We start from the raw sequence: 57,671 nt of genomic DNA, 5'->3' as shown, positions 1-57,671 counted from the left end.
GGCATCCATTCCTGGCCCTTCTCGATAGAGAGATTGAGCTAATTTAACGACACTATACCAAGTCATATTCAGTTCACGGGAACTGGGAAATAAATCCTGCACTTGTTTCAAAACGTGCTGGGCAATTTCTTCATTATTTTGTTTAATAAAGGGATCACCTGGAGTTAACACTAACTGCAATAAAGATCCTTGACCTTCTCGATAATAATCCGCCGGACTCGATAACGCTAAATCGGAAAAACAGGAGAAATCAGCATCGGCTGTATATAATAAATTATCGATCCCTGCGGCTGCTTTTAGTTGTTGACGTTTTTCAGGATCATTTAATTCCGTTACCCAACCATCAAACCGCAGTTGAACAGTGGCAACGGGAACCGCTTCTAATTTATAAATCTTGTCAAATTCTGACCATTTCCGCCAAGCAGCCGGAATCATTTTTTGTACACCGGGAACATCCCCAGCACAAACATAAGCATCTGCAACAATGGTTTCTTCCGTTTCTCCTTTGGCGACCACCATTCCAGTAACATAGGTTTTCCCGTCAATTTCCTCAAATTGGAGTTCTCGAACTCGACGGCGAGTATGAATTTTTCCCCCCCGTTGTTCTAAATAATTGACAATCGGTTTATGCAAATATTCTGCCGGAGATCCTTCCAACATTCGCAGCACAGATGCCTCTGTTTTGGCGGCAAAAAATTGAAAAATTGTTAACATACACCGAGCGGAAATATTCTCGGTATCGATAAATCCTAACGCATAAGCAATGGGGTTCCACATCCGTTTTAAACTACCTTCAGAACCCCCATGACTGCGAAACCAGTCGGCAAAACTCACCCGATCTAATTCGCGGATAATTTTCATCGCGCCTTCAAAGTCTACCAACCCGCGAACAATCGGGCTAGTTCCTAATGCAATAGCATTTTGCAGTTTATCAATTACGGAGAGTTGGGAGGTGGTAAAAAAGGCTTTTAACCCGTTAAAAGGTGCCCCGGTAATGAAGCGAAAGTCTAAACTTCCGGTCTGTCCCCCTCGGTTAATAAAAATGTGGGTATGGTCTTTTAACCGGAGGTTGTCAATAGCCCCCACCTTTCGCATCAGTTCAAATAAGTTATAGTAGCAGCCGAAAAAGACGTGCAACCCCATTTCAATATGGTTACCATCGGCATCTATCCAACTGCTTACTTTCCCCCCCACAAAGGGACGAGATTCAAAAATTTCAACGTCGTGTCCGGCATCTACGAGGTCTATTGCCGTAGCCATGCCTGCTAAACCTGCTCCTGCGATCGCAACCCGCATTTGTTAGACTGCCCTTTTCCTTAACCATTTGTTTACAGATTGTAACAAAAAGCGGGCACATTCAATCATGACTTAGGCTGGGGTGCTTTGGGTACCTTCAAATAATGCGATCGCACTGAAAACCAGAAATAGACAACCGCCAATGGCTGTAATGGTACGTTCTGATAATCTTCCGGCGATTAATTTCCCCCCTAATACCGCAATTGCCGCACAAATTGTATGTCCGACAATTCCTCCTAGGATAACTCCAACTGGATTATGAAAGGTGGCTAAGGCGATGGTGGCAATTTGAGTGCGATCGCCCCATTCGGCTGCAAAGGTTAATATAAAAGATTCTAATAAAGTTCCCCATTTAGTTTTTCCGATCACAAACTTCTGATCCGCTTTTTTGACAACTTCTAAGGCTTCTTCTTGTTCATCATGACTACCCGCTTCTGGAGCCATTTTACTAGCATCATATAAAAGTTTAAATCCAAACAAGGCAAACAAAACAATTTCGGCGTAGTGAATATAAATTGGCGGTAAGAATGAAAAGACCCGTCCCACAGCAACGGAAAGAACGGTCATGGTTGCCAAGGCTGCAACTACCCCAGCAAATACGATTTTTCTATCATATTTTGATGATAAAATAACCGCAATAAAAAATGTTTTATCGCCAAGTTCTGAAATAGTAATCAGTAAGAGTGCGGCTGTAAAAGCTGTCAGCATGATTTCAAGAAGATGAAACAGGATTGATGAAAGCGGATAATCAGACTTTCATTTTTTTATTTTACCATAAAACGGATTTATTTTTAAGTATTTCTATCGGTTTAATTTTGTCTTTTTCATAAATGAATCATTATAAATTCATAATGAATTCATTTTTATAAAATTACAAAAATAATATCAAATCCCATTATAGATGCTACAGATGATCCCCCCTGTAGAGACGTTCCATGGAACGTCTCTACAGGGGAGGGGGGATTTCTATCTAAAGTCAGAAAAAATCTCACCTTTCGTTAATTTTCCGTCCCCTTGATAAAATTTATGGAACAGGATCTTCCTCTTAGTCGTAAGATCAAAAGATGGATATCAGATGTTGATTTGCTTTCCATCTGCAACTTCACTTGATCCCTGACCCATTGCGATTACCTTTTATCCTTAATTCTTATGGCATTTCCCCGTTCTAGCGGTATCCTACTGCATCCCACGTCCTTACCGAGCCCTTTTGGCGTGGGAGACATTGGCCCCGTCGCCTATCAATTTATTGATTTTCTCAGAAATAGTGCTCAACAATTGTGGCAAGTGTTACCCCTTGGCCCCACTGGATTTGGCAATTCTCCTTATTTATCCTATTCGGCTTTTGCTGGAAATCCCTTATTAATTAGTTTAGAACTCTTAAAAGAGGATGAATTATTAACCGACGAAGATTTAGCAAATCCCCCTAAATTTCCTAGCCATATTGTTAATTTTGATGGGGTTAAATCCTTTAAAGATAAACTATTTAAAAAAGCCTGTAAAGCTTTTAAAGAAAATGCTACATCTGACCAAGAGAAAGAATTTAATCACTTTTGTTCTCGCAGCAACTATTGGTTAGATGATTATGCAATTTTCATGGCTCTCAAAGAAGCCTTGAATGGGGAAAGTTGGAATCAATGGGATGAAGATATTGCCCGACGAAAACAGGAAGCTTTACACAAATGGGGAGAAAAATTAGCTGAACCCATTTATTATCATAAATTCCTCCAGTTTCAATTCTTTAAACAATGGGGAAAACTTAAACAGTATGCAAACGAACAAGGCATACAAATATTTGGGGATTTAGCGATTTATGTCGCCCATGATAGTGCCGATGTTTGGTCACATCCTGAAATCTTTTCCTTAGATGGAGAAACCGGAGAAGCTGCATTAATGGCGGGTGTTCCCCCGGATTATTTTAGTGCAACGGGTCAATTGTGGGGAAATCCCGTTTATAATTGGGAACGTTTACAACAAGAAGGATTCCATTGGTGGATACAACGAGTTGAATCTTTATTAGGCTATTTAGATTTAATTCGGATTGATCATTTCCGAGGTTTAGAATCCTATTGGGGGGTCGCTCAAGGAGAAACAACTGCCATTAATGGTCGCTGGATAGATGCGCCTGGAGATGCCTTTTTTAGCTTATTAAATGAGAAATTAGGCACATTACCGATTATTGCTGAAGACTTGGGAATTATTACCCCAGAAGTTGAACAATTGCGCGATAAATATGGTTTCCCAGGAATGAAAATCCTACATTTTGCCTTTGATTCCGGGCCAGATAATCCCTATTTACCCTATAATTATAGTTCGGCGAATTGGGTCGTTTATACCGGAACCCATGATAACGATACAACCGTTGGTTGGTTTAACCGTCGTACCTTACAGGAACAAGCCAGAGTCACCCGCTATTTAGGTTGTACCTCCGACTATGGCATTCATTGGGATTTAATTCGGTTAGCTATGTCCTGTGTCGCGAATCAAGCCATTTTCCCCCTTCAGGATATTCTAGGATTAGGCACTGAAGCTAAAATGAATATGCCCGGAGAAGCTGAAGGTAACTGGGCGTGGCGTTTTCAACCGGGAATGTTAACTGAAGAAATCGCCGAACGCCTCAAATTTTTCACGGAAACCTACGGTCGTCAACCCCGGAATCAGTAATCAGCGTAGAGACGCGCCATGGCGCGTCTCTACTGATTTAAGATTTAGATAAATCTTCGACTTTGAAAACGGCTTCTTCTACGCGACCGGGTTCGCCGAGACGTTTGGCTTCTCCATTATTGACTGTCACTAAAACACCCCCGGCATTTCCAGCCACAACAACAACTTTATCTTTGGCTTTCCAACTGCGTTGAGTTCCGCCTTCTAACATCCCTTCAAATTCGGTTTTACCATCAACTTCAATTAAAACCCAAGATTGATCTTTAACAACAATTCCCACTTCTACAGCCTTTTCATCTGTCGCTGTAACAGAGGGTTTTGTTTCGGATACTTTCTCAACAGGTTTTACCGTCGAGGTTGTTGCAGAAGGAGAAGCAGACACTAAACGACTGGTGGGTTGAGTCGGAGTTTGAACTACCGCCTGACGGAGTTGAGGATTAGTTTCCGTTGGATTTGTAGCAGCCTGTTCACCCGATACACCTGCAAAATTAGCGGTTTTATTTAGATAGGAAACCCCATTAATGGCACAAATAATTAAGAGGATATAAGTTAGATAAAGATGGGTAGGTCTTAATTGAGGCAGACTTAAGAAACTAAGTTTAGATTTTACTCCCATTTGCGGAGGTTCAGGAAGAAAAAAGTTTGCGAGTTCTTCTCCATTCAAACCTAAAGCATCAGCATAGCGACGAATTAACCCTTGAGTATAAACCGGCTCGGGTAGCTGCTCCATCCTACCTTCTTCTAAAGATTGTAATAAATGAGAACGAATTCGGGTGTAAGCTGCCACCATATCTAAAGATAAAGAATGAGCCAAACGAGTGTCCCGTAGTTGTTCTCCGATTTCTAATAATCGTTGAACCAATTCCGAGTCAATTGAATTAAACGTTTGGCGAGGATTTTTAGGGACTTTAAACGGTAAGACAAATAAATCAGTTTTCATAATCATTTACTCCTTGTTTTCTACAGGGTGAATGGGCACACTAACCAAGGGTGAGGAAGTGGGATTTCGTAAAAACTCAATTTCAGATGCACTCAGAGCACGATACTGACCTTCTGGTAATGCAGGCTGTTCAGGGGGGTGGAGTTGAATTGAACCAATAGCAGTCCGGTGTAGTTTAACAACGGGATAGCCCAATTGCTCCGCCACTCGGCGAATTTGCCGATTTCTACCCTCGTATAAAATCACTTCTAATAATGCCTTATGGCCTGGAATTTGTTGGATACACCGGACTTGAGCAGGGAGGGTTTTTCTTCCTGCTAACATGACACCCTGACGCCAAGCCTGTAATGCTGAATCCGGTGGATTTCCAGCAACCCAGACTTGATAAGTTTTAGGAATAAAATGACGAGGATGAGTTAAACGAAATGTTAATTCTCCATCGTTGGTCAGCAATAATGCTCCTGTAGAATCTATATCCAACCGCCCAACCGGATGAATGCCTTCACCCACCCGCAGTTTACGGGGAAGTAGATCCAAAACGGAAGGTCGTCTGTTCGGGTCTAAACAAGTAGATACAACTCCTAAAGGTTTATTGAGCAGTAAATAGATGGGCACGGGTCGCCTTGACGGATGAATGGGTTTCCCATCTACCTCAATATCATCATGGTTTGGATCGGCTTTTTGTCCCAAATGAGCAATATTGCCATTGACTCGCACCCGTCCTGCTTGGATCATTTCTTCCGCATGACGCCGCGAGGCAATACCCCATTGAGCCATAATTTTTTGTAGCCTTTCATCCATGCTGATTTGTGAACGTCGTACAAGGCAATAAAGGTGATAAAACCACGCTCAATTGTGCCACAAGTCTAAAGACTATGTACAAATATTACAGTAATCCGCAATTAATCCTACTATTAATCTGAGTTCGCTGTGAAATAATGGGGATGCAAGAATGGGAATGGCTATGGGATTGATGCAAGTGTCGCGTAAACCGTTGATTGGATCTCTACTGTCAACGGCGGTTCGGCTTTGGTTGCGATCGCAAGTTGACAAAATTGATCGCTTAGAATTCAGTATCAAGGGGAGTAATCGTTCTTTACTATCAGGCTATATTCCTCAAGTCTCTGTCTCGGCTGAGAAGGCTATTTACCAAGGGTTACATCTAACTCAGGTACAGTTACAGGGTTCAGAAATTCGGTTTAACTTAGCTCAAGTGTTAAAAGGTCAATCTCTCCACCTCTTAGAGGCTTTTTTGGTGACTGGAAATCTTCAATTAAATAAACACGACATTAATGCTTCTCTAAAGTCTCCGATGCTGACAGAGGCGTTAAACGAGTTTGTTTTGTCTCTGTTAAGATCTATGACGGAAAACCGATTGATGTCTTTTTCTGATCTCCAGCCAGAACAGGCTCACTCTTGGGTTAATTCGGTTCTACGGGTTCAAGATCCCCAAATAGACCTAGAAACCGATCATTTAGTTTTAACCGCCAAGCTGCTTTTCGACCCCGGTGAGTTATTACCGTTTCAATTAAAAACGGGATTAGAACTTGCCAGTTCATATCAACTCAGGTTTGTCCAACCTCAAGTTAAAATTCACACCCTGAATACGGAGTTTCAATTTAGTGATTATATCATGGATTTGGGTTCGGATATCAACATTCAAGGATTAATTTTATCTCCTGAATGCCTTGAGATTAACGCGACCCTCAAGGTTAATCCTTAATCGGTGATTTTTCGGGACTTAGACTAAATTTGAGTTAAACACTGGATAATGGATTGGCAATATTTCAAAATTTGTGATTGTAATGTAAGAGAAGATATCCCATCCGTTATAGCATGATGTACTGTTGTCAATAAATAACTTGTATGACTTTCAATAGAATCGTGAATCAGAACACATCTTAACTGATAACTGATAACTGATAACTGATAACTGATAACTGATTCAAGGTTGCAACGTTGAAACTAACGGCCAAGTTGTCACTACAAAAATAATGACTGCAATAATGGATAACACCAGTTCAATCACGTTTCCTAAAATTGAACCAATGAAAACCCCAATACTGGCTTTGAAAGAGGGCTTAATTCGTTCACTGAATTTGAGATCCCGTTGATAGAGAAATTCCCCAATAAAAGCCCCCAAAATTGGCCCCAATAACAGCCCTAAAATTGGCCCTCCCAGAGGTAAAGCAGGTAATAGTCCGAATACCCCTAACACTAATCCAATAATCGCCCCAAACTGTGCCCATTTACTCGCCCCGGACTGTTGTACTCCCCAATAAGTAGCTAAATATTCAATAATTGTACTTAAAATTAAAATAACAAATATCGCTACCATCGGCCAAACAATGCCCGTGAATTGGGTCGCAATTCCCCACACTAAAATGGCTCCTAATATTAAACTGGTTCCGGGTAATAAAGGGACAACGGTTCCAATTACCCCAATTATCATGACTGCAATGACAACCCAGTAAAGAATCCAATAGTTCATATCTCTTCACCTGATCAATATTTAAAGGACATCAGCGAGAACCCACAATTTGAGTAAAGCGTTCTTGTCCTTCATCTAAATTAGCCGGAATTCCATTCGGATAAGTTTCAGTAATTATAGCCTGGAGCCGTTCGACCCGATTACCGGGGTTAGGATGGGTGCTGAGAAATTCTGGAGGGTTTCCCCCGGAACGAGCCGATGCTAAAATCTGCATTAATTCTACTAATCCCTTGGGATTGTAACCCGCTTGGGTCATGAATTCAAACCCTAAGCGATCGCTTTCTAATTCATCTTCTCGACCATAGCGCAGATTGACTAATTGATTCACCGCTTGCGCTAAAATCGCGGCTTGTTGAGCATCCTGGGGGTTATTACTGGCTGTAATTCCCACCGCATTGACTAACGCCACCCCTAACTGTTGTCGGGCCAGATGTTCAGAACCATGTCGGGCAATGACATGGCCCACTTCATGGCCAAAGATGCCTGCGAGTTGGGCTTCTGAGTTCAGACGATTAAACAAAGCCAGAGTTATAAAGATTTGTCCCCCTGGTAAGGCAAAGGCGTTAATGGTTTTGGGATCACGCAATAGATGAAAATCAAAGGGATAGGATGCTTGGGATGCGGCTGATTGTTTTACCACCCGTAATCCCACTTCATCGACATAATTTTGTAACCTGGGATCGGGATATAAACCCCCATATTGATCCGCCAGTTGTCCTCTGGATTTAAGTCCTAAAACAACTTCTTGTCGGGGAGAAAGACTAACTCGTTGAACTTCCCCGGTGATGGGATTTTTTTCAACATTGGTGCAATAACTAACTAGCCCAAATAGAGCAAATAAAATTCCGATAAACAGACGCAATAAAAGTCTTTGCACGGAAAATATCTCAACACTTATCTGGGATAATAGCACATTTTTAAGGAATTTGGCTGCATAATTATTATTTTGAATAATAGAGATAATTGGGATGATTTTTTATTAAAAATATATCAAAAGATAGATACATTTTTGAAAAAATTAGTTTAATAAAAATTTGATTTAAAAAATTGAAAGCCCGCAGGGTGCGGGCAATTTCTGGTTTTAAGGGTTAGGGAATTTTACAGGAATCCTAAAGGCAAAGATTCACTGACCGCCATCACCATATTTTGGGTCACGGGTAAACTATCAACCACCATTCCGGCACACAACAGCATTAAATAGAGAATGGAATATTTAAACAATGAACGAGCCGTATTTCGTTCCGAGGGAGATTGTAATAATTGCCATGCTTTTTGTAAGAAAATTCCCCCTAAAATTAAGGCGATCGCAGCATAAACAAAACCACTCGTATGCAAAGGATAAACCAACAATAAGGTAGAAGGAACCAAAATCAAGCTATAAATCCAGATTTGTTGAGCAGTAATTTCATCCCCTTCAATCACAGGTAACATCGGAACCCCGACTTCCTTATATTCATCTCGGATCATCATGGCTAACGCCCAAAAATGAGGCGGTGTCCACAGAAAAATAATGGCAAATAAAAGCCAAGCAGACCAACTTAAATCTCCCGTAACAGCCGCCCATCCTACTAGGGGAGGGATTGCTCCAGCCGCCCCTCCAATCACAATATTTTGAACGCTATGACGTTTTAACCAATGGGTGTAAATCAGGACATAAAAAACAATTCCTGATAATGCTAATAACGCCGTTAACAAATTTGCAAAAACCGTTAGTAACGTAAAGGAAGCAATAGCAAGAGCGATAGCAAAAATCAAAGCATCTACGGGTTTAACCCGACCAGAAGGTAGCGGACGCCAGCGAGTCCGTTCCATAATGTAATCAATATCTCGGTCATACAAACAGTTAATGGTATTGGCAGAACCCGACGCTAAAGCCCCTCCCGTTAATGTTACCAATAACAATAACGGATCAACCTCTCCTTTGGCGGCTAACCACATTCCAGCAGCCGTTGTAATTAACAACAATAGAATAATTCTAGGCTTCGTCAATTGATAATAACTTTGCACCACTTGTAAAACATTATCATGGTGTCGAGAGACGTTAGTTTGAATCACTTCCTGCATGAAAAAATTCCTCACTGACTACTGATTGCTGATTGCTGGTAGAGACGTGCCATGGCACGTCTCTACTCACGCCGTAGGGCTAGAGTGCTAAAACAGACTAGGGTTCCCAGGAGTGTAGCTCCCATTGCTTGATGGGCAACCGTGAGGGGTTCGACTTGTAAACGTAGATAAAACGTTGCCACCCCTAAGACAATTTGAGCCACTAAACAAGCTCCTGCCATATTGGCTAATTTTCTGAGTCGGGGATGCAAGGCAGAAGTCCGCCAAGCGAAAATAACTAAAGTTAATGTAGCTAGGGTAGGGGGAACAACCCCAATAATATGGCTATTCATCACAGTACAGAGTTGAGAAGACCCCAAACATTGATGTAAAGCCCATTGAGAACCGACCACTGCCCCTAAAATACTTTGGAAGTAAACTAAAATTGCTGCGGTTGTGCTGCACCCTGTTAGCTTTCCAACATGACCCGTACCTTGATAGGGTAAGAGAAGACAACCGATAACGAGCAAGGTTGAGAAAAATAATAAGGCGGTTCCTAAATGGGCGGTAACAATATCAAAACGTAACAATTCTGTCACCGTGAGTCCGCCTAAAACCCCTTGAAATACAATTAACGCTAAGGCAAACAGGGAAGCCCAAGGCAACCATTGGGGTAACTCCCGTCTGTACCACCCGGATAATCCCACAAGGGCAATTGTACCTAGTCCAATGCCAGCAGCATCGAGACGATGAAACCACTCCAAGAAGACTTGAAAATTCATCTGGGCTGCGGGGACAAGTTCTCCATAACATAACGGCCAGTCAGGACAAGCCAGCCCAGCATTCATGACTCGCGTGGCACTCCCAACGGCCATTAACAGTAACGTGGCAATACTTAGTTTCCAAACTAAACGCCGGATTCTATCTTGCGGCAGAGATCCGCTCTGTTGCGTCTGGTCAGTTGATAAACTGGCATTGTTAAGGACAGTATTGGCCATGAGTTCTACCCATTTAACTTGAGATTGCAATCATTAAAACATGATGGTTGATTCTACCTATCTAAGTTAACGATGCAATCCCTAGATGAACAGACTTTTAGAAAGTTTTCTGATTTAGCGGCATCGGTTAACCATTGACGGTTGGCTATTCACCAAATTCTTAAGAAAATCTGTGAATCTGACTTCCTATCCTCCTAGGGATTTGTGATTTGCTTTACCGTAGATGTAGGGTTTTAGACAGAAAATAAACCCTGGTGTTCAGGTTTCTCAACCACCTACTAAGATTAAACAAGCGTGTAAATGACAGCATCTTCCTATCCGATCTCTGTGTTGGAAATGCTCAATAAGGAGGACTAGGCGTGATCATTCCAAGTTCAATTTTGACTTTGCTGGTGGGGATCGGGATTACTCTCGTCAGTCTCTGGTATGGTCAAAACCATAATTTATTACCGGTTGCAGCCTCCGCAGAAGCGGCTGAAGTTGATGGATTATTTAACCTGATGATAACCATCAGCTTTGGGTTAGTGCTTCTAGTCGAAGGCGTGCTGCTGGTTTCTTTAATTAAATTTCGTCGCCAAAAAGATGACACCACCGATGCTGCACCCATTCACGGCAATATTCCCCTAGAAATTGTCTGGACAGCGATCCCGGCGGTTATCGTTTTGGGGATTGGTATTTATAGTTTTGAAATCTATAACAACATGGGGGGACTTGATCCGATGGCGGCGGGTCAACATTCCATGCACGCCCACGGCAAAATGAAGGGATCGGCGATGGCAGCCCCATTAATCGAGGGTCAGCAACCCCCAGAATTTACCCAAATCGCCTTGGGAATTGGGGCATCTCCCGATAAAGAAGGGAAGGTCGCTGCTGTGAATGTGGATGTTACCGGGTTACAGTTTGCCTGGATTTTTAACTACAAAGAGACGGGGATTACCTCTGGGGAACTTCATGTCCCTGTGGGTCAAGAAGTGCAGTTAAATATGACGGCCCAAGATGTGATCCATGCTTTTTGGATTCCGCAATTGCGCTTAAAGCAAGATACGATTCCCGGTCGGATCACAGAACTGCGCTTTACACCCAGTAAGGTTGGAACCTATCCCGTTGTCTGTGCTGAGTTGTGTGGGGGTTATCATGGGGCGATGCGATCGCAAATGATTGTCGATACCCCGGAAGATTATGCGGCTTGGGTGGCTGAAAATGCCGTTGCCAGTGCAACCAACCTGCAACAAGCCGTTGCTATCAATCCCGCAGAATTACCCGATGGTGAATTTCTAGCACCCTACGCCAACGAAATGGGCATCAAACCTGAAGTGATCGCCCAAATTCATGATCATCTGATGTGGAACGGGCATCTTGCCCGTAAATCAACTTAAAACCTAACAGGCAAGATGCCTGTTCCACATTCCACATTCCACATTTCACTTTTCCCAATTCAATCTTTTCTCAATTGTTATGGCACAAGCACAACTGGATCTCGCGGCTAATGTTCCTAAAGCTCATCATGAGCAGGAACGACGTTGGCAAGATTTTTTTGGTTTTAGTCACGATCACAAGGTCATCGGGATTCAATATCTCGTGACGGCATTTTTCTTTTATTTGGTTGGGGGTGCTTTAGCAACGGCGGTTCGCACGGAACTGGCAACTCCCGATCCTGATTTTGTCAGTCCTGAACTCTATAACAGCTTGTTTACGGTACACGGAACCGTGATGATCTTTTTGTGGATCGTTCCGGCGGGTGCGGGATTAGCTAACTATTTGATCCCCTTAATGATTGGGGCTAAAGACATGGCGTTTCCCCGGTTAAACGCTGTTGCCTTTTGGTTAATTCCTCCCGGTGGTACTTTATTGTTGGCGAGTTTCTTATTTGAAGCACCTAAAGCAGGTTGGACATCTTACCCGCCTCTGAGTTTATTGTCGGGCCAAGTTGGGGAAGAAATTTGGATTCTCAGCGTTTTATTGTTGGGAACTTCTTCAATTTTAGGGGGATTAAATTTCGCGGTGACGATTTTTAAAATGCGAATTCCCACAATGGGGCTCAACGATATGCCCCTATTGTGTTGGGCAATGATCGCTACCTCTGCCTTAATTCTTCTATCAACTCCGGTACTCGCTGCGGCGTTAATTCTGCTGTCTTTTGATTTACTCGCCGGAACCAGTTTCTTTAACCCCACAGGCGGCGGTGATCCGGTTGTTTATCAGCACTTATTTTGGTTTTATTCCCATCCGGCGGTGTACATCATGGTCTTGCCCTTTTTTGGGGTGATTTCTGATGTTCTGCCTGTTCATGCTCGTAAACCGATTTTTGGGTATCAAGCGATCGCCTATTCCAGTTTAGCCATTAGTTTTTTAGGCTTAATTGTTTGGGCGCACCATATGTTTACCAGTGGAACTCCGGGTTGGTTACGGATGTTTTTTATGATCACGACGATGATCATTGCTGTACCGACTGGGATTAAGGTGTTTGGATGGTTAGCAACGATTTGGGGCGGTAAACTCCGTCTGAATAGCGCCATGCTATTTGCGATGGGGTTTATTTCAACTTTTGTTATGGGCGGTGTCACCGGAATTATGGTGGCGTCGGTTCCCTTTGATATTCACGTTCACGATACCTATTTCATCGTGGCGCACTTCCACTATGTTCTGTTTGGGGGTGCGGTGTTTGGGGTGTTTGCCGCCATTTATCATTGGTTCCCGAAAATGACGGGACGGATGATGAATGAACCTTGGGGGATTGTTCACTTTGTTCTGACGTTCGTGGGTACGAATATGACCTTTATGCCCATGCACGCTTTAGGATTACAAGGAATGCCTCGTCGGGTGGCGATGTATGATCCCCAATTTACAACGTTGAACCAGGTTTGTACTTTGGGTAGTTATATTTTGGCGGTTTCGACTATTCCCTTCTTGATTAATGCGGCTTGGAGTTGGTTCAAAGGGCCTAAAGCTCCTGATAATCCTTGGGAAGCTTTAACCTTAGAATGGATGACCTCTTCGCCTCCCCCAATTGAAAACTTCCTCGTGACTCCGGTTCTCAAAACCGGGCCCTATGATTACGGAAGTCGTAAAACCCTAGCCATTCGTCAACGGTTAAAACAAATGACCGGAAGTCGCCCCAAAGAAGTCGGTGTTCCCCTGTCTGAAGCCAAATCTTCTACAGTATTTACAGACGACCGTTCCCAAAGGGCGGTCGAACCTGAAAAAGACATCAAATAAGAATTACGAATTAAGATGATCGTAATTCGTAATTGACAATTCGTAATTGATTAGATGTTCCCTGTTCCCTCTTATTAAATCAATTCATGCAAGGTTCAGCAATTAACGAGTCTCAAACCGTTCTTGGATACGAACAGGAGGCCACTGCCTCTGGACATGAACATGAAGAGCACCCTGATCTGCGAATGTTGGGTGTGGTTGTTTTCCTGATTGCAGAGAGTATGATCTTTTTAGGGTTATTCTCTGCGTATCTAATTTATCGAGCCATGTCTCCCGTTTGGCCCCCGGAAGGCACTGAACGAGAATTATTGCTTCCAGCGATTAACACGGTGGTTCTGATTTCGAGTAGTTTTGTCATGAACCAAGGAACTGCCGCTATTAAGAAAAATGACGCGGCGGGGTTGCGAAATTGGTTTATTGCTACGGCGATTATGGGGTTAACCTTCTTAGCAGGTCAAGCCTATGAATACAGTCAATTAGCTTTTGGATTAACGACTAATTTATACGCCAGTTCTTTCTATGTGTTAACGGGGTTTCACGGGTTGCACGTCACCTTTGGAGTCTTGTTAATTTTAGCCGTTCTTTGGCGGGGCCGCAAAGCCACTCATTACAGCAAACAATCCCATTTTGGCCCGGAAGCGGCGGAATTATATTGGCACTTTGTTGATGTGGTTTGGATTATTCTGTTTATTTTGTTGTATTTGTTGTAAATCTTCATCAAATCAACGTTATCCTCAAACCCCCTACGGGGTTTTTTTATTGGCAATTTGGGGTAAAGATGAATATGATCAAGGTTAATTCCCTGAAACCTTTGAAACAGAAAAGGATAATCTGGATATTGTGAAATCAGTGATCAGTTATCAGTGATCAGTTATCAGTTAAGAAAAAGGTGAACTTTGTGGATCATTGTTATATTCTCAGAGTTCTGACAACCACTATAAAACTAACTAAGGAGACATCATTGATGAATAACTATCATTTAGAAGAAGCTAAAAATAGAAAACAAGTGTTTGATAAGTTTCTTCAAATCGAAAAAAAAATTGGAGCTAATGCTGATAAACTGGCTTTTTTAGATCGGGGAATACAACAATCTAAGTATAAAAATAGTATTCCCAATTATCCTCAAACTTTAAAACGAAAACCTTTGCAATATACCTCCTATCCCGTTTTTGGTAAAATTCCTTATATTGATGAACAAGGTTTAGATTTTCTCCATCCTCAAATTGAAGAAGCTTGTATTAGTTTAGGAAAATTTGAAGCCGGAGAACTCAAGACAATTTGGTTGGGGAGAAATCCGCTCAAAACTGCCCAATTTTGGAGTTCTACTAAAATGATTCCGGTTGTGAATACTTTAAGTAAAATCGATCAACTATTTCCTCAAGGGGATATTAAAAACTTAGAGTTAAAAGATCCCAAAAATACAACCGTTAAATATCCCTTAGATTTAGCCATTCAAGATATTGTCAGCTATCAAGAAAAGATAGCAACTTCTAATTCTTTGGCAGCCCTCTTTAAACGGTTTGAAACCCGTTCTAATTTGGAGGCTTGGTTTCAAAAAGTTACGGGAAATTATACTTTAAAATTTCAAGGAGATTATGGAGAACTACCTGCAATTCAAAACCCTATCATTTTTGATCGAACTACTCAAAATACATTGATTAAAGCTGTTGCAGACACTCCTAAAGGTGACAATTTTGTTTCAGCTTATGATTTGACTCGTTTGATTTCTTTGATAGGTTGGCACGCTTATCTTCCTGGGGAATGTCAACTTCCAAACCTGCAACAACAAACATTAAATTATTTGATTTTAGCAATGGGTCAAGATCCGGCTCGTTATGTAGATGTTGCGTTAGAAACCTTGGGAATTGAAGAGGTGATTACGACTCCAGTTATTCTTTCTAAAATGGGTTATGGAAATAGTGAAACTCGGCAAACTGTAGAAGCTTGTTATATGGCATTTGTACAGTTTATTGACCCGTTACCCAAAGAAGGCGGAAAATCGGCTCAATTTCGGACTTTAGCACTCACCTTAAGAGGGGTAATTCCCGTAGCTAATTTTAATGATTGTACCCCAGAAGCGTTGCAGTTAGATGCTCGGATGGCGGCAGAAGTCACAGAAATTATGCGTCGTGTTATTACAGAAGAATTAGATGCACTCTAATCAAACCTATCGGGAGTTAAAGGAGATGTGATTATTTCCCCTCACCCGTTAGAATAGAATAAGCAAGACCACTGCATTCATGAACGGACTGAGATTGTAATTTTGGGTGCATTTCAGTTCCTGACTTGAAGAATCAATTGCTGTACTCAGTAAATAGGGATGTATAAACCTAAAAGAATCAATAATTTTAGGGTGTAAGGATCTACAAGAAAAGGGTTAGGTCATTTACAGAATTTAAACTTCCCTATTTAAAGACTGAGTATAGTCATGATCATGATGAGGAAGAAAGAACCCAAAATTTATGAAAGAAATACAACAAATAAATCAAGATTCTTTGAAAACTTTAAATCGTATTTTTGAAAGATTTAATGATGATTTTTCTTTGATTTTAGCTCACTGTAATCATGGTATTGTTAAAGAAATAATTATTAATAAATTGCAACATCAATATCCTAATTTAATTAAATTTGTGGTTTTAGATTCTGAGGTTATTAATGTTTATAACACTTTAGTACAAGTTATTGACGCAGAACCCATACCACCTCAAGGTTTAATTATATCCGGTTTAGAATCTAACGAACAATTGGATCTGCTGATTAAAATTATGAACCAAATGCGGGAGGAATTTCGGCGTCGATTTCGCTGTCCTTTGGTATTTTGGGTAACGGATTCTCTGTTACACGCTTTAATTCGGTTAGCTCCTGATTTTTATAGTTGGTCAACAGCACTTAAGTTTGAAATTAGTACAGAAGATCTATTAAATTTTATTCAAGAAACCGCAGATCAAGTTTCTGCTAAAGTCTTAGATAGTGGTGCGGGTATTTTTTTAAATAATTCTTATTTTAATTTAGAGTTGGGTTCTCCATTAAGATTGGAATTAGAAGCCGCTTATCAAGAATTACAGAAACGGGGAGAACTTTTAAATATTGAATTAGAAGCAAGTTTAGAATTTGTATTGGGTCGAGTTTCTGAGCATTCTGATCAAGCTGCCTTAAAACATTATGAACGAAGTTTAGAACTTTGGCAACAAACTAATAATTTAATTCGTTATGGTCAATTATTATTTTATATTGGCTTTTGGTGGCATAGCTATGGCATTTTACATCGAGCCGAAAAAGAATATGCTTATGATCAAGCTAATTCTTATTATACTCAATCTATTCAAACCTTTAAACGGGCAAATCGTTGGGATTTAGTGGCTAAATTTATTAATGCTTTAGCGGATGTATTATTTGGATTAAAAAAATGGCAGGAATTAGAAACCGTAGCCAAAGAATCTATTTATTATAATCGCATCTATACTTATCCTTTCCGAGAAGCACGAGGATATCATTTTTTAGCAGAAGTATCCCTCGCTAAAAACTGTTGGCAGGAAGCTAAAAATTTAGCGGAAAAAGCACAAAATTTATTAGTTCAAACCGCCTCTAATTATCATCCTAAAACCTCGGATGAACAGTTGATTTTAGATTGGGAAACCTGCTATCATCAGGGATGGTATTTGGTAGCTCTAGCGCAAGCCAATCAAAAATTAAAGCAATATCAAGATGCCATTAAAATCCTAGAAAAAGCTCAAGCTCGAACTAAACCCCAATATGACCCCGACCTTTATATTCAGATTTTACAACTATTACATGATTTGTATTTCCAAAAAGGCGAATATTTAAAAGCTTATGAAATTAAACAAAAACGTCGGGAAATTGAGCAACAATTTAGATTAAGAGCCTTTATCGGAGCCGGACGACTCGGACATATTCAAACCATTAGTAATCCTGGTTTACCTCCTATGAAAAACAAAAAAATTATTAATCCTGAAATTACTGCATCGGGTCGTTTATCAGTTGTGAATTGGTTATATGAACGCATTAGCCGAAATGATTGTAAACTAACGGTGATTTATGGACAGTCTGGAGTAGGTAAAAGTTCAATTTTACAAGCCGGTTTTATTCCAGAGTTGCGGAAAGCGTCTTTGGATACTCGTCGTTTTATTCCCGTTTTACTGCAAGTTTATACTAATTTGAATCAAGACTTTTCTCGTGCTTTCACCAAAGGCATTAGAGAGGTTAAAAATATTGACTTAGATTCCTCAGAACTGAATAGTCAAGCCGTAATATTGGAACAAATTAGAAGTTTAGTTAATCAAAACTTTTGGGTGGTGATTATTTTTGATCAGTTTGAGGAATTTTTCTTTGCTTGTAAAGATCAACAACAACGACAAAGCTGTTATCAATTTATTAAAGAGTGTTTAGATATTCCCTATGTTAAAGTTGTTTTATCTTTGCGAGAAGACTATATCCAATATTTATTAGAATGTACTCGTCAAGGGTATTTAGAAATAATTGGAAATAATATTTTAGATCGAAATATTCTGGCTTATATTGGTAATTTTACACGGGAAGAAGCTAAATCGGTGATTCAAAGTTTAACCGAAAGAACACAATTTGTCCTCGAACCTGCATTAATTGAGGAATTAGTAGAAGATTTAGCAGAAGACTCAGGAGATATTCGACCCATAGAATTACAAGTGGTGGGTTCTCAACTTCAAGCGCAAAGAATTACTACCTTAAAACAATATCAACAAGCGGGACGAAAACAAAAGTTAGTTGAAGATTATTTAGATGAGGTAATTCGAGATTGTGGTTCAACGAATAAAAGTTTAGCTGAGTTAGTGCTTTATTTATTAACCGATGAAAATAATACTCGTCCTTTAAAAACCCGTGCAGATTTAGTCAGAGAAATCAAAGAACTAGCAAACCATTTTGAAAATATTAATGAAAACTTAGATACGGTTCTCAAGATTTTTGTTTTGTCAGGTTTAGTCTTTATTTTACCAGAAATTCCCGCAGAACGATATCAACTGGTACATGATTATTTAGTTAGTTTAATTCGTCAAAATCGCAGTTTAGTTATTTTAGAAGAATTAGATATAGAGCGGAAAAAACGCCAACAAGCGGAAGCCAAAAATAAAGAACTTTGGCAATTGTTTATTCGTTCAATTATTATTGGCAGTGGGATGGCACTTTTATTCACTCTCGCATTAGGATTTTGGAGAATTTCCGAAGGCAAAAATAAACAAGTCAATTTAGCGTTAGAAAATACTAAATATACGGCTTTAACAACTGAAAATAACCAGCTTGAAGCCTTATTAACTTTAGTCACTGCCGGAAAGCTTTTATCCTCCCAAATGCCTAAATCTGCCATTGAACAAGAAACCCAGAGTAAATTAAGTCTTGCTGTTCAAGTCATTCAAGAGCAAAATATTTTAGATGGACACCAAAAAAATAGTGTTTTAAGTGTTAGTATTAGTCCTGATAATCAATTAATTGTTTCTGCAAGTGATGATCAAACTATTAAAATATGGACTCCTAAAGGTAAATTGATCAAAACTTTAGAAGGACATCAAAAATCTGTTTGGTTTGTTACCTTTAGTCCCAATAGCCAAATCATTGCCTCGGCGAGTAAAGATAATACCATAAAACTCTGGACAAAAAATGGAATTCTAATTACAACATTACAGGGACATACTGATGAAGTCAAATGGGTTAGTTTTAGTCCTGATGGTCAACAAATTGCTTCTGCTAGTAAAGATAAAACGGTTAAAATTTGGAGTTTAGAGGGTCGCCTCCTTCAAACGTTAAATGGACATCAAAAACCTGTTTTGAGTGTTGTTTTTAGTCCTGATGGTCAACAAATTGCTTCATCGAGTGAAGATGGTATCATTAATCTCTGGACTCGTCAGGGAAAACTGATTCAAACAATTAAGGCTCATTCTAAACCGATTTGGAGTATTAGTTTTAGTCCTGATAGTCAAATCATGGCATCTGCTAGTGATGATAAAACTGTGAAATTATGGAGTTTTGACGGTCAATTAATTAGAACTTTAGAAGGACATCAACAGGCTGTTAATACTGTGGCTTTTAGTCAAGATAGTCGTTTAATTGCAACGGGAAGTACCGATGAAATGATTAAAATTTGGACACAAGAAGGCTCATTAATTTCTACTCTTCAAGGACACAAAGACAGTATTAATCAAGTCAGTTTTTCTAAGCAGGAAGAAAGGTTATTTTCTGCGAGTAAAGATGGTACTGTCAGAATCTGGAATTTAAAAGCATTACCTAAAATTATCCAATTGAAGGATTATAAAATTTATAGCAGTAGTTTTTCTCATCAAAATAGTAACGTAGTGTTAGTGGCTTCTCCTGGTCGGGATTTACGCATAAAAGACGATACCAAAGATGATGTTGTTGTCTTATGGACTTTAAATGGAGAGGTAAAAAAAACATTCAGGGGTCATCAAAATACTGTTAATAATGTTAGTTTTAGTCCTGATGGTAAAAGCATTGCATCCGCTAGTCAGGATAAAACAGTTAGAATTTGGAACATAGATAGTAAAAAATTTATAACTCTCCCTCATCAGTCACCGGTTTGGAGTGTGGTTTTTAGTCCTGATAGTCAGTTAATTGCAACGGCTAGTGATGACAAAAGTATTAAAATTTGGGATATTCAGGGAACTTTAAAACAAACGTTTAAAGGTCATCAAGGCGCAATTAATGACTTAAGTTTTAGTCCCGATAGTCAAATTTTGGCTTCAGCCAGTGAAGATAAAACCGTGAAATTATGGGATGTTAATCAGAAAAATTTGATTCCGCCGTTAACAGGGGCACAAATTCGATTTAATTCTGTGAGTTTTAGTCCCGATGGTCAATGGATTACAGCCTCCAAAGATGGAGAATCTATTTCTATTTGGAAAAAGCAAAATTTAACCTGGAAACCTTTACAAACTTCTGTTGTTTTAGGAAAACATTGGAAAGCAATTTATGAAGTTAATTTTAGTCCTAATAGTAAAATTTTGGCTTCTGCTAGTGCAGATGGTACAATTAAGCTTTGGGATGTTAATGGAAGTTTAATTACGACTTTAAAGCCAAGTTTAGAACCTATTTTATCCGTTAATTTTAGCCCGGATGGTCAAACATTAGTAGGAATTCAGAAATCTGAACCTAGTCGAAAATCCGAACCTAGCCGAATTAGTATTTGGAAAATTGATACTAATCAAATCAATCAAGATACTGATAGCTTGCTAACTCAGGCTTGTATTCAGCTTAAAGATTATTTAGAAACTAACCCTAATATTAGTGGTATAAATAAAAAGATTTGTGATGAGTTTAAGAGTTCTCCTTGAAAAAATGGATATTATCGGCTATTTTTGAGTAAACTCTTTCTGACCCTATGTCTAAATCAAGTAAAATTCGAGTTTTAGCACTAGGATTGATTCAAAATGGCGATCGCATTTTTGTTTCCCAAGGCTATGATCCCATTAAAAAACAAACCTTCTATCGAGCATTAGGAGGAGGGCTTGATTTTGGAGAATTGAGCCTTGATGCCTTAAAACGAGAATTTCAAGAAGAAATTAAAGCGGAATTAACGAATATTCACTATTTAGGATGTTTAGAAAATATTTTTGTTTATGATAAAAAAAGTCAACATGAATTAATTCAACTGTATCGATGTGATTTTGTTGATATCAAATTTTATCAATTGGAAGAACTAGAATTTGTCGAAAAGAAACGTAATAAAAAAGCGTTATGGGTTTCAATACAACGGTTTATATCAGGAGAGTTGATTCTATTTCCTGAAGGTTTTTTAGACTATTGTATTTAATTCTCTATTATCAATCTTACGCTTAGGAAATAGGGGGAACCCTCTATTTTTATTCAGGTAAAATTCCCAGCTTTAAATTCACGCCGATTTGGTAAATGTAAGCATCTTCAATCAGCATTCGATTAACTATATTATTGGTCATGCGTCTTCCTGATAAGTCGATATTCCAATGTTGTTGCTCTTGACTTAAGCCTAGAATTAATTCATCATTAGGACTAACAGCTACAATTGCTGTCCAATCAATTTTTAAATCCGGTTTGACTTCGCGAAAAACGGATAGGATCTTCTCATAAGTTTTAAGTGACCCTACATCATCATACATAGGTAAAGCAATCATCAGATGCCATGTTTCCGATTCTGACGAATACAGCCACAAAGCTGAATGAACTGATACATTTGCATCATTGAGAGCATCTATTAATCTTTGACCTTCTTCTATCTCTTGATTTACCAATGTTGCTGTAGCCATTGTAAAACTCCGTGACTAGGATCGGTAATTGCTAAGTAAATATCCTCAGCTTTTTGTTGGTTATGTTTTTTATAACGGCTTTCTTCTGACCAATCTCTAACTTCTGACCATCGAGATAAAAATACTTGATCGTTTAGTAGAGACTTTAATTGTCTATCAAGCCCAGCAACTTTCACAAGCTTTTCTAAATTATGGGTGTAACTGTCCATAACAGTGTTCTTGTCAGGAAAATCATATTGCTGAGTGTTCTTAGCAATACAAGCCTTTAAAGCACATTCAATCACATAACCGCTTAGATAGTAAGCGCCGGAATATTGATGATTGTCCAATAGCACTTTTGCTTCTTTACGTCGAGTCTCTGCTAAGTCCTGGAAATCCTGCCTATTCAAAAAATTAGCCTTCCTCCAAAGAACGCATCCTGTTAATTATACTCCTCAATTGAGAAACCCGGTTTTCTATATTAATCAACGACTCTTAACCATCCCCGATGTAACCGAGTAATAATTTCACTAATTTGTTGACATTCTTTTAAGCCTAAAATTTGGTCAGAGAAAATTAAAGCCATTAAGCCTTGTTGGTCAGCGCGAGTAATTTGACCTGTGGCGTAAATTTTGTTAACAATACGCTGAATATCAGTAGATGTACCTAATGATACTTTGTTCATCCTTCCCTCTTTAAGCAAATGCTTATTAATACACCCCTCTAATTCCCCATCAGGACAATTTTGATGTAGGTTTACCTTTCCGGGGTAAAATTAGAGGGGTGCAGAGTCCAAGGATGAAAATTTTTGTTAGGATTGCTCCGCCGAAACGTAAGTTGCTAATCCTCTAAATTTGAGTCCCAGGATAATATCATTTAGCTCAGAACCCAAATAGTTTCCTGTTTGAGTAATAGCATTAATGAAGTAGAATCCATCTAAATCCGTTGCTGTCTCTGCCCAATTGTTAATATCAAAAGAGCTAATTTTATTAAATTCTGATACAGGTTTAGCGTTATGTTCATCGGGTAATACATACAAATGATCACCTGATTTTTCAACAATAGTTACGCCCCTGACTTTACGGATTTTTGTCAGTGAAACAGGTTGTAATGGGTTGTATCCTTGAATGATTTTCATGTCAACCTCTCCTCTGGGTTGATGATTTAGATGGAAGGTTTGGGTGCGAGCAGGATGAGAATGATCTTGATATCATTACTATCTCTATTAAAGTCGGTTCTCACCGGGGAGATTGTTCCAGTTATTTTCGCGTCCCCAAAGTCTGTCCTCGGTTAAGGGGAAAGACGGATTCTATTATGTAACGGATGTGACAATTCAACAAGTGGTTTTACGGTCAGCGTTATTTTTCGTAAAATTTCTGGGTTTAAATTTTATTTCTTCAAATAAAAAAACCTTCTCTGGAACAGGGAAGGGAGAGGGGAATTTTGAAGCCAGAAAGGAGTTTAACGGAATTTAGAAAGAGAAATAGGGAATAGTCTTTCAATCCCATCAACGCTTTAATGATTCTTGTTTAACCCTAATACTTTTCGTAAGAGGGTTTGATCTGAAAATTTTGCTGATAAACGACCTTTCTCTAAATCTCGAATCCAACTTTGGCTCTTACCTGTGATTCTCGCCAACTCCCTCTGACTCATCCCTTGTTTTTTACGAGCCGTAACAATTTGTTCAGGTAAAAGATTCAACTCCGGCTTTAACTTAATTTTTCGCGTCTGAGTCCCTCGTTGTTGCTGTTTGGGGGCTTTCATTCGTTGTTCCCAATCTACAGGAATTTCAAACCATAAAATTCGGGCATTCATCAATAAATTCCATTTACCGCGAGGACTAGCATCAGTAATTCGAGTTTCATTACTTCCATCCTGAATCCAAAAATCTAGGGCGGCATCAGCATCATCGGGAAGTTCGGCTAACTTTGCCCATAACGGTTGAATTTCTGGGGGATAAGTTACTGAATCAAAAACCGGTTTTAATCCATAATGATTTAAACATTCTAAATCTTTTTCAAAGGTTCGTAAAAGTCGCTTGCGCTCTTCTCGTCTTTGGGAAGCAAAGGTTAATTTCTCTTCTCCGTAAGCAACTCGCATTAATTTGGGGACAGTAATTCGTTGTTCTTTGCCCATTTTGGTTTTAAACAACAGCCACAGCATCATCCGAACGGCCCCTTCATGTTGTTGCCAAATACTCATGACAATACTTAAAAGGGATTGGGGTAGAATGCCATATTGATAAAAGGCAGTTTGTTCTTTACAACCTTGTTGGTTTAAAAAATATTTTGCCCAAATTCCAGCTTTAATTTTGAAGGTTAAACCGACTAAATATTTACATCCCATCTCATCTTCTTGAAAATGATGTTGAACTTCAGTGAGATGCCATAAAGGACTATTGACAATTAAAAATTTATTCACTTTTCCTTGCTTTGGCCAGTTAATAGACCCGGTAATAAAACAAGGTTGTTCCGCAATTTTACGAATTAAGGAAAGTTTAGTGGCTTTACTCAGATCTTTGCGTTTATCTAACTCTAAATATTCTTCTATTTGGCGATCGCTAATGATAAACTCTTCTTCCCAAGGCTTTTCTAACGCGGTTGCATGAGCCGCATAAATTAAGTGCATACAAGCGGCTCGAATATCGAAAGATTGAATCCCAGTCAGTGCGAGTTCTCCGATAGAATGATCACTCATCCGTAACGTAATCATTCCCCGTCCGCCATTGACTCGTCGTTCATAATAAGGCTCCCCAACCTCATCAAATTTCCAATCCAAGGATTGTCGCTGGGTTAATAAGTTACACAATTCCCACATCACCATGGAAGAGGCAAACGGATGATTTTTCCCATTCGCAAATAAAGATGGGCTAGTTACTGGTCTGAGTTCTGCTTTATATCTCCCTTTTTTCGATTCAGAGGGTAGAGGACAAGAAATTGGACACAACATTAAACATTGAGGTTCAGAATAATAGCCTTCGCAATTATTACAAAGGTCGGGATCGATCCAATAATGATTATCCTCGATTTTAACTGCACCGGTTGGGCAAACAGGGCGACAGGTATCACAAGCCAGACAATGACCAGGGATTTTATAAGCCATAAACCAATCTGAAATATTTGGGTTTTGGGATATGAGATCAAACTCGGAATTTTTTTTCTTGCTGGAACAGTTAAGCAAAAAAAACGCTATTTATGATTTTTAGTAAAGTAACAATATTATTTGATAATTTGTGTTCATGGTAAGCATTTTTACGCTTTTCTATAGGCGGCTGCTGACGAAGATTTAAACAACAGCCTCCAGTGCGATGTTCAGATTGATTGCAAGAACGTTGATAATACTGTTTTTGGAGAAAATTCAGCCTATTTTCAGTTAATTATTTATTCTTTGTATATAGAAAAAGTCAAGCTCAAATTCTCTTGATCAAGGTCGATATAAAAAAGTGCGTTGTTGGGAATTCAGCACCTATTTTTAGGGCTAAAGTGCAACAACAAGTCGTTATCACAATTATAGTGTTGAACTGCTGATTTTATCGTAGGGGTTTCCCAACCCCTACAATTTTTTGTCAAAAATCATACATAGATTTTGAGCAATCTGATTCTTCTTCCTCCTTAGTTTTGCTCGTAAGCACTATGAGTGTGACATTGTTTAGGACAAGCCCGTGAACAAGCTTCACAGCCAATACAGTTATCAATATTAACAATCGTCATCACTTTACGTTCAAATTCTTCGTCTTCCTCGTCCTCCACAAATTCTCCTTCCTCATTCAGCGCTTGTAGTCCTAGAACATCTTGACCACAAACCTTTAAGCATCTGCCACAACCTAAGCATTTTGCATAATTAATGGCAGTAATAAATTGAGGCGTCCAGGTTTTACCCCCGCGTGTTAATCCTGTTAATGTTGCCATAATGATTCCTCAGATTCCCAATAGATAAAGGGTTGAATTGTTTAAATACTGATCAACTCAAACTATAGATTTATTTTAACTCACTTTTTTAAAAAAGTAAAGAGATTTTTGATAAAAATTATAGAGAAATCTAATTTTAGTTTTAGAAAAATTGGAATCACAATTTGTAGGGGTTGGGTTGCCCAACCCTCTAGGATTATGGATTGGAAAACTCAACCCCTAGCTGAAAGATTTAGAATTGTGATGGGCTCCGCCCAGCCGAAGGCTATCGCTTCAATTACTGAGAAGATTGACAAGTTTTTTCAGTATGACTACGGGGACAGGTTTCTAAGTTTGTTATCGTTTTAGCAATGGGGGTCAAACCCAGCCAAGCATCAATCTTTTCAGGATTAAACCCAACAGAAAATATATCACCTACCTGCATCAAAGGGCGACGAATTAACAATGGATCAGCTAACATTAATTCTAGGGCTGTTATTTCATCCAATTCATCGATAATCACGTCTCCCGACTTAATTGCAGGCGCACTCAAATTAAACCACTCACTGACAGGTAAACTCCCAAAGAATGGGCGCAAACCTTCCGCAGTCCAAGGCGTTGTTAAAAGATTACGCGCCTCAACTTGATGACCAGCTTCTACTAACAAAGTTTTCTGTTTCGTATTATTAATACAACCCGGTTTTTCATAGAAAATAATATGAACCATTGTGATTGATATTGCCTCCTCTGGAATTTATTTTTAACTTTGTATAACAACCTGTAGGGGGTTGGGTTACTCAACCTAGAACCCTGAAGGGTTGGATGACCCAACCCCTACAATCAAAGATTAAAACCCCGTTTCCACCTGTTTAATTCAGGCGCTTGGCTTCAACGGTTTGAGGAAGTTTTAACGGTTCTTGAGAATTAGAAATTTCTAACTCCCAACCATTGGCTAAGGTTAAAATTTTCCCCGAAGATTCAACCCGTTCACCGACAACTTCCTCTTCTAAGTCTTTCTTAGCAACATAAACCATTAAATGCCCATTCGTATTGCGACGTAACATTACTTTCATGAAACTTCTTCAACCTCTTCTAATTCTTTTTTTTTGCAACCGACAATAAACCCTCTTTCTAAAAAATGCACAGCATAAATATAAGAGGTTTGTAGATAAGTTCCAATCCCAACGACATAACCAATTTCACCTTTTTTGGCAAGGGTTGCGCCGATATCCTGACCCGGAAAAGTACCATCATTCCGAATTAATTTACGAGTTCGGACTTTTTGGTTAATTTCAAAGACAGGGGGACAATTTAACTCCAGTTCATCTAACTGCATTAAGCACTCCTCCGTTCTGTTGCTAAATTCACTAATTCCTGTACAGTTAAATCCCGTTTCACTTGTACAGAAAAATTTCTAACCTGTTCTAAAATCCCTTGGGTTTCATCGGAATTAAGATGAATCCCCTGATTTTCTAGCACATCAAATAGTAGATGTCGTCCTGAATGTTTACCGATCGCTAACCGTCGTTCTCCGCCAACTTCTTGAGGTGCAAACGGTTCATAGGTAAAGGGATTTTTGAGAACCCCATGGGCATGAATTCCAGCTTCATGAGCAAAGGCATTTTTACCAACGATCGCTTTCCAAGGAGGAACAACACCGCCCGATGCTTTTTCAACAAATTGTGAGAGTTCTTGGAAATGGTGAGTATCAATTCCTAAGTCAAGATTATACACTTGTTTGAGTGCCATAACGACTTCTTCTAAGGCCGCATTACCGGCTCTTTCACCTAATCCATTTACAGTTGTATTCACAGAAGTTGCACCTGCCATAACCCCAGCGATCGCATTAGCGGTTGCCATCCCTAAATCATTATGGGTGTGCATTTCAACGGGAATTTCTAATAGTGAAACCAGTTCACCAACCTTTCTGTGAGTGCCAAAGGGATCTAAGATTCCAACGGTATCACAGAATCGAAATCGGGAAGCTCCTAATTCTTCTGAATAAAGGGCAACATCGAGGAGAAAATTTTCATCTGCCCGTGAAGAATCTTCCCCCCCAATAGATACATATAACCCTTGATCAACCGCAAAGCTAACGGTATCTCGAAGTTGAGCTAAAACTCGTCGCCATTGCCCTTGAAATTTTGCATCAATTTGAATGTTTGAAACCGGAATAGAAATATGAACCCGTTTCAAACCACAAGCAATCGATGCTTCAATATCACTTTTAACGGCACGGTTCCAGCCTAGAATTTGAGCATTTAAACCTAAGCCTAAAATCCGAGAGATCGCTTTTTGTTCTTCCTGCCCCATAGCCGGAATTCCGACTTCTAATTCTTGGACTCCTATCATATCCAAAAGCAAAGCGATCAGGATTTTTTCTTCTAGGGTAAAGGCAACACCCGCCGCTTGTTCACCATCTCGGAGTGTGGTGTCATTAATAATAACTTTATTCATAAGAATTCTGCTCCTCCGGGTGATTGAGATTTTAGATTTTAGACTTTAGATTTTAGATTTTACTGTGTGGCAAGGATTAAGCTTTGTGCTTAAAAAATCCTCACCCGATACTGACTTGAATTCGGTTACAATCTCGATTAAATGCGCGTCGGCTTTGGGGAAGATTTCGGCTTTTGAATGGGAAGCTCAAGATCATTCATGATTTTTGCAACCATCCGTTCATAGATGAACGCCCAAAACAGTAGATAAGCGGCTGAACAAGCAACACTAATCATGATCAATAGCTCCTTAATCGTGGAACAGGCATCTTGCCTGTGGTAGCAAACTGCTGAACTTGCTGTTCTAATTTCTCAATCCGCACTATAAGGGAACGAATGACAGCCGCTTCTGGGTCGGGTAAGCGTCCATGTTCCAAAGGGCTGTCTTTACCGGGTTTAGAAACAATTCGTCCAGGGACACCCACAACAGTACAGTCCGCCGGAACGTCTTGTAACACAATGGAACCTGCCCCAATGCGAACAGCATCCCCAATGTGAAGATTGCCTAAAATCTTTGCCCCTGCACCAACCACAACTTGATTGCCTAAAGTGGGGTGGCGTTTACCCGTTTGTTTCCCTGTCCCCCCCAAGGTTACGCCTTGGTAAATCAGGACGTTCTCTCCAATGATTGCGGTTTCACCAATCACAACCCCCAAACCATGATCAATAAAAGCTCCTTTACCAATGACCGCACCGGGATGAATTTCAATTCCAGTTAAAAATCGAGCAATATGAGAAATGAACCGGGGGAGAAAAGGAACTTGGTATTGATGCAAACGGTGGGCTAGGCGATACAAACACAGAGCGTGAAAACCCGGATAACAAAATAGGACTTCTAATCTGCTCTCGGCGGCGGGGTCACGTTCAAAAATAATTTGGAAATCAGCCAATAGGGTTGTTAACAGATTTTCAGAACCAGGTGTTTTTGCCATCAAGTTTGTTTCTGATTTTGGAACACGGGTTCCCTGGGTCTGCAAAGGAAGGAGTGGGAACGCTTTCTCAGGAGGTAAACGAGTTAAAAGTTGCAGCATTGGTGGAGGAGAGAGGGGAAGCAATACCATGTGTTTTCCTGCTTATAGCAGATGGTCTTTGCCATAATCAGCCCTAATCCCCAGGTTGAAATTACTATAATTTATTAAGTTTGTACTCAAGGGTTTTAAACCCAGTGAAATCAGGCTAAAAAAAATCTTTTGGGGATAGGGGGGCTAGTATTTTTCGGGTTAGGGGTGAGTATTTTTCTAGGGGGGCTTGAGTATTTTTTTGTACTCATTGAAAGCCTTTGTATAGTTAGGGTTCAGCTATTTTAGCTTGAGTAGTTTTACATTGATAAGCTCACACAATCAGAGCGATAAGAGATTAAGCAAATATAAAATTTTTGTTACGATAACTACCATTTGAAAAATCAAAGTGATAACTTAGATACAAAATTAATAGCCTTAAGAAATGTTGGGATAGTTATCCAACTATTTCAGCTGAATTGAGTAGTTTTTGAGTACAAACTTCTGACTCAAAAAAGGGGGGTGTAAATGTCCTCAAAGCTACTCCTAGATTGGGTTTGGGTGTGAGTAGAGAGAATTCCAGTCCCTAATGCCGTAAATACTCATCCCCCCCCTCAAAAATACTCGTACCCCATACCCAAAATATTTTTTCGATCCTGATATAGAGGGGCTTTGAAGCCTTGAGTAGAATTCTAATTATTTCAATAAATCTGAACTGGGGGAACAACTCAAACCCCTAAAACGGTGGCTGCTATAAATCCAATAACGTCAGGCACTTAAGTCCACGACTCAGAAGGCAACCTTAGCTTCTTGACCGATAAGTGTTCTTACGTCGATTAATCAGTTCGTTATTAGACTTACGGATTTCGATGTCACCTACTACAGAACTTCTCTCGAAACTAGAAGCGAAAGCGCAACCCGATGCCCTTCCCACATCCCAAAAGTCCGGCTCCTGTGGTTGCAGTTCATCTTCTTCTGAAACGACCGTAGACGAAACCATACAACAGCGCATCGCCAAGCATCCCTGCTATAGCGAAGAAGCACACCATCATTACGCTAGAATGCACGTTGCTGTTGCTCCAGCTTGCAATATTCAATGTAACTACTGCAACCGCAAATATGACTGTGCAAATGAAAGTCGCCCCGGTGTTGTCAGTGAACTGCTGACCCCTGAAGAAGCCGCCCATAAGGTGCTGGTAATTGCGGGAAAAATTCCCCAAATGACGGTTTTAGGCATTGCTGGCCCTGGCGATCCCTTGGCAAACCCGAAGCACACCTTCCGCACCTTTGAACTCATCGCCGAAAAAGCCCCGGATATTAAGCTGTGTCTGTCAACCAATGGCTTAATGTTGCCTGACTATATTGATCAAATTAAACAACTGAATATTGATCATGTAACCTTAACCATTAATATGGTTGACCCAGAAATTGGGGTTAAAATTTATCCTTGGATTCGTTATAATCGCAAACGCTATACAGGCATTGAAGCCGCTAAAATTCTGCACGAACGGCAGATGGAAAGCTTAGAAGCCTTAAAAGCAGCAGATATTCTCTGTAAAGTTAATTCTGTCATGATTCCGGGGATTAATGATCAACATCTCCCTGAAGTTAACCGAGTGATTCGGGAAAAAGGAGCCTTTCTCCATAATATTATGCCCCTGATTTCCGCACCCGAACATGGCACTTACTTTGGTTTAAATGGTCAACGGGGGCCAACTCCTAAAGAACTGAAGGCAGTTCAAGATCAATGTTCCGGCAATATGAAAATGATGCGCCATTGTCGCCAGTGCCGCGCTGATGCCGTCGGACTCTTAGGGGAAGACCGCAGCCAGGAATTTACCAAAGATAAATTCCTAGACATGGAACCCGAATATAACTTAGAAACACGGCAAGAAGTCCATGCAGCTATTGATCAAGTTCAAGCCGAACAAAGAACAGTCAAAACTGCAAAAGCTCAAAAGAAAGTTGCCAATTCTCCTAAAATTTTAGTTGCTATTGCCACCAAAGGCGGTGGGTTAGTGAATCAACACTTCGGTCATGCCAGAGAATTCATGATTTATGAAGTGGATGCCAACGAAGCTAAATTTGTCGGACACCGTAAAGTTGAACAATATTGTCATGGAGGCTATGGCGAGGAAGATTCTCTCGACAATATTTTAAAAATGTTAGAAGGTTGCACGGCGGTTCTGGTTTCTAAGATTGGTCACTGTCCTCAAGAACAATTGAAACAAGCCGGAATTGAAGCGGTAGAAGTCTACGATGTGATTGAAAAAGCCGTCACAGAATATTACCAAAAATGGTTTTCTCTGCAAGTTTGTAGCGATTCTATCTTAGCCAATCCGTAATTCCTTAACTTCCATCAGCCGCCCTTTATCGGAGTCGTCTCATGTCTGTTATTTATCTTGATAACAATGCCACCACCCAGGTAGATCCCTTAGTTGCTGAGGCAATGCTACCTTTCCTGACACAATATTATGGCAACCCGTCTTCAATGCACACCTTCGGCGGACAAGTGGGTAAAGCCATTAAACAAGCCAGAGAACAAGTTGCTGCTTTATTAGGAGCAGAACCCACAGAAATTATCTTTAATAGTTGTGGTACAGAAGGAAATAATACGGCAATTCGCACCGCCTTAGCCACAAATCCCAACAAAAAACATATTATTACGACTGAAGTTGAACACGCGGCGATTTTAAGTCAGTGTAGACAATTAGAAAGTCAAGGGTATCAAGTTACCTATCTTTCGGTTAATCGTCAAGGACAATTAGACTTAGATGAATTAGAGGCTAGTTTAACGGGTGGTACGGCAGTTGTTTCGATTATGTATGCAAATAACGAAACAGGCGTTGTTTTTCCCATTGAACAAATTGGGCAAATTGTTAAAGCTAAAGGGGCGATCTTTCATGTGGATGCGGTGCAAGCCGTTGGTAAAATTCCCCTAGATCTAAAAAATAGCACCATCGATTTACTCACCTTATCGGGTCATAAACTACACGCACCGAAAGGAATTGGGGTTTTGTATGTCCGAAAAGGGGTACGTTTCCGGCCGTTATTGTTAGGGGGACACCAAGAACGGGGACGACGGGGAGGTACGGAAAATGTACCTGGAATTATTGCCCTCGGTAAAGCCAGCGAATTAGCTTTAGTTCATTTGGCAGATGTGAAGAAAGAACAGCAATTGCGCGATCGCTTAGAACAAGGTTTACTCGCAAAAATTCCCAATTGTGAAGTCAACGGTCATCCCATTCAACGCTTACCTAATACCAGTAATATCGGGTTTAAATATATTGAAGGGGAAGCCATTTTACTCTCCCTCAATCAATACGGAATCTGCGCTTCTTCGGGTTCTGCTTGCACCTCTGGTTCTTTGGAACCCTCCCATGTTTTAAGAGCATTAGGTTTACCGTATTCTGTCTTACATGGTTCGATTCGCTTCTCTCTGTCTCGATATACAACAGATGAAGAAATTGACACCGTATTAAAGGTAATGCCGGAAATTGTAGAACGGTTAAGGGCATTATCTCCCTTCAAGAGTGACGAAGAAGCATGGTTAAAAGAACAAGAAAAAGCAATTGCCACTACCAAAAGTTAAAGATAGCCAACTGTCAACTGTCAACTGATAACTGATAACTGATAACTGAAATTATTATGTGGGACTATACAGAAAAAGTCATGGATCTCTTCTATAATCCCCAACATCAGGGAACCATAGAAGATTGCAACGAACCTGGATTAAAAATTGTCACTGGAGAAGTTGGAAGTATTGCTTGTGGAGATGCCCTCAGACTTCATCTCAAAATTGATGAACAGACCGATAAAATTTTAGACGCTCGGTTTCAAACCTTTGGTTGTGCTAGTGCGATCGCTTCTTCTTCCGCCTTAACTGAAATTATTATTGGCATGACCGTTGATCAAGCGTTAAACCTCACAAACCGTGAAATTGCTGAATATCTCGGCGGTTTACCCGAAGAAAAAATGCACTGTTCGGTCATGGGACAAGAAGCCTTAGAAGCGGCGATTTTCTCCTACAAAGGCATCCCTCTGGCTAACCATGAAGAAGATGAAAGTGCTATGGTGTGCCGCTGTTTCGGAATCAGCGAAACCCGGATTAAAAAGGTGATTCATGAAAACAAACTCACCGACGCCGAACAGGTGACAAATTACATTAAAGCCGGGGGCGGGTGTACCTCTTGTCTAGCCGACATTGATGATTTAATTGCTGCGGTTTGGCAAAACCCTGAGTTTGAAGCTCCAGTTACCCCAGAAACCAGCTTTCAACCCCTGACGAATTTACAAAAAATCACCTTAATTCAACAGGTAATTGATAGCGAAATTAAACCTTTCCTCGCCTTGGATGGCGGTGATGTCGCCCTATACGACGTTGAGGGAGACAAAGTAAAAGTCATTCTGCAAGGCGCTTGTGGTTCCTGTTCCAGCAGTTTAGTCACCTTAAAAGTTGCCATTGAAGGCAAATTGCGAGAACGGGTACTCCCCACCTTAATTGTTGAAGCCGTTAACCCTTATTAAGTCTAAAAATCATGAGTTATCCATCGAAAGGGCGATCGCCGCCGGGTGACGTTCCTTACCTCCAAAACAAAATCCATATCAGGGAACAGCCAACTGTCAACTGATAACTGATAACTGATAACTGATAACTGATAACCTACAGAGAGACTATCATGAGCGACAAAATCAGACAAATCGCATTCTACGGTAAAGGCGGTATCGGTAAATCCACCACCTCCCAAAACACGATCGCAGCGTTAGCAGAAATGAAAAAACGCATCATGATCGTGGGTTGTGACCCCAAAGCAGACTCCACCCGCTTAATGCTGCACAGCAAAGCCCAAACCACAATTCTGCATCTAGCAGCCGAACGCGGTGCGGTTGAAGACCTGGAACTGGATGAAGTGTTGTTAACTGGATGGGGTGGTGTCCGTTGCGTGGAATCCGGTGGCCCAGAACCTGGTGTGGGTTGCGCTGGACGGGGAATTATTACCGCCATTAACTTCCTTGAAGAAAATGGTGCCTATGAAGATTTAGATTATGTCAGCTATGACGTATTAGGGGACGTTGTATGCGGTGGTTTCGCCATGCCCATTCGGGAAGGCAAAGCCCAAGAAATTTACATTGTTACCTCCGGTGAAATGATGGCAATGTATGCCGCCAATAACATTTCTCGCGGGATTCTCAAATACGCTCACTCCGGTGGAGTCCGCCTCGGTGGTTTAATCTGCAACAGCCGTAAAGTTGATAAAGAAATCGAACTGATTGAAGCTTTAGCGGAAAAACTCGGCACCCAAATGATCCACTTTGTTCCTCGCGATAATGTGGTGCAACACGCTGAACTGCGCCGGATGACGGTGATCGAATATAGCTCTGATCACCCTCAAGCCGATGAATACCGGGCTTTAGCGAAGAAAATTGACGAAAATACCAAACTCACCATTCCTACTCCCTTATCAATGGATGAGTTAGAAGAATTACTGGTCGAGTTTGGTATTCTGGGCGACGACAAAGAATACGAGCATCTCGTTGGCAAAACAGCCAAAGAAGTTGCAGCCGTCTAACAGCAAGCAACAGGAAACAGGAAACAGGAAACTTTGGATTAGCCGTCTTCTATCTCCCTCCTATTTTCTCCTGTTTCCTACCTCCTAACAGCAATTTATTCTCTACTCTCTAATACTGAAATCCTATGACACCTCCAGAAACAATTACCTATCCAGCCACAACTGAAGCCACAACTGAGACAACGGTTGATGTAGAGACGGGCCATGGCACGTCTGTACCAGTTGATACAAAAGCACTGATTCAAGAAGTCCTAGATTCCTATCCCGAAAAAAGCCGTAAAAAACGGGAAAAACACCTCAATGTCTATGAAGAAGGTAAATCGGATTGTGGTGTGAAGTCCAATATTAAATCTCTTCCCGGTGTGATGACCACTAGAGGCTGCGCCTACGCCGGATCAAAAGGGGTAGTCTGGGGGCCGATCAAAGACATGATCCACATTAGTCATGGCCCCGTTGGTTGCGGTTATTACTCTTGGTCAGGTCGTCGTAACTACTACATCGGGACAACGGGGATCGACACCTTTGGCACGATGCAATTCACCTCAGATTTCCAAGAACGGGATATCGTTTTCGGGGGTGACAAAAAACTTTCTAAGTTGATTGATGAACTCGAAGAACTGTTTCCTTTAAATCGGGGGATTAGTATTCAATCTGAATGCCCCATCGGGTTAATTGGGGATGATATTGAAGCCGTCGCCCGTACAAAATCGAAACAAACAGGTAAAACCGTTGTTCCGGTACGGTGCGAAGGATTCCGGGGTGTATCTCAATCTCTGGGACACCATATCGCCAATGATACCATCCGTGATTGGGTATTCCCGAAAGCCGATAAAGCCAAAAAAGAAGGAACCATCAGTTTTGAACCTGGCCCTTATGATGTGGCAATTATTGGGGACTATAACATCGGGGGTGATGCCTGGTCGAGCCGGATTTTATTAGAAGAAATTGGCTTGCGGGTTGTGGCTCAGTGGTCTGGAGATGGCACACTGCAAGAAATGATGCTCACCCCTCAAGTGAAGCTGAATCTAATTCACTGCTATCGGTCAATGAACTATATCAGCCGTCACATGGAGGAAGCTTACGGAATCCCCTGGTTAGAATATAACTTCTTTGGCCCTACGGAAATTGCTGCCTCCTTACGAGCCATTGCCGCTAAATTTGACGAAACTATCCAAGCGAAAGCGGAAGAAGTCATTGCCCGTTATCAAGCCCAAGCGGATGCCATTATTGAGAAATTCGGCCCCCGTCTGCAAGGGAAGAAAGTGGCTCTGATGGTCGGAGGCTTACGTCCTCGCCACGTTGTTCCTGCCTTCAAAGATCTGGGGATGGAAATCATCTCTACGGGTTATGAGTTTGGTCATAATGACGACTACAAACGCACCACCCACTATGTCGAAGGTGGCACACTGATCTATGACGACGTAACGGGTTATGAATTTGAGGAATTTGTCAAAGCCTTAAAACCTGACCTCGTAGCCTCTGGAATTAAAGAAAAATATGTCTTCCAGAAAATGGCACTGCCTTTCCGCCAAATGCACTCCTGGGATTACTCCGGCCCCTATCACGGTTATGACGGTTTCGCCATCTTCGCCCGTGACATGGACTTAGCTCTCAATAGCCCCACCTGGGATTTAGTCAAAGCGCCTTGGAAGAAATAAAAGTGGAACAGGCATCTTGCCTGTCGCTACATAAGTTAATAGAAATAACAGGCGAAATAACAGGCGAGACGCCTGTTCCACCACCTCAACAATTAGTGGAGAAAGACAATGGCTCAGAATGTAGAGAATATTAAAGATCACGCAACCCTGTTCCAAGAACAAGAATATCAGGAACTTTTCACCAATAAGAAAGAATTTGAAGGCGGACACGACCCGGATGAGGTTGCCCGGATTGCGGAATGGACAAAAAGTTGGGAATATCGGGATAAAAACTTTGCCCGTGAAGCCTTAACCGTTAACCCCGCGAAAGCTTGTCAACCGTTAGGCGCGATTTTAGCCGCCGTAGGTTTTGAGTCTACCCTGCCCTTTGTTCATGGTTCTCAAGGGTGTGTGGCTTACTTCCGCACCCACTTTACTCGCCACTTTAAAGAACCTTTCTCGGCGGTTTCCTCCTCCATGACCGAAGATGCTGCGGTGTTTGGTGGACTCAACAACATGATTGATGGGTTGGCGAATGCCTACGCCCTATATAAACCTAAAATGATTGCCCTCTGTACGACTTGTATGGCCGAGGTAATTGGGGATGACTTAGGGGCGTTTATTTCCAACTCCAAGGAAGCGGGTTCTGTGCCTAAAGATTTCCCGGTTCCTTATGCCCATACTCCTAGCTTTGTCGGTTCCCATATCACGGGTTACGACAATATGATGAAGGGGATTCTGTCTAACTTAACCGCAGGTCAGAAGAAAGAAACCACCAATGGCAAAGTTAACTTAATCCCTGGTTTTGAAACCTATATTGGCAACCTGCGGGAAGTTAAACGGATGGCGTCTTTAATGGGGGCAAATTATACCCTGTTGGCGGATAATTCTGATTATCTCGACTCGCCCAATGATGGGGAATATCGGATGTATCAAGGGGGAACTAAGTTAGAGGATGCGGCTGATGCTATTAATGCAGAAGCAACGATCGCCTTACAAGCTTATTCTACCTCGAAAACACGGGATTATATTACTAAAGAATGGGGACAAAAAACCTCCGTTTCTCGTCCGATTGGCATTCGGGGAACCGATCAATTCTTGATGGCTTTATCTGAACTGACGGGTAATCCTATCCCCCAAGAATTGGAACTTGAACGGGGACGGGCAGTAGACGCAATTACGGATTCTCAATCTTGGATTCATGGTAAACGCATTGCCCTTTATGGTGATCCCGATTTAGTTTATGGTTTAGTCAGTTTCTTGTTAGAGTTAGGGGCTGAACCCGTACATATTGTGGTTAGCAACAGCAACCCAGAGTTTGAAGCTGAGTTAAAAGCTCTGTTAGATTCTAGTCCCTATGGTAAAGAAGCGACAATCTGGGGAGGGAAAGATTTATGGCATATGCGATCGCTCCTCTTCACCGAACCCGTTGATTTGTTGATTGGCAATTCCTACGGGAAATATCTATGGCGTGATACCAAAACTCCCTTCGTCCGCATTGGCTATCCGATCTTTGATCGTCACCACTTGCATCGGTATGCTACTTTTGGCTACCAAGGTACGATCAACCTCTTAAATTGGATTGTCAATACCCTCCTTGACGAACTCGATCGCAACACGATTATCCCTTCCAAAACTGATATCTCTTACGACTTGATTCGTTAAGGGTTAACCCTTGACGGGTGGGGGAACCTTTGATGGGTGGGGAAACCCCACCCCTACCCGTCAACCGTCAACAGACAACAGACAACGGTTCGGTGCTATGATTACTTTCTCCCTTCATAAAAAGCTGGATATCCTCTGGCCGTTGCGTCAATGGATAGATGGATTAGAAATTTGCGATCGCAACTTCGCCCACCTGATCTGTCAACTGATCCCCGGTCAATGCCCCTTTGAACGAAACATCACGTTATTACTCGGATGGACGCTACACATCCCTCCCCTGTGTAAGCTCAACCCTTTATACGATGAATTAGTTTCCCTGCGGTTCCGCGCCCTCACCTACCTCGCTGATGTTTGTGGCGAACAAGCCAGTTAAAGATTGAGGCAGGGAATCAATGAAACCTCTGCCTTTTGCAATCACAGACAACCGACAACACACCCCTGTCCTATGAAACTCACAAGCGCGAAAATTGCTGAATTGCTGGCGGAAAAGGCTTGCGAACACAATCACAAAAAAGATGGCGACAAGAAGAATAAAGCGTGTAAGCAACAAGCCCAACCCGGTGCCGCCCAAGGGGGTTGTGCCTTCGATGGTGCTAGTATTGCCCTGGTTCCGATTACCGATGTGGCTCATTTAGTACATGGCCCCATTGCCTGTGCTGGGAACGCCTGGGGCAGTCGTGGCAGTTTGTCCTCCGGTTCCAAGCTGTACAAAATTGGCTTTACCACTGATTTAAGTGAAAATGATGTCATTTTTGGGGGTGAGAAAAAGCTTTATAAAGCCATTTTGGAAGTTAAAAACCGTTATCAACCCGCAGCAGTTTTTGTTTATTCCACTTGTGTAACGGCCTTAATTGGCGATGACTTAGATGCGGTTTGTGAGGCGGCGAGTACAAAAGTTGGAATTCCTGTGATTCCGGTTCATTCTCCGGGTTTTGTGGGGAGTAAAAACTTAGGAAATCGGATTGGGGGAGAAACTTTATTAGAGTATGTTGTTGGTACAGCCGAACCCGATTATACGACACCCTACGATATTAATTTAATCGGGGAATACAATATTGCTGGGGAAATGTGGGGCGTTCTTCCCTTATTTGAAAAGTTAGGAATTCGGGTTCTGGCTAAAATTACAGGGGATAGTCGTTACCAAGAAATCTGTACCGCCCATCGAGCCAAACTCAACGTCATGATTTGTTCTAAGGCGTTGATTAATATGGCGAGAAAAATGGAAGAAAAATATGGGATTCCCTATTTGGAAGAATCCTTTTATGGCATTGATGACATGAATCGCTGTTTGCGAAACATTGCTCAAAAAATTGGGGACGCAGACTTACAAAATCGCACCGAACAATTAATTGCTGAGGAAACGGCCAAGTTAGATGAACAACTGGCGCCTTATCGCGCCCGTTTAAAAGGAAAACGAGTAGTTCTGTACACAGGAGGGGTTAAAAGTTGGTCGATTATTTCCGCCGCTAAAGATTTAGGAATGGAAGTTGTCGCCACCAGCACCAAGAAAAGTACGGAAGAAGATAAGGCAAAAATTAAAGATTTGCTCGGCAAAGATGGCATCATGTTGGAAAAAGGAAATGCGGCTGAATTACTGAAAGTAATTGACAAAACAAAAGCAGATATGTTAATTGCAGGCGGACGAAATCAATACACTGCTTTAAAAGCCAAAATTCCCTTTTTAGATATTAACCAAGAACGCCATCATCCCTATTCCGGTTATGTCGGAATGGTGGAAATGGCAAGGGAATTAGACGAAGCTTTATATAGCCCTATTTGGGAACAAATTCGTCAACCCGCCCCTTGGGAATCAGTTATCAGTTATCAGTTATCAGTTATCAGTGAGTAGTGGAGAGTTAGCAGTTAATCGTTTATAGTTCATCGTCAATGATTTTTAGCTCAAAACTATAAGCCATAAACTCTAGGCTAAAAACTCTTTACTAACAACTAACAACTAACAACCGATAACTAATAACTAATAGCTGATGACTGATGACTGATAACTGATGACTGATAACTGATAACTGATAACTGTATTATGGCTACTGTAATCTCCCCTAAAAAATCGGTTGCGGTTAATCCGCTTAAACAATCTCAACCTTTGGGTGCAGCGTTAGCATTTTTAGGTTTAAAAGGAACAATGCCTTTGTTGCATGGTTCCCAAGGTTGTACCGCCTTTGCTAAAGTTTTGCTGGTGCGACATTTCCGAGAAGCGATTCCGTTAAGTACAACGGCAATGACGGAAGTAAGTACAATTTTAGGCGGAGAAGAAAATATCGAAATTGCCATTTTAACGCTCTTAGAAAAGGCAAAACCAGACATTATTGGACTCTGTACAACCGGGTTAACAGAAACACGGGGGGATGATATGCAGGGCATCCTCAGAACCGTGAAACAAGAACATCCTGAATTAAAAGATTTTCCGATTGTTTTTGTTTCAACACCGGATTTTAAGGGGGCATTACAAGATGGTTATGCCGCTACAGTAGAAAGTATTGTTCGGGAAATTCCGGTAGCAGGAGAAACTCAAAAAAATCAAGTAACGCTATTAGTGAGTTCTGCTTTTACGCCCGGAGATGTTGAGGAAATTAAAGAAATTGTTACTGCTTTTGGATTAGATGTGATCGCTGTTCCTGACCTCTCCACATCTTTAGAGGGTCACTTATCAGATGGAGGCTATACCGCAACGACAACGGGGGGGACAACTTTAACGAATTTAAAGCGTATTGGTTCCTCGAATTTTACCCTGGCTTTGGGAGAAAGTATGCGGGGGGCGGCGGAGATTTTACATCAACGTTTTGGGACTGAATATCAGGTATTTCCTCGGCTTACGGGATTAAAAGCGGTTGATGAATTTTTAATGAAATTATCTCAGTTGAGTTCATCTCCGGTTCCTGAAAAATATTGTCGTCAACGTCGCCAATTACAGGATGCCATGTTAGACACTCACTTCTATTTTGGTCGGAAGCGAGTTTGTTTAGCCCTTGAACCGGATTTACTGTATTCAACGAGTGTTTTTTTACAGGAAATGGGGGCAGAAATTCAAGCGGCAATTACCACAACTCAATCCCCTTTACTTGACAAAATTCCCGTTGAATCTGTTATAATAGGTGACTTAGAAGACCTGGAAAATTTAGCGATCGCTTCTGATTTATTGATCTCTAATTCTAATGCGAAAGGCGTGAGTGAAAAACTACACATTCCCCTTTATCGGCTAGGAATTCCCATCTTTGATCGCTTAGGAAATGGTTACTTTTCAACCGTAGGTTATCGGGGAACTAAAGAATTTTTATTCAATTTAGGGAATCTGCTTCTGGAACAGGAAGAAAACCATCATCACTCGTAGGGTTTGATTCCCCCTAACCCCCCGAAACCTGACACCCGACACCCGACACCCGACACAGGAGAAAATCATGAAAATTGCCTTTGCTACCAATGATTCCGTTCATATTAATGCTCATTTTGGTTGGGCAAAACAATTGGCAGTTTATGAGGTTTCCACAGAAGGATATGAATTTGTTAATACTTTAACCTTTGATGGCGACCTCAAAGAGGATGGTAATGAGGATAAATTAGTTCCTAAATTAGAAGCTTTATCGGATTGTACAATTGTTTATGTTTCCGCGATCGGAGGCAGTGCCGCAGCGCGATTAATTCGCAAAAAAGTTACACCCGTAAAAGCCAGAAGTGAAGAAGATTTAATTACCGATATCCTCAATAAATTAGTCCAAACTTTAAAGGGTAATCCTCCCCCTTGGTTGCGAAAAGCACTCCAACAAAAGGAAAAAACATTTGAGGATTTTGAGGAGGAATAAGCAAAAATTAACCTTTCTTGATGAATGAAAAATAACTGTAGGGGTTGGGTTATCCAACCCAGATCCTAGAGGGTTGGGCAACCCAACCCCTACAAGAAAAAATGACTACTTCGGCTCGAATTACAATATCCAACACAACACAGGAGAAAATAACAATGACAACAGAAACCATCATATCCATCACAAACACTCCATTTTTGAAAGAATTAGTTCGCCAAATTCGAGCTCAAGATAGTATGGGTGTTTATCGGAGTTGGTCAGATGAATTAATTCTGAAACCCTTAATCTTAACGAAAGAACAAAAACGCAAAATTTCTGTAGAAGGGGATGTGGAACCCATCACCCAATTAAGAATTACTGCGTTTTATCGAGCGATCGCAACTTTAGTAGAACAAGAAACCGGATTATTATGCCAAGTTGTGATTAACTTAAGCCATGAAGGATTCGGTTGGGCATTAATTTTTTCTGGTCATCTTTTAGTCGTTTCTAAAACCCTCAGAGATGCTCAACGTTTTGGCTATGAATCTATGGAAAAATTAGCAGCCGAAGGCGAAAAACTGACAAAATCTGCTGTTGAATTAGCGACTAAATATCGAGAAGTCACTAATGCTTGAAATCAGTGTTCAGTTATCAGTTATCAGTCATCAGTGAAGGTTGATAAGTTTTTGAAGAAAAACCCAATACAACAAACTATTTCATTACACTTGATAACTGGTACAGACGTGCCATGGCACGTCTCTACTGATAGCTGATAACTGATACAGACGTGCCATGGCACGTCTCTACTGATAACTGATAACTGATAACTGGTAACTGACATGGTTCAAGCTGATTTAACCCTTGACGAATTAAAGACAAAAATTAAGCGTCTTAATAGTCAAGGTGGACAATTAAAAATGGAACTTCATGATTTAGCTGAAGGATTGCCAACGGATTTCGAGAATATTATGGAAGTTGCGGGCAGAACCTATCAACTTTATCGAGAGTTAGACAATCTCAAAAAGCAGCTAAAAGCACGGGAATCTCAATAGAAAATCTTTCACCCCCACCCTAATCATGACCCAAGCCTTATCTGACTTTAAAAAGTTAATGGATGCAGAAGAATATTTCCAATTCTTCCAACTCCCCTTTGACGAGCAAATTGTCAATGTTAACCGTCTTCATATCTTGAAGAAATTCTCTCAATTAGTGGCTAAAATTGATGCAGCTTTTCCCAATATCGAACCTGAAGAAAAACTCAATCAGTATCGTGAAGCACTGCAACAAGCCTACAACGTATTTTTAACTTCAACCGCAGTGGAGGAAAAACTCTTCAAGGTTTTCAACGAAAAGCCCAAAAATGTAGTTTTACTCTCAGAAATTGAGTCAGATTAAGGAGGATTGAAATGTTCAGCCTAACACCCACTGAGTTAGAACGTTATCAACGCCAAATCATGCTTCCCGGTTTTGGGGAAGAAGCCCAAAATAAACTCCGTACCAGCACTGTTTTAGTGACAGGTGTGGGAGGGTTAGGAGGAACAGCAGCCCTTTATTTAGCAGTTGCAGGAATTGGACGGTTAATATTAGTTCGAGGTGGTAATTTACGCCGAGATGATATGAACCGCCAAGTTTTGATGACAGAAGATTGGGTGGGGAAACCTCGAATTGAGAAAGCAAAAGAAACCCTGGCTGCAATTAACCCAGATGTGGAAATTGAGGCTATTCCTGAATATGTAACAGCATCTAATGTTGATTCGTTAGTGTTACAAGCTGATATCACCTTAGACTGTGCCCATAACTTTGTAGAACGGGATTTATTAAATGCAGCTTGTGTCCGTTGGCAAAAGCCTATGGTGGAAGCAGCCATGAACGGGATGGAAGCGTATTTAACAACAATTATTCCCGGTAAAACCCCTTGCTTATCTTGTTTATTTCCTGAAAAACCGGAATGGGATAAACGGGGTTTTGGGGTGTTAGGTGCGGTTTCTGGAACCTTAGCTTGTTTAACTGCATTAGAAGCAATTAAGGTGATTACAGGGCTTGGACAACCCTTATTTTCTCACCTGTTAATGATGGATTTAGGGACTTTGAATTTCTCTAAACTTCACACCTATCATGATCGCCATTGTCCGGTTTGTGGCACACAAAAATAGTTGATCTATTGATTCAATTTAGGAGGTTTGACCATGATTAATTTAACGGAAAAAGCGGCTTTTAGGCTTCGGGCTTTTCTAAGAGCAAAAGGATCTTCAGATGAAGCGGCTACTCGTAGAGGCGTCAGGCTTTCTGTTGCCGATGGAGGATGTAGCGGTTATGAATATAAAATGGATATTACCAGTCAACCTCACTCTGATGATGTGGTAATTGAACAGGATTCTGTACTATTTTATATTGACCTGAAGAGTGCCCCTTTATTAGAAGGATTAGAGATTGATTTCATTGATGGTTTAATGGAGTCTGGATTTAAGTTTTCTAATCCGAATGCTTCTGATAGTTGTGGCTGTGGCAAATCTTTCAAAGCTGGGGATTGTACCCCTGCTGCGGTTCCTTGCAGTTAATTTTTTGGTACTTCTACATACATTATAAGGTGTAAAAACATGGGAACAACTTATCAAGTTCGCTTACAAAGCAAAAAGTATGGATTGGATACTGTGATTGATGTCGATGAGGATACTTATATTCTTAAAGCCGCTGAGGAGAACGGAATAGAATTACCTTTCTCTTGTTCTGCGGGTTCCTGTTCGAGTTGTGTGGGAAAAGTCATTGAAGGGGAAATTGATCAATCTGAACAAAATTTTCTGGATGATGAACAAATAGAAAAAGGATTTGTTCTCCTTTGTGTTGCCTATCCTCGTTCAAATTGTACCATTCGTACCCATCAGGAAGCGTATTTAGTCTAAGTTTGTAGGGGTTGGGTTGCCCAACCCTCTAGGGGATCTGGGTTAGAAAACTCAACCCCTACAATCTCAAATTACTCTCAATCTCTAACTTCCCATGATTAGTCAAGAGCTAATTACCCAAGAATTTATTCAAGTTGTGAAGCGTGAATATCCTAACGCCGGACAACTTTTGGATAACTGTTATGTTAAAGTTCTCGATTTTTCAGTGCAACGGCTAGAAAAACGATTCTACTACGTTGCAGTTTATTGCCCTAAAACTTTAATTTCGGAATTGCGATCGCAATCCCATTTATTCAAAGAAATTGCTGAAAATATGGGATTGATGGATGTTGTTTTTATTAAATCTAATAACCTACTCCGAGATCCGCTTTCTAAAATTAAACAAGATTATCCTCGGTTATGGTTAGAACTCCATTCAGTTATCTCCCCTTTCTAAAGTCCGTTGAAAAGCCCCCGTTTTCAGGGAGCTTTGAGGACTATTTGAAGTCTTAACCTTTATTCAATACCTACCATCACGTCAGTTGATTTGATGACGGCATAAACTTCTTTTCCATCTGTAAGCCCTAAACTTTCAGCCGAGGATTTTGTAATAATAGAGACGATTTCGACTCCCGGTGAAATCTCAATTACAACTTCCGTATTTACTGCCCCGACTGTCAATTGTTTGACAGTTCCCTTGAGAGAATTACGAGCACTAATTTTCATGGGTATAGCCTCTTGAGTCTAAATATTTTATGGAACTTAAGTTGGTAGTTATAAGTAAAGTTTATAAACTTCTACTTGATTGATAGATACCAACATAATCTATCAATAAGTTTATAGCAGTATCTTATTTTTGGCAATCTATTTATGTATCAATCATAATTCAATTACAACCAAAAAATAAATTTGTATTTTAGAATACAAATACTAACGAAAATCAAGATAATATAATTGATTATACAGCCAGAAAAGATCCCATAAACTTCACCTTTTGCTCATCAAATCTAGCTAATTCTAATATTTTACCAAAATGAAAAAAAGACGACTGATCACGTTTCTAGCCACAATTTTAATGACGTTAATCCTAACGATTGGGATTCGGGTCATTAACCAAACGCCTCTGTTAGCTCAAACGAACTCTAGCTTACTCGTATCGGCTGCGGCTAGTTTAAAAGAAGCCCTAGAAGAAATTAAGCCCGCGTATCAGCAAATTCACTCCAAGGTTGCTGTTAACTATAATTTTGGGGCTTCGGGAACATTGCAACAACAAATTGAAAATGGTGCCCCTGCGGATATCTTTTTCTCAGCCGCTAAAAAACAGATGGATGCTTTACAGGAAAAAAATCTGATTATTCCAGAAACTCGGCGTAATGTTTTGACCAACAACCTGGTCTTAATTGTTCCCAAAAATTCCACAGGTATTACCAGTTTTAGAAATTTAACCGATGCTAAAATTAAGCGAATTGCTGTAGGTGAACCGAGAAGTGTACCCGCCGGACAATATGCTGAAGAAGTGTTTAAAAATTTAGGGATTTTAGACGCGATTAAACCTAAACTGGTTTTAGGCAATAATGTGCGAAATGTTTTGGCGGCGGTAGAAAGTGGGAATGCTGATGCCGGGGTTGTTTATACAACGGATGCTAAACTTTCAAATCAGGTTAAAATTGTAGCAACGGCACCCGCCAATCTCCATTCCCCAATTGTTTATCCAGTTGCAGTTTTAAAAAGCAGTAAAGATCCAGCCTCGGCTAAAGAATATGTGCAGTTTTTAGCAAGCGATCGCGGCATGAAAATCTTTCAAAAATACGGATTTAGCAAAGCTAGTTAAAGTGATTTACCTAAACCCATGTCTTTAGATCTTTCTCCCCTCTGGATTTCCCTTAAAACCGCTTCAATTGCTACGGTCATTACCTTTTTTTTAGGCATCCTGGCTGCTTATTGGATGTTGAACTATCGGGGAAAAGGGAAATCAATTATTGAGGGGGTTTTTATTGCCCCTTTAATTTTACCCCCTACCGTTGTGGGTTTTTTATTACTATTATTCTGTGGTAAAAATGGCCCCCTCGGACAACTATTATCGCCCTTTAATATCAACTTGGTTTTTACTTGGTACGCCGCCGTAATTGCAGCAACAGTTGTGGCGTTTCCCTTAATGTATAAAACCGCATTGGGGGCATTTAAACAAATTGATAACACCCTTTTACAAGTTGCTAGAACTTTAGGCGGTTCTGAAATTACTATTTTTTGGCGAATTGCTTTACCGTTAGCTTTACCCGGTATTCTAGCTGCAACCATTTTGGCATTTTGTCGGGCATTAGGGGAATTTGGTGCCACCTTAATGATTGCGGGGAATATTCCAGGGGAAACCCAAACGATTCCAATGGCGATTTATTTCGCAGTGGAAGCAGGGGCGATGAAAGAAGCTTGGATTTGGGTTTTAGTGATTCTCACTGTTTCTTTCTCAGCCATTACTGTTGTTAACCTGTGGGAAAATGGAACGAAAAAGAAAGGGATAGGGCCCTATTCTAACCCATCTTTCCAAAGGTCGGATTTCAGATCAGAGCTTGATCACGGATTTATGATCTCTTCCCTGATTCCTGATTCTTCAATACCTCCCTATTTATCAATTAATATTCAGAAGAAATTACCGGGTTTTGAGTTAGAAGTTGCTTTTAATAGTGATGATCGTCCTTTAGGATTGTTGGGGGGGTCGGGTGCAGGAAAAAGTATGGTTTTGCGGTGTATTGCGGGGATTGAAACACCGGATCGAGGTCAAATTATTTTGAATGGACGGGTTTTATTTGATTCTGAAAACGGAATTAATTTACCCCCCTGCGAGCGCCGGGTGGGTTTTTTATTTCAAAACTATGCTTTATTTCCCCATTGGACAGTGGCTCAAAATATTGCCTTTGGTTTACCCAAAGGAATGTCTAAAAATCAAATTCGGGCGGCTGTTGGAACCTTGTTAGCCCAGGTTCATTTAGAAGCATTAGGAAATCGTTATCCCCGCCAACTGTCGGGGGGTCAACAACAGCGAGTTGCATTAGCCAGAGCTTTAGCAAGTCAACCCGAAATATTATTATTAGATGAACCGTTTTCTGCGCTAGATACCTATTTACGAAGTCAACTCGAACATCAATTAATTTCTCTATTATCTTTTTATCGAGGAGTTACATTATTTGTTACTCATAATTTAGAGGAGGCTTATCGAGTTTGTGAGAATCTTTTAGTCATGGATCAGGGAAAAGCGATCGCATTTGATGTTAAACAAAACATTTTCGAGCATCCTCCTAATTTCCGCACGGCTCAACTCACTGAATGTAAAAACTTTTCTCGAGCAATTAGCCACAATTCTCAAACGGTAGAAGCGTTAGATTGGGGGTGTAGGTTACGAGTAATTGAACCCATTCAAGCACCTCTAGCTTATGTGGGAATTCGTGCCCATCAATTAAGCTTTCCTACAGATCCAAGTTTAGACAATACTTTTCCCTGTTGGTTGGCTAATACCAATGAAACCCAACATCGGATCACGTTATATCTTAAGTTAGCTTCTCCACCTGAAAATTTGGAAGATTATCATTTACAAGCTGAAGTTTTTAAAGAAAAATGGGCAACTTTAAAAGATCGTCCTTTTCCTTGGTTGGTGCAGTTACATTCTTTACGGTTATTTTTAATGTCGGAATAAATCAGTCCAGCCTCTAACAATGGGTTAAAAGAAGGTAAAGATTTTATCAATAAAATTCTCTGATAAAATATTAAGATTTAGTTGGGGACAGATCCGCGTGTCTACCTTTAGGTTTAATTGAATTTACTTCAGTATTGTTCCAATTTTTTATTTTAGTAAAATAAGGGAGATTTATGAAAATAATTGAAATTCTATTGTTTTTATTTACTGATGCTTTTTTAATGATTATTTCACAATTTAAGGCTTGTTTCTTAGGGGTTTTAATGATATTCTATTTTTAAGGTTAAAGTGTTGCCTTAAATGCTTGACATAATTTTTTATCTGAAAGAAGAATTGACTTTTTTTCAACCTTGCTATTAATATCAAGCTTCCTCAGTATTTCAGAAAAAATGATCCAATCAGACTTAAGAAATAATTCCAATCCAAGGGTAGTTGGATGGGGATTATTGTGAGATTCCTCATCAATCTGATTGAATCGAAGTCAAGTTTGTTCTCAAATTGAGAACCGTTTATTGCAGCTACTCATAACTCCTAAATTTGGCTTAGAACAACCCAAGGAGGAAATTATGAAAGCCAAGGATATTATGACACAAGAAGTCGCCATAATTCGAGGTTCTGCAACGGTAGCCGAAGCTGTTCGACTGATGCGCTTAAAAGAAGTTCGGGCACTGATTGTTGAAGCTCGTCATCCAGAAGATGCCTATGGCATTGTCACGGAAACGGATATTATTGCTAAAGTCGTGGCTTACGGAAAAGACCCCAAACAGGTGCGAGTTTACGAAATTATGAGTAAACCTTGTATTGTGGTCAATCCTGATCTGAATCTGGAATATGTAGCCCGCTTATTTGCCAATACAGGGGTTTGGCGAGCTCCGGTTATTCAAGGGGAATTATTGGGGATTATTTCAGTCACCGATATTTTAATGCAAGGTGATTTCCTAGAAAATCCTAAATTAGTCTATCTCCAACAAAAGCTTCAGGAAGCCATCTCGAATGCTCGTTCTATTTCCGCCACCTCTGGTAATGATTCTAAAGCTGCGGCTGAAGCGTGGGAGTTGGTCGATGAAATTGAAGCCGAAGCGGGTTTTTATGGAGCTTTAAAAGCAGACAAAACCGCTAAGGAACTCTTTTTTGAACGGGAATCTCAGCCGGTTTCTATCAGCTAAACAATCGGGGTCAATGAGATAACCTGAATCCATGTCCAGCCATTGAGATTCGGTGATGTCATGTTAGGGCTAGATTTTTCTGGCTTCTTCCTCTAACCCCCTCTTTTTGTTTGAATAGTGATCGCACTCCAGTTATTTGGGTTCATAAATCAGTGCGATCACTCAATTCAATATTCATTCTTTAACGTTATGTGCTTGCTATATAATCATTATCATCTATCTGTATCGTCGTGAGAGGACTCCCGCCGAGCGCGTAAGCTTGACGGGGGAGTGTCAATTCTCTCCTTATGCCTGTTTAAGTCCCGCTAGTAAAATTTCGCAGGTTTCACCGTTATATCCTCGTTTCGGTTCCACAAAAACTTGATCACCCGCTTGAAGTTGTAGTTTGGTAAACTGTTCTTTACTTAAATGGGCAACAATTGGACGCTCATCAGCTAAGATTAAATCCACTTGAATATCCCATCCTAAATGAGTTACCCGTTTGACTAAAGCTGGAGACCTCAAATCTAAGTGATTGGTGATGTGAAGTTCAAGATCATGGGGACGAATAAAAATATTAGAAGTAGTAGGAGCCACTAAACCCAAATCTTGGAAAAGTGCAGCATGACTGGGTAATACATTAACAGTTCCGATAAATTGCATCACAAAAGGTGTCGCCGGTTGATCATAAATTTCTGAAGGGGTTCCCACCTGTTCTATTTTGCCTTGATTCATGACAACAATTTCATCGGCTACCGCCATTGCTTCTTCTTGGTCATGGGTGACAAAAACGCTTGTGACATGAACTTCATCATGCAATTGTCGTAACCAACTCCGCAATTCTAAGCGCACTTTAGCATCTAAAGCCCCAAAGGGTTCATCGAGTAATAAAACCTGGGGTTGAACTGCTAAAGCACGCGCTAAAGCCACCCGTTGACGTTGACCCCCAGACAGTTGAGAGGGATAACGATTTCCTAATCCTTTTAACTGAATTAATTCTAATAATTCTTCAACTCTGGCTTTAATTTTGGGTCGAGGATATTTACGAATTTCTAAACCAAAGGCGATATTTTGGCGAACCGTCAGATGTTTAAACAGGGCATAATGTTGGAATACAAATCCAATATTTCGCCGTCGAACATCTAAATGGGTCGTATCCTGACCATTAATAATAATTTGTCCACTATCGGGAGATTCTAAACCAGCGATCGCTCTTAATAAGGTTGATTTTCCCGAACCTGATGGCCCTAATAAAGCCACTAATTTTCCTTCTTTAACTTCCAAGTTAATCTTATCTAAGGCTTGAAAATTACCGAATAATTTAGAAACATTTTTAACAAGAATACTCATAATACCTCTAAAGTTAATTAAAAAACAACAAGTTTCAAAAAAAGCTTAATGATGATTGGTTTTGCGTTCTAAAATTTCTTTCAAAACTAAAGTCACTAACGCCAGTAACGCTAAAATAGTAGCGGCACCAAAAGCGGCTTCAGTTTGATAATTTTTGTAAGCTTGTTCCACAAAGGTTGGTAAGGTTAAAGTTCGACCTGCAATTAATCCAGAAACAACAGCTACGGCTCCAAATTCACCCATAGCTCTCGCATTAGTTAATAGAACACCATAGAGTAAACCCCATTTAATATTGGGAAGGGTCACACGCCAGAAGATTTGAAAATCTTGAGCCCCTAAAGTTCGGGCGGCTTCTTCCTGTTCTGAACCCACTTCTTCTAAAACCGGAATCACTTCTCTGGCGACAAAAGGTAAAGAAACAAATAACGTTGCAAGTACCATTCCGGGGAGAGAAAATAAGACTTTAATATCAGCATTTTGTAACGCTGCACCAAACCAACCATTGCGACCATATAACAACACAATCATTAACCCGGCTACCACGGGAGAAATGGCAAAGGGTAGGTCAATAATACTGATTAATAAGGTACGACCCGGAAATTGATTTCGAGCAATTACCCAAGCGGCACAGAGCCCAAATAAAGTATTAAGAGGAACCACAATCAATGCAATAATTAAAGTCAGTTGCATTGCGCTTTGAAAATCACGGGTATTGATGGCGGTGATAAACTCTTGGGTTCCTTTATGAAAGGCTTCATAAAAAACGGCTATGGCGGGAATAAATAAAATTAAACCCAGATAAAGTAATGCAATGCCAATTAACAGCCATTGAACCCAAGGGAGAGGTTGAGAACTATCAGGTTTAATTGATGAACGGGATAACATAAAGAGTAAACCATCAATGAATATTAGACAAGAAGCATCAGGGAAAAAATCTTAACTTTTGAGAGAATAACGACGTCCCCACTGTTGCAGTGCATTAATTAACACTAATAAGAACAATGAAATGATCAATAAAACTGCACCAACGACGGTTGCACCGACATAATCATATTGTTCTAAGCGTTGAAAGACTAAAATAGGGGCAATTAAATCTTTAAAGGGAATACTCGAAGAAATAATCACCACAGACCCGTATTCTCCCACCGCACGGGAAAACCCAAGGGCAATTCCAGTTAAAATAGGAGGCATTAAGGGGGGGAGTAAAACTCTTAAAAAGGTTTGAAATTGAGATGCGCCTAATGACCATGCTGCTTCCTCTGTTTCCTGTTCCATTTCTTGTAAAACAGGTTGTAAAGTTCGCACCACGAAAGGCAACGAAATAAACAACATGGCAACGAAAACCCCTAAACGGGTGAAGGCTATTTTAATGCCAAAGGGGGCAAAAAATTGTCCGATCCAACCTTTATCACTATAAACCGTTGCTAAGACTAAACCCGCAACGGAAGTCGGTAAAGCAAAGGGTAAATCAACAGTCGCATCGATTAATTTTTTCCCTGGAAATTGATACCGAACTAACACCCAAGCGATTAAAGTCCCCATCAGTCCATTCATTGCCCCTGCGGCTAATGCCGTTACAAAACTAACGTTATAAGCCGAAAGAGCAACGGGACTAAAGGCAATCTTCCAAAATTCCTGGGGAGATACCATTAGGGATTGTCTAATTAATGCTGTAAAGGGCAGAATTAACATGACAATCAGATAGAAAAAGGTAAAAACCCAAGGAAAAGAAAACCGCCTCCAAAGTTCTTTTAAGGCATTTTTGAAAGAGATTTTTAGAGTATGAAACTGGGTTACAGGAATCCTCATAATTACTTAATACTCTACAAATACTTGACGATTTACCAGCCATCTACTTCTACTTTTAAGTCTTGCCAAACTTCGATATCGAGATCTGAAAGATAAATCATGGCACTATCGATTTGTTGGGGGGTTCCTTTTAGAAGTAAATCAAACCAACCATCTTCCCGCGCATTCTGACCTAAAATAGCCCCCCTAATATTCACTTCTAAACCGTAATTAGAAGCTAGACGAGAAATCACGGGTTCTTGATGGTATTCTTTAGGAATTCTGACTCGAATTCGAGAAATAAATTGATACTTTTCTCTGGCAGTAAACACAGATAAATTAGTATCATCGGGCTCGAATTTTGTTGAATTTAAAGACATTTTATCCTCCTTAAATCAAGAAATAAAAAGTGATGTAGGGGAGCAAAATTGTGCTATTTTCTATTTAGATTGAGCGATTTTAGCTTGCATTTGATCGAAAAATGCACCATCCGCAAAAAATTGAGTATCTACCTGTTTCCAGCCCCCTAAATCTTTAACAGTAAACAGTTTTTCAACTTTAGGAAATTGGCTGGCAAATTCCGCTTCAACCGTTGGTTCAACGGGTCGAAATCCGACTTTCGCAAACTCTCGTTGTGCTTCAGGTGTAAATAAGAATTTAGTAAAAGCTTCTGCCACTTGACGGGTTCCATGTTTGTCTACATTGGCATCAACCACAGCCACAGGATTATCAATCGAAATGTTATAATCCGTCGGCACGATATAAGGTTGTTTATCTCCTTTTTGAGACGCTAAAATTACTTCATTTTCATAATTAATTAAGACATTTCCTTGACCTTGTTTATAGAACACATCACTGGCTTCACGAGCATCTTTCGGAAGCACAGGAACACGACTAAACACAGTTTCAACAAAGCTTTGAGCTTCTGATTCCGTTCCTCCGGCTTGGGTAACGCTACCCCACAAAGCCAGAACATTCCACTTAGCTCCCCCGGAAGTTTTGGGATTAGCAGTAATCACTTCAATATCATCACGGGTTAAATCAGACCATCCCTTGACACCGGAATTGGCATCCCGCAGTACCAAGGCGGCAACGGATTTATGCAATATAGAGTCATTGGGGAGTTCCTGTTCCCAACCCGGTTGGATGAGTCCAGCTTTCTCAATTTTGGCGGTATCTCCAGCTAAAGCTAAAGCCACTACATCGGCATCGAGGCCATCAATTACGGCACGGGTTTGGGAGCCTGAGCCACCATAACTTTGTTCAAACTCTACGGTCTGTCCGGTTTGGGCTTTCCACTGTTCTACGAACTTGGGAATGATGTTTTCATAGGCCGTTTTGGTGACGGCGTAGGATACGAGGGTGAGTTTAATCGGTTTGTCCGATGGAGCTTGGGGTGTTGCTGGATTATTGGCGGTGTTAGGTGAAGAGCAAGCCACCATCATCGTGTTGAGGGCTAGTCCGGTGACGACACAACCAAAGAATTTAGCAGAGGAACGGATTCGCATGATCAAACTCCTGAGATTAGGCTGGAATTCATTTGCACAACCTTTCATTTTTAATTGTGTTTCAATCTTATCTTACTTTAAATTTAATTTCAATACATTTGCGATTCAAAATTTGAGGAGTTGCGTTTGCAATCAAATGCCTTTGCCATGTCAAGATAGAGAGTAGGTTGATCCAGTGGTGCAAGCGGAGTGTTCAACCCCGAAATACTGTGGAAGAAACTGCACACCCAGCATTGCTACCCCTAGGCCAGATATAGGTGATCAATCCGGTGAAGTCGCAGTAGGAAAGGACAATATGGCAGCACAAGCACCTTCAGCAGCAGCAATCGAGTTAGCAAAACTTTTGATTGAGAGTAACTACCTCTTCAAAGACTTAGAGATTAACTGGTTGGCTCAATATCTTCCTCCAGACCTCACGGTAGAAAAGCTTTATTCCAACCGTCCTGTGTATACGGCTTTTCGTCCTCATATTTTTTTAGATGTTCTCTACATTATTATTAGTGGCGGGCCAATCATTATCCGCAGTACCCCCCTAGACCGGATTATCACCATTAGCTATCCGGGGGGATGTTTCGGGATGAGAAATCTCCCGTTTAGTTTTGGTCAGATGAGTCGAGCGTTTCCCAGTTTAGTAGAAGCGTACAAAACCACCGATGTGATTAAGCTTCCCCTCGATACCCTCAAAGCCATTTATGAAAATAGCGAAGTGGTGCGGGAGCGTTATGATAAATTCTTTGAACTGCGGGAAAAATTTCAGTATCATTTACTCAATTGCAGTTCCTACCCGCCTCAAGCCGTTGCTGCCTTATTAAGAGCCTTAGTTTATCAAGAACGCAGTTTAGGAAATCAACCTCATTCTGATGGCGTTTATCTGTTTGATTTACCCATTGATGTGATTGCCCGTTCCTGTCAATTAAACCACCGCACCGTTGAACAAGTCCTCAAAGGAATGCAAAAAGTAAAATTAATTGAAGCGGCTAAATCTCATGATGCGTCAGAAGACACCATTCGAGTCATTGACCCCGAAGGACTCAAAGAAACTTATAGTACGACCCGTGATAAAGTCTCCTGGTGGCCGTTGAAGTAATTTTAAAAGTTCAGTTCCTTAACATTTAACCGTCAACGGTTAACTTCAACAAAATAGTTGTACAGCGATTGATGAGTGATAGTATCATTGAGATGCTTGAACCGTTACCCCAAAAGAGGTTTAGCTATGTCACCCCAAGATCAAAGCCGACGGGAACTTGCGAAAAGCGGTGATCCTAAAGCGATCGCAGACGCAATTAACCATTCCTTAAAAGCCAAAGGCATCAATGCTGATGTCATGCGAGATAACGGCTATCTCCATGTCATGCTCGAAGGCGATCAAGTTCCTAACCATCAAAAAGAGTTAGTGAACTTTGTCCGCAATGGCATGGATCGCCTCGGCGTTGAAACAATTTACACAATTAAAGTGTATGGACGTCAATTTGGAGATGATTTACCTTTTTGGGAAGAAGAAATTGTTCTCAGAACCCCACCCCCTCCCTCTATTCATTCAGTGGCTGATGTCCATTTAGATGAATCTTCTGTTCCCTTAGTGGATGACGAAGATGTAGACCAAGATTATGAGATTGATGACGAAATTATCGACGATAACGATATTGTTGATGAGGAGGATTACCTGCCTCCAGGGAATCGTAATCCAGTATCAGATTATAATCCTGAAGAGGATGATGATCCTGATGATGATGATGATCAGGAGCAAACGACGCGAGAGGTGGAACCCAATCAGCCAAAAAGTAAGGTTTTGCTGTTGGCTTTGTTAGGTGGGTTCGGACTTTTAGTGATCTTAGCCGGATTACATTTGACTGGAATTTTCCGCCTACCCTTCCTTCCGTCCCCTTCTTCTCCGTCTTCGGAGTCTGCACCTTCTAACACATCTTCTGCACCCACTCCATCGGCTTCCCCAAAACCAGGTGCACCTCCAGCAACGCCGGCTGATCCGTTTGCAGAAGCAGTTAAAACAGCGACTAATGCAGCAAATTTAGCACAAACAGCCCAAACTAAAGCGGATTGGACAAAAGTAGCAACGGCATGGCAACAAGCCAGTGAATTGATGAAGAAAGTTCCCCAATCTCATCCGAAGTTTACCGTTGCTGAAGATAGAGCCGTTCTATACGCAAATTATCAAAAAGTGGCACAACAAAAAGCTGCCGTTGCTCCGAATTAAAATACAGTTTACAGTTTCTAGTTGAACTGTATTTTAATTCAGATATGCAATTAGAATCTCTGTTGAGACTCAACCGTGTGATTCGGGTGATTGGGTTTGATGATGCCCCTTTTCAACGGGGAATTGATCAGACTGTTTATATTGCCGGAGTTGTTTGTGGAGGAACTCGCTTTGAAGGTATGGTTTGGGGACAAGTTAAACAAGATGGTTGGGATGCAACGGATCAAATTTGTCAGCTATTAATTGATAAAAAATTTTTACCTCAATTACATTTAGTTTTAATTGATGGGATTGGATTTGGCGGATTCAATTTAATTGATTTACCTGAATTAGCTGATCGTTTACAAAAACCCTGTGTTACTGTCATGCGACATTATCCTAATTTTAATAAAATTGAACAGGCAATTTATCATTTATCAGAACCTGAAAAACGACTCCAATATTTAAAAAAAGCTGGAACAATCTACACTTATCCCCCTTTTTTCTTTCAAGTATGCGGGGAAAATCCTGATCTTATTAGGCTCGCTTTATCCCGGATAACAGATTGCGGAAATGTCCCAGAAGCATTACGATTAGCGCACCTGATTGGAGCCGCTATTATTCGGGGCCAAAGTGGTAGTCAAGCTTGATCCCTGTCGGGTTAAACCCTTAAGCAATTTTAAAGTTTTAATAAACAAGTGTAAATTTTTGATAAAGTTACAATTCCTTTTGATCGCATTTTCAATGAAACCGATCCAAAGGCAAGTTAGGTAGTGAATAATACAGATATTAATCTTCTGCTATTCCCATGCTCTTTGGTCATCTACCAATGTCTGCAATTGCTTTAGAGCAAACCCTGAATCAAATCATGGCAATTACGCAACAAATTCACCGCCCCCTGGAATTAGGTGAGATTTTAGACGTGACAGTCAAAGAAATTAGGGATATACTGGGATGTGATCGGGCTTTGATTTATCGTTTTTTACCCGAAGGCGATGCCGTCATAGCAGAAGAATCCGTCAGCCCTGAAACCGCACCGATTATCGGACAACTGATTTACGATCCCTGTTTTCAAGCCAAATGGGTAGACCTCTATCGCCAAGGACAAATTAGCTTCATTGAAGATACCGCAGCTAAACTTCTTGCACCTGTCTCTTATACACAGCT

58 protein-coding genes (1 of these 58 running past the window's edge) are annotated in these 57,671 nt (G+C 40.6%); 32 read left to right on the top strand and 26 right to left on the bottom strand.

Features of this window, described 5'->3' with window-relative positions; genetic code table 11:
• Positions 1–1,296: the 5' portion of a 9,9'-di-cis-zeta-carotene desaturase gene (gene zds / locus IQ236_RS00290; RefSeq protein ID WP_193867434.1), read on the bottom strand. 171 nt of this gene lie to the left of the window's left edge; the window shows 1,296 of its 1,467 coding nt (coding positions 1–1,296); the start codon lies at positions 1,294–1,296; its stop codon lies off the left edge, out of view.
• Positions 1,297–1,368: 72 nt separating this feature from the next.
• Entirely contained in the window at positions 1,369–2,004 is a 636-nt protein-coding gene (locus IQ236_RS00285; protein WP_193867433.1) for a TMEM165/GDT1 family protein, read from the bottom strand.
• Between the two features lie 441 nt (positions 2,005–2,445).
• On the opposite strand from IQ236_RS00285, the gene malQ reads away from it, so the two are divergent.
• Complete coding sequence (malQ, locus tag IQ236_RS00280; RefSeq protein WP_193867432.1) at positions 2,446–3,957, top strand: 4-alpha-glucanotransferase; 1,512 nt, start codon at positions 2,446–2,448, stop codon at positions 3,955–3,957.
• 37 nt (positions 3,958–3,994) lie between these two features.
• Here the strand turns inward: malQ and IQ236_RS00275 are convergent, their stop codons facing one another.
• Positions 3,995–4,897, bottom strand: a complete 903-nt coding sequence (locus IQ236_RS00275; protein ID WP_193867431.1) for a helix-turn-helix domain-containing protein — start codon at positions 4,895–4,897, stop codon at positions 3,995–3,997.
• 6 nt (positions 4,898–4,903) lie between these two features.
• Positions 4,904–5,698, bottom strand: a complete 795-nt coding sequence (locus tag IQ236_RS00270) for a pseudouridine synthase (RefSeq protein WP_193867430.1) — start codon at positions 5,696–5,698, stop codon at positions 4,904–4,906.
• A 151-nt stretch (positions 5,699–5,849) separates the two neighbouring features.
• On the opposite strand from IQ236_RS00270, the gene IQ236_RS00265 reads away from it, so the two are divergent.
• Positions 5,850–6,620, top strand: a complete 771-nt coding sequence (locus IQ236_RS00265) for an LmeA family phospholipid-binding protein (RefSeq protein WP_228041349.1) — start codon at positions 5,850–5,852, stop codon at positions 6,618–6,620.
• A gap of 222 nt (positions 6,621–6,842) precedes the next feature.
• On the opposite strand, the gene IQ236_RS00260 is transcribed toward IQ236_RS00265, so the two are convergent.
• The 4 genes from IQ236_RS00260 to IQ236_RS00245 form a co-directional block, all read right to left on the bottom strand.
• The gene (locus tag IQ236_RS00260) at positions 6,843–7,388 is read right to left on the bottom strand and encodes a DUF456 domain-containing protein (RefSeq protein WP_193867428.1); all 546 of its coding nucleotides are present in this window, start codon (positions 7,386–7,388) and stop codon (positions 6,843–6,845) included.
• A 31-nt stretch (positions 7,389–7,419) separates the two neighbouring features.
• Positions 7,420–8,265, bottom strand: coding sequence for a M48 family metalloprotease (locus IQ236_RS00255; protein WP_193867427.1), 846 nt, complete (start codon positions 8,263–8,265; stop codon positions 7,420–7,422).
• Between the two features lie 221 nt (positions 8,266–8,486).
• On the bottom strand, positions 8,487–9,452 hold the full coding sequence (locus tag IQ236_RS00250; RefSeq protein ID WP_072721310.1) for a heme o synthase: 966 nt from the start codon (positions 9,450–9,452) through the stop codon (positions 8,487–8,489).
• 62 nt (positions 9,453–9,514) lie between these two features.
• On the bottom strand, positions 9,515–10,429 hold the full coding sequence (locus tag IQ236_RS00245) for a COX15/CtaA family protein (protein ID WP_193867426.1): 915 nt from the start codon (positions 10,427–10,429) through the stop codon (positions 9,515–9,517).
• Positions 10,430–10,788: 359 nt separating this feature from the next.
• Here IQ236_RS00245 and IQ236_RS00240 point away from each other — a divergent pair, with 359 nt between their 5' ends.
• The 6 genes from IQ236_RS00240 to IQ236_RS00215 all read left to right on the top strand — a co-directional run bounded on the left by IQ236_RS00240 (position 10,789) and on the right by IQ236_RS00215 (position 21,461).
• A complete protein-coding gene (locus IQ236_RS00240; protein ID WP_193867425.1) occupies positions 10,789–11,805 on the top strand; it encodes a cytochrome c oxidase subunit II in 1,017 nt (338 codons plus the stop codon).
• A 79-nt stretch (positions 11,806–11,884) separates the two neighbouring features.
• Positions 11,885–13,645, top strand: coding sequence for a cytochrome c oxidase subunit I (gene ctaD, locus IQ236_RS00235; RefSeq protein ID WP_193867424.1), 1,761 nt, complete (start codon positions 11,885–11,887; stop codon positions 13,643–13,645).
• A gap of 86 nt (positions 13,646–13,731) precedes the next feature.
• The gene (locus IQ236_RS00230; RefSeq protein ID WP_193867423.1) at positions 13,732–14,355 is read left to right on the top strand and encodes a cytochrome c oxidase subunit 3; all 624 of its coding nucleotides are present in this window, start codon (positions 13,732–13,734) and stop codon (positions 14,353–14,355) included.
• Between the two features lie 254 nt (positions 14,356–14,609).
• A complete protein-coding gene (locus tag IQ236_RS00225; RefSeq protein WP_193867422.1) occupies positions 14,610–15,806 on the top strand; it encodes a hypothetical protein in 1,197 nt (398 codons plus the stop codon).
• A 301-nt stretch (positions 15,807–16,107) separates the two neighbouring features.
• The gene (locus IQ236_RS00220) at positions 16,108–20,982 is read left to right on the top strand and encodes a WD40 domain-containing protein (RefSeq protein ID WP_193867421.1); all 4,875 of its coding nucleotides are present in this window, start codon (positions 16,108–16,110) and stop codon (positions 20,980–20,982) included.
• A gap of 47 nt (positions 20,983–21,029) precedes the next feature.
• Complete coding sequence (locus tag IQ236_RS00215) at positions 21,030–21,461, top strand: NUDIX hydrolase (protein WP_193867420.1); 432 nt, start codon at positions 21,030–21,032, stop codon at positions 21,459–21,461.
• Positions 21,462–21,510: 49 nt separating this feature from the next.
• Here IQ236_RS00215 and IQ236_RS00210 read toward each other — a convergent pair whose 3' ends face one another.
• The 12 genes from IQ236_RS00210 to cysE form a co-directional block, all read right to left on the bottom strand.
• Positions 21,511–21,930 (bottom strand): hypothetical protein, encoded by a 420-nt coding sequence (locus IQ236_RS00210; protein ID WP_193867419.1) that lies wholly within the window; start codon positions 21,928–21,930, stop codon positions 21,511–21,513.
• On the bottom strand, positions 21,909–22,319 hold the full coding sequence (locus IQ236_RS00205) for a HEPN domain-containing protein (protein WP_193867418.1): 411 nt from the start codon (positions 22,317–22,319) through the stop codon (positions 21,909–21,911). The genes IQ236_RS00210 and IQ236_RS00205 overlap by 22 nt, the downstream gene beginning before the upstream one ends.
• A 71-nt stretch (positions 22,320–22,390) precedes the next feature.
• A complete protein-coding gene (locus IQ236_RS00200) occupies positions 22,391–22,594 on the bottom strand; it encodes a hypothetical protein (RefSeq protein ID WP_193867417.1) in 204 nt (67 codons plus the stop codon).
• Between the two features lie 126 nt (positions 22,595–22,720).
• The gene (locus IQ236_RS00195) at positions 22,721–23,047 is read right to left on the bottom strand and encodes a hypothetical protein (protein ID WP_190522514.1); all 327 of its coding nucleotides are present in this window, start codon (positions 23,045–23,047) and stop codon (positions 22,721–22,723) included.
• A 377-nt stretch (positions 23,048–23,424) separates the two neighbouring features.
• Positions 23,425–25,011, bottom strand: coding sequence for a helix-turn-helix domain-containing protein (locus IQ236_RS00190; protein WP_193867416.1), 1,587 nt, complete (start codon positions 25,009–25,011; stop codon positions 23,425–23,427).
• A gap of 509 nt (positions 25,012–25,520) precedes the next feature.
• Positions 25,521–25,817 (bottom strand): ferredoxin III, nif-specific, encoded by a 297-nt coding sequence (fdxB, locus tag IQ236_RS00185; protein WP_072721292.1) that lies wholly within the window; start codon positions 25,815–25,817, stop codon positions 25,521–25,523.
• A gap of 277 nt (positions 25,818–26,094) precedes the next feature.
• Positions 26,095–26,523 carry an ArsC/Spx/MgsR family protein gene (locus IQ236_RS00180; protein ID WP_193867415.1) on the bottom strand — a complete coding sequence of 143 codons (429 nt, stop codon included), beginning with the start codon at positions 26,521–26,523 and terminating at the stop codon, positions 26,095–26,097.
• 142 nt (positions 26,524–26,665) lie between these two features.
• Positions 26,666–26,869: a putative nitrogen fixation protein NifT gene (gene nifT / locus IQ236_RS00175; protein WP_193867414.1), complete on the bottom strand. Its 204-nt coding sequence runs from the start codon at positions 26,867–26,869 to the stop codon at positions 26,666–26,668.
• Positions 26,866–27,132 carry a nitrogen fixation protein NifZ gene (locus tag IQ236_RS00170; protein WP_072721287.1) on the bottom strand — a complete coding sequence of 89 codons (267 nt, stop codon included), beginning with the start codon at positions 27,130–27,132 and terminating at the stop codon, positions 26,866–26,868. The genes nifT and IQ236_RS00170 overlap by 4 nt, the downstream gene beginning before the upstream one ends.
• Positions 27,132–28,253 (bottom strand): homocitrate synthase, encoded by a 1,122-nt coding sequence (nifV, locus tag IQ236_RS00165; protein ID WP_193867413.1) that lies wholly within the window; start codon positions 28,251–28,253, stop codon positions 27,132–27,134. Before nifV ends, IQ236_RS00170 begins: the two co-directional genes overlap by 1 nt.
• Before the next feature lie 137 nt (positions 28,254–28,390).
• Positions 28,391–28,528, bottom strand: a complete 138-nt coding sequence (locus tag IQ236_RS00160; RefSeq protein WP_190522524.1) for a hypothetical protein — start codon at positions 28,526–28,528, stop codon at positions 28,391–28,393.
• 2 nt (positions 28,529–28,530) lie between these two features.
• A complete protein-coding gene (gene cysE, locus IQ236_RS00155; RefSeq protein WP_228041357.1) occupies positions 28,531–29,196 on the bottom strand; it encodes a serine O-acetyltransferase in 666 nt (221 codons plus the stop codon).
• Positions 29,197–30,158: 962 nt separating this feature from the next.
• On the opposite strand from cysE, the gene nifB reads away from it, so the two are divergent.
• The 17 genes from nifB (at position 30,159) to IQ236_RS00070 (ending at position 45,291) form a co-directional block, all read left to right on the top strand.
• Entirely contained in the window at positions 30,159–31,634 is a 1,476-nt protein-coding gene (nifB, locus tag IQ236_RS00150) for a nitrogenase cofactor biosynthesis protein NifB (protein ID WP_190522526.1), read from the top strand.
• A 41-nt stretch (positions 31,635–31,675) separates the two neighbouring features.
• Complete coding sequence (gene nifS, locus IQ236_RS00145; RefSeq protein WP_193867412.1) at positions 31,676–32,881, top strand: cysteine desulfurase NifS; 1,206 nt, start codon at positions 31,676–31,678, stop codon at positions 32,879–32,881.
• A gap of 56 nt (positions 32,882–32,937) precedes the next feature.
• Complete coding sequence (nifU, locus tag IQ236_RS00140; protein ID WP_193867411.1) at positions 32,938–33,816, top strand: Fe-S cluster assembly protein NifU; 879 nt, start codon at positions 32,938–32,940, stop codon at positions 33,814–33,816.
• A 164-nt stretch (positions 33,817–33,980) separates the two neighbouring features.
• Entirely contained in the window at positions 33,981–34,859 is an 879-nt protein-coding gene (gene nifH / locus IQ236_RS00135) for a nitrogenase iron protein (RefSeq protein WP_190522611.1), read from the top strand.
• Positions 34,860–34,984: 125 nt separating this feature from the next.
• Positions 34,985–36,517 (top strand): nitrogenase molybdenum-iron protein alpha chain, encoded by a 1,533-nt coding sequence (gene nifD, locus IQ236_RS00130; RefSeq protein WP_193867410.1) that lies wholly within the window; start codon positions 34,985–34,987, stop codon positions 36,515–36,517.
• A gap of 108 nt (positions 36,518–36,625) precedes the next feature.
• Positions 36,626–38,161: a nitrogenase molybdenum-iron protein subunit beta gene (gene nifK, locus IQ236_RS00125; protein ID WP_193867409.1), complete on the top strand. Its 1,536-nt coding sequence runs from the start codon at positions 36,626–36,628 to the stop codon at positions 38,159–38,161.
• A 97-nt stretch (positions 38,162–38,258) separates the two neighbouring features.
• Positions 38,259–38,534, top strand: a complete 276-nt coding sequence (locus IQ236_RS00120; RefSeq protein WP_193867557.1) for a Mo-dependent nitrogenase C-terminal domain-containing protein — start codon at positions 38,259–38,261, stop codon at positions 38,532–38,534.
• Positions 38,535–38,606: 72 nt separating this feature from the next.
• A complete protein-coding gene (nifE, locus tag IQ236_RS00115; RefSeq protein WP_193867408.1) occupies positions 38,607–40,010 on the top strand; it encodes a nitrogenase iron-molybdenum cofactor biosynthesis protein NifE in 1,404 nt (467 codons plus the stop codon).
• A 189-nt stretch (positions 40,011–40,199) separates the two neighbouring features.
• The gene (nifN, locus tag IQ236_RS00110; protein WP_193867407.1) at positions 40,200–41,507 is read left to right on the top strand and encodes a nitrogenase iron-molybdenum cofactor biosynthesis protein NifN; all 1,308 of its coding nucleotides are present in this window, start codon (positions 40,200–40,202) and stop codon (positions 41,505–41,507) included.
• A gap of 67 nt (positions 41,508–41,574) precedes the next feature.
• Complete coding sequence (gene nifX, locus IQ236_RS00105) at positions 41,575–41,976, top strand: nitrogen fixation protein NifX (RefSeq protein WP_190522542.1); 402 nt, start codon at positions 41,575–41,577, stop codon at positions 41,974–41,976.
• 155 nt (positions 41,977–42,131) lie between these two features.
• Entirely contained in the window at positions 42,132–42,590 is a 459-nt protein-coding gene (locus tag IQ236_RS00100) for a NifX-associated nitrogen fixation protein (RefSeq protein ID WP_072721265.1), read from the top strand.
• Between the two features lie 204 nt (positions 42,591–42,794).
• Positions 42,795–43,007 carry a CCE_0567 family metalloprotein gene (locus tag IQ236_RS00095; protein ID WP_190522546.1) on the top strand — a complete coding sequence of 71 codons (213 nt, stop codon included), beginning with the start codon at positions 42,795–42,797 and terminating at the stop codon, positions 43,005–43,007.
• A 25-nt stretch (positions 43,008–43,032) separates the two neighbouring features.
• The gene (gene nifW / locus IQ236_RS00090) at positions 43,033–43,350 is read left to right on the top strand and encodes a nitrogenase-stabilizing/protective protein NifW (protein WP_193867406.1); all 318 of its coding nucleotides are present in this window, start codon (positions 43,033–43,035) and stop codon (positions 43,348–43,350) included.
• A gap of 11 nt (positions 43,351–43,361) precedes the next feature.
• A complete protein-coding gene (locus tag IQ236_RS00085; RefSeq protein WP_193867405.1) occupies positions 43,362–44,108 on the top strand; it encodes a HesA/MoeB/ThiF family protein in 747 nt (248 codons plus the stop codon).
• 33 nt (positions 44,109–44,141) lie between these two features.
• Positions 44,142–44,513 (top strand): HesB/IscA family protein, encoded by a 372-nt coding sequence (locus tag IQ236_RS00080; protein ID WP_193867404.1) that lies wholly within the window; start codon positions 44,142–44,144, stop codon positions 44,511–44,513.
• A 39-nt stretch (positions 44,514–44,552) separates the two neighbouring features.
• The gene (locus IQ236_RS00075; protein WP_072721257.1) at positions 44,553–44,855 is read left to right on the top strand and encodes a 2Fe-2S iron-sulfur cluster-binding protein; all 303 of its coding nucleotides are present in this window, start codon (positions 44,553–44,555) and stop codon (positions 44,853–44,855) included.
• Between the two features lie 94 nt (positions 44,856–44,949).
• Positions 44,950–45,291, top strand: coding sequence for a hypothetical protein (locus IQ236_RS00070; protein WP_193867403.1), 342 nt, complete (start codon positions 44,950–44,952; stop codon positions 45,289–45,291).
• A gap of 59 nt (positions 45,292–45,350) precedes the next feature.
• Here the strand turns inward: IQ236_RS00070 and IQ236_RS00065 are convergent, their stop codons facing one another.
• Positions 45,351–45,560 (bottom strand): TOBE domain-containing protein, encoded by a 210-nt coding sequence (locus IQ236_RS00065; protein WP_193867402.1) that lies wholly within the window; start codon positions 45,558–45,560, stop codon positions 45,351–45,353.
• A 307-nt stretch (positions 45,561–45,867) separates the two neighbouring features.
• Between IQ236_RS00065 and modA the strand changes: the two genes are divergently transcribed.
• From modA to IQ236_RS00050, 3 genes are all read left to right on the top strand, one after another.
• Positions 45,868–46,665, top strand: a complete 798-nt coding sequence (modA, locus tag IQ236_RS00060; RefSeq protein ID WP_193867401.1) for a molybdate ABC transporter substrate-binding protein — start codon at positions 45,868–45,870, stop codon at positions 46,663–46,665.
• A gap of 18 nt (positions 46,666–46,683) precedes the next feature.
• Positions 46,684–48,522, top strand: a complete 1,839-nt coding sequence (gene modB, locus IQ236_RS00055; RefSeq protein ID WP_193867400.1) for a molybdate ABC transporter permease subunit — start codon at positions 46,684–46,686, stop codon at positions 48,520–48,522.
• A gap of 566 nt (positions 48,523–49,088) precedes the next feature.
• On the top strand, positions 49,089–49,688 hold the full coding sequence (locus IQ236_RS00050; protein ID WP_193867556.1) for a CBS domain-containing protein: 600 nt from the start codon (positions 49,089–49,091) through the stop codon (positions 49,686–49,688).
• A gap of 285 nt (positions 49,689–49,973) precedes the next feature.
• On the opposite strand, the gene IQ236_RS00045 is transcribed toward IQ236_RS00050, so the two are convergent.
• The 5 genes from IQ236_RS00045 to IQ236_RS00025 are packed head-to-tail and all read right to left on the bottom strand — an operon-like array spanning position 49,974 to position 54,313.
• Entirely contained in the window at positions 49,974–51,017 is a 1,044-nt protein-coding gene (locus IQ236_RS00045) for a sulfate/molybdate ABC transporter ATP-binding protein (RefSeq protein ID WP_190522574.1), read from the bottom strand.
• A gap of 45 nt (positions 51,018–51,062) precedes the next feature.
• Complete coding sequence (gene cysW / locus IQ236_RS00040; RefSeq protein ID WP_190522576.1) at positions 51,063–51,902, bottom strand: sulfate ABC transporter permease subunit CysW; 840 nt, start codon at positions 51,900–51,902, stop codon at positions 51,063–51,065.
• Positions 51,903–51,953: 51 nt separating this feature from the next.
• Positions 51,954–52,826, bottom strand: a complete 873-nt coding sequence (gene cysT / locus IQ236_RS00035; RefSeq protein WP_193867399.1) for a sulfate ABC transporter permease subunit CysT — start codon at positions 52,824–52,826, stop codon at positions 51,954–51,956.
• Between the two features lie 32 nt (positions 52,827–52,858).
• Complete coding sequence (locus IQ236_RS00030) at positions 52,859–53,185, bottom strand: NIL domain-containing protein (RefSeq protein ID WP_193867398.1); 327 nt, start codon at positions 53,183–53,185, stop codon at positions 52,859–52,861.
• Positions 53,186–53,245: 60 nt separating this feature from the next.
• A complete protein-coding gene (locus IQ236_RS00025) occupies positions 53,246–54,313 on the bottom strand; it encodes a sulfate ABC transporter substrate-binding protein (protein ID WP_228041348.1) in 1,068 nt (355 codons plus the stop codon).
• A gap of 295 nt (positions 54,314–54,608) precedes the next feature.
• Between IQ236_RS00025 and IQ236_RS00020 the strand changes: the two genes are divergently transcribed.
• The 4 genes from IQ236_RS00020 to IQ236_RS00005 all read left to right on the top strand — a co-directional run.
• On the top strand, positions 54,609–55,400 hold the full coding sequence (locus IQ236_RS00020; protein ID WP_193867397.1) for a cyclic nucleotide-binding domain-containing protein: 792 nt from the start codon (positions 54,609–54,611) through the stop codon (positions 55,398–55,400).
• Positions 55,401–55,526: 126 nt separating this feature from the next.
• Positions 55,527–56,525 carry a hypothetical protein gene (locus tag IQ236_RS00015; RefSeq protein WP_193867396.1) on the top strand — a complete coding sequence of 333 codons (999 nt, stop codon included), beginning with the start codon at positions 55,527–55,529 and terminating at the stop codon, positions 56,523–56,525.
• Between the two features lie 44 nt (positions 56,526–56,569).
• Entirely contained in the window at positions 56,570–57,154 is a 585-nt protein-coding gene (locus tag IQ236_RS00010; RefSeq protein WP_193867395.1) for an endonuclease dU, read from the top strand.
• 179 nt (positions 57,155–57,333) lie between these two features.
• Positions 57,334–57,671, top strand: a 338-nt coding sequence (locus IQ236_RS00005; protein WP_193867394.1) for a GAF domain-containing protein, incomplete at its 3' end; no start/stop codon positions are given.

Origin of the sequence: Planktothrix mougeotii LEGE 06226 (assembly GCF_015207485.1) — a bacterium.
Taxonomy (GTDB): Bacteria; Cyanobacteriota; Cyanobacteriia; order Cyanobacteriales; family Microcoleaceae; genus Planktothrix.
This window is presented reverse-complemented; position numbering and strand designations above follow the sequence as displayed.

Coding starts and splice junctions, on each gene's coding strand:
- IQ236_RS00285 (WP_193867433.1), bottom strand. CDS start 2,004: ATGCTGACAGCTTTTACAGCCGCACTCTTACTGATTACTATTTCAGAA.
- malQ (WP_193867432.1), top strand. CDS start 2,446: ATGGCATTTCCCCGTTCTAGCGGTATCCTACTGCATCCCACGTCCTTA.
- IQ236_RS00275 (WP_193867431.1), bottom strand. CDS start 4,897: ATGAAAACTGATTTATTTGTCTTACCGTTTAAAGTCCCTAAAAATCCT.
- IQ236_RS00270 (WP_193867430.1), bottom strand. CDS start 5,698: ATGGATGAAAGGCTACAAAAAATTATGGCTCAATGGGGTATTGCCTCG.
- IQ236_RS00265 (WP_228041349.1), top strand. CDS start 5,850: ATGGGAATGGCTATGGGATTGATGCAAGTGTCGCGTAAACCGTTGATT.
- IQ236_RS00260 (WP_193867428.1), bottom strand. CDS start 7,388: ATGAACTATTGGATTCTTTACTGGGTTGTCATTGCAGTCATGATAATT.
- IQ236_RS00250 (WP_072721310.1), bottom strand. CDS start 9,452: ATGCAGGAAGTGATTCAAACTAACGTCTCTCGACACCATGATAATGTT.
- IQ236_RS00245 (WP_193867426.1), bottom strand. CDS start 10,429: ATGGCCAATACTGTCCTTAACAATGCCAGTTTATCAACTGACCAGACG.
- ctaD (WP_193867424.1), top strand. CDS start 11,885: ATGGCACAAGCACAACTGGATCTCGCGGCTAATGTTCCTAAAGCTCAT.
- IQ236_RS00230 (WP_193867423.1), top strand. CDS start 13,732: ATGCAAGGTTCAGCAATTAACGAGTCTCAAACCGTTCTTGGATACGAA.
- IQ236_RS00225 (WP_193867422.1), top strand. CDS start 14,610: ATGAATAACTATCATTTAGAAGAAGCTAAAAATAGAAAACAAGTGTTT.
- IQ236_RS00220 (WP_193867421.1), top strand. CDS start 16,108: ATGAAAGAAATACAACAAATAAATCAAGATTCTTTGAAAACTTTAAAT.
- IQ236_RS00215 (WP_193867420.1), top strand. CDS start 21,030: ATGTCTAAATCAAGTAAAATTCGAGTTTTAGCACTAGGATTGATTCAA.
- IQ236_RS00210 (WP_193867419.1), bottom strand. CDS start 21,930: ATGGCTACAGCAACATTGGTAAATCAAGAGATAGAAGAAGGTCAAAGA.
- IQ236_RS00200 (WP_193867417.1), bottom strand. CDS start 22,594: ATGAACAAAGTATCATTAGGTACATCTACTGATATTCAGCGTATTGTT.
- IQ236_RS00195 (WP_190522514.1), bottom strand. CDS start 23,047: ATGAAAATCATTCAAGGATACAACCCATTACAACCTGTTTCACTGACA.
- IQ236_RS00190 (WP_193867416.1), bottom strand. CDS start 25,011: ATGGCTTATAAAATCCCTGGTCATTGTCTGGCTTGTGATACCTGTCGC.
- fdxB (WP_072721292.1), bottom strand. CDS start 25,817: ATGGCAACATTAACAGGATTAACACGCGGGGGTAAAACCTGGACGCCT.
- IQ236_RS00180 (WP_193867415.1), bottom strand. CDS start 26,523: ATGGTTCATATTATTTTCTATGAAAAACCGGGTTGTATTAATAATACG.
- nifT (WP_193867414.1), bottom strand. CDS start 26,869: ATGAAAGTAATGTTACGTCGCAATACGAATGGGCATTTAATGGTTTAT.
- IQ236_RS00170 (WP_072721287.1), bottom strand. CDS start 27,132: ATGCAGTTAGATGAACTGGAGTTAAATTGTCCCCCTGTCTTTGAAATT.
- nifV (WP_193867413.1), bottom strand. CDS start 28,253: ATGAATAAAGTTATTATTAATGACACCACACTCCGAGATGGTGAACAA.
- IQ236_RS00160 (WP_190522524.1), bottom strand. CDS start 28,528: ATGATTAGTGTTGCTTGTTCAGCCGCTTATCTACTGTTTTGGGCGTTC.
- nifB (WP_190522526.1), top strand. CDS start 30,159: ATGTCACCTACTACAGAACTTCTCTCGAAACTAGAAGCGAAAGCGCAA.
- nifS (WP_193867412.1), top strand. CDS start 31,676: ATGTCTGTTATTTATCTTGATAACAATGCCACCACCCAGGTAGATCCC.
- nifU (WP_193867411.1), top strand. CDS start 32,938: ATGTGGGACTATACAGAAAAAGTCATGGATCTCTTCTATAATCCCCAA.
- nifD (WP_193867410.1), top strand. CDS start 34,985: ATGACACCTCCAGAAACAATTACCTATCCAGCCACAACTGAAGCCACA.
- nifK (WP_193867409.1), top strand. CDS start 36,626: ATGGCTCAGAATGTAGAGAATATTAAAGATCACGCAACCCTGTTCCAA.
- IQ236_RS00120 (WP_193867557.1), top strand. CDS start 38,259: ATGATTACTTTCTCCCTTCATAAAAAGCTGGATATCCTCTGGCCGTTG.
- nifE (WP_193867408.1), top strand. CDS start 38,607: ATGAAACTCACAAGCGCGAAAATTGCTGAATTGCTGGCGGAAAAGGCT.
- nifN (WP_193867407.1), top strand. CDS start 40,200: ATGGCTACTGTAATCTCCCCTAAAAAATCGGTTGCGGTTAATCCGCTT.
- nifX (WP_190522542.1), top strand. CDS start 41,575: ATGAAAATTGCCTTTGCTACCAATGATTCCGTTCATATTAATGCTCAT.
- IQ236_RS00100 (WP_072721265.1), top strand. CDS start 42,132: ATGACAACAGAAACCATCATATCCATCACAAACACTCCATTTTTGAAA.
- IQ236_RS00095 (WP_190522546.1), top strand. CDS start 42,795: ATGGTTCAAGCTGATTTAACCCTTGACGAATTAAAGACAAAAATTAAG.
- nifW (WP_193867406.1), top strand. CDS start 43,033: ATGACCCAAGCCTTATCTGACTTTAAAAAGTTAATGGATGCAGAAGAA.
- IQ236_RS00085 (WP_193867405.1), top strand. CDS start 43,362: ATGTTCAGCCTAACACCCACTGAGTTAGAACGTTATCAACGCCAAATC.
- IQ236_RS00080 (WP_193867404.1), top strand. CDS start 44,142: ATGATTAATTTAACGGAAAAAGCGGCTTTTAGGCTTCGGGCTTTTCTA.
- IQ236_RS00075 (WP_072721257.1), top strand. CDS start 44,553: ATGGGAACAACTTATCAAGTTCGCTTACAAAGCAAAAAGTATGGATTG.
- IQ236_RS00070 (WP_193867403.1), top strand. CDS start 44,950: ATGATTAGTCAAGAGCTAATTACCCAAGAATTTATTCAAGTTGTGAAG.
- IQ236_RS00065 (WP_193867402.1), bottom strand. CDS start 45,560: ATGAAAATTAGTGCTCGTAATTCTCTCAAGGGAACTGTCAAACAATTG.
- modA (WP_193867401.1), top strand. CDS start 45,868: ATGAAAAAAAGACGACTGATCACGTTTCTAGCCACAATTTTAATGACG.
- modB (WP_193867400.1), top strand. CDS start 46,684: ATGTCTTTAGATCTTTCTCCCCTCTGGATTTCCCTTAAAACCGCTTCA.
- IQ236_RS00050 (WP_193867556.1), top strand. CDS start 49,089: ATGAAAGCCAAGGATATTATGACACAAGAAGTCGCCATAATTCGAGGT.
- IQ236_RS00045 (WP_190522574.1), bottom strand. CDS start 51,017: ATGAGTATTCTTGTTAAAAATGTTTCTAAATTATTCGGTAATTTTCAA.
- cysW (WP_190522576.1), bottom strand. CDS start 51,902: ATGTTATCCCGTTCATCAATTAAACCTGATAGTTCTCAACCTCTCCCT.
- cysT (WP_193867399.1), bottom strand. CDS start 52,826: ATGAGGATTCCTGTAACCCAGTTTCATACTCTAAAAATCTCTTTCAAA.
- IQ236_RS00030 (WP_193867398.1), bottom strand. CDS start 53,185: ATGTCTTTAAATTCAACAAAATTCGAGCCCGATGATACTAATTTATCT.
- IQ236_RS00025 (WP_228041348.1), bottom strand. CDS start 54,313: ATGCGAATCCGTTCCTCTGCTAAATTCTTTGGTTGTGTCGTCACCGGA.
- IQ236_RS00020 (WP_193867397.1), top strand. CDS start 54,609: ATGGCAGCACAAGCACCTTCAGCAGCAGCAATCGAGTTAGCAAAACTT.
- IQ236_RS00015 (WP_193867396.1), top strand. CDS start 55,527: ATGTCACCCCAAGATCAAAGCCGACGGGAACTTGCGAAAAGCGGTGAT.
- IQ236_RS00010 (WP_193867395.1), top strand. CDS start 56,570: ATGCAATTAGAATCTCTGTTGAGACTCAACCGTGTGATTCGGGTGATT.